This window comes from Mycobacterium sp. UM_CSW, assembly GCF_000455205.1.
Taxonomy (GTDB): domain Bacteria; phylum Actinomycetota; class Actinomycetes; order Mycobacteriales; family Mycobacteriaceae; genus Mycobacterium.
Genome location: NZ_AUWQ01000066.1, coordinates 1 through 56695 on the forward strand (window position 1 = coordinate 1; position 56695 = coordinate 56695).

General features: G+C 69.4%; 54 protein-coding genes, 1 pseudogene and 1 riboswitch (1 of these 56 cut by a window edge). Of the genes and pseudogenes, 30 read left to right on the forward strand and 25 right to left on the reverse strand.

All coding sequences use genetic code 11. The features are described 5' to 3' along the window. From N415_RS30910 to rimP, 3 genes and pseudogenes are all read right to left on the reverse strand, one after another. Positions 1-123 (reverse strand): annotated as a pseudogene (locus N415_RS30910) (DUF448 domain-containing protein); the annotation flags it as partial. A gap of 62 nt (positions 124-185) precedes the next feature. Next, entirely contained in the window at positions 186-1229 is a 1044-nt protein-coding gene (gene nusA, locus N415_RS21355; RefSeq protein WP_068186494.1) for a transcription termination factor NusA, read from the reverse strand. Next, positions 1226-1777, reverse strand: coding sequence for a ribosome maturation factor RimP (gene rimP, locus N415_RS21360; protein WP_068186496.1), 552 nt, complete (start codon positions 1775-1777; stop codon positions 1226-1228). Before rimP ends, nusA begins: the two co-directional genes overlap by 4 nt. A 182-nt stretch (positions 1778-1959) precedes the next feature. Here rimP and N415_RS21365 point away from each other — a divergent pair, with 182 nt between their 5' ends. Next, positions 1960-2493 carry a twin-arginine translocation signal domain-containing protein gene (locus N415_RS21365; RefSeq protein ID WP_068186498.1) on the forward strand — a complete coding sequence of 178 codons (534 nt, stop codon included), beginning with the start codon at positions 1960-1962 and terminating at the stop codon, positions 2491-2493. A gap of 13 nt (positions 2494-2506) precedes the next feature. Further along, positions 2507-2953: a ferritin-like domain-containing protein gene (locus tag N415_RS21370; protein WP_068186500.1), complete on the forward strand. Its 447-nt coding sequence runs from the start codon at positions 2507-2509 to the stop codon at positions 2951-2953. 6 nt (positions 2954-2959) lie between these two features. On the opposite strand, the gene N415_RS21375 is transcribed toward N415_RS21370, so the two are convergent. Then, a complete protein-coding gene (locus N415_RS21375) occupies positions 2960-4708 on the reverse strand; it encodes a proline--tRNA ligase (RefSeq protein ID WP_068186502.1) in 1749 nt (582 codons plus the stop codon). 101 nt (positions 4709-4809) lie between these two features. Here N415_RS21375 and N415_RS30915 point away from each other — a divergent pair, with 101 nt between their 5' ends. Then, positions 4810-6048: a sterol desaturase family protein gene (locus N415_RS30915; RefSeq protein ID WP_081665406.1), complete on the forward strand. Its 1239-nt coding sequence runs from the start codon at positions 4810-4812 to the stop codon at positions 6046-6048. Between the two features lie 89 nt (positions 6049-6137). Here N415_RS30915 and N415_RS21385 read toward each other — a convergent pair whose 3' ends face one another. The 7 genes from N415_RS21385 to mqo all read right to left on the reverse strand — a co-directional run bounded on the left by N415_RS21385 (position 6138) and on the right by mqo (position 14843). Next, positions 6138-7730, reverse strand: a complete 1593-nt coding sequence (locus tag N415_RS21385) for an MFS transporter (protein WP_068103572.1) — start codon at positions 7728-7730, stop codon at positions 6138-6140. 33 nt (positions 7731-7763) lie between these two features. Next, positions 7764-8960 (reverse strand): uroporphyrinogen-III C-methyltransferase, encoded by a 1197-nt coding sequence (gene cobA / locus N415_RS21390; RefSeq protein ID WP_068186504.1) that lies wholly within the window; start codon positions 8958-8960, stop codon positions 7764-7766. 9 nt (positions 8961-8969) lie between these two features. Further along, positions 8970-10340, reverse strand: a complete 1371-nt coding sequence (locus tag N415_RS21395) for a cobyrinate a,c-diamide synthase (protein ID WP_068186507.1) — start codon at positions 10338-10340, stop codon at positions 8970-8972. A gap of 94 nt (positions 10341-10434) precedes the next feature. Beyond that, positions 10435-11049: a cob(I)yrinic acid a,c-diamide adenosyltransferase gene (gene cobO / locus N415_RS21400; RefSeq protein ID WP_068186509.1), complete on the reverse strand. Its 615-nt coding sequence runs from the start codon at positions 11047-11049 to the stop codon at positions 10435-10437. Between the two features lie 16 nt (positions 11050-11065). After that, positions 11066-12892, reverse strand: coding sequence for a magnesium chelatase subunit D family protein (locus N415_RS21405; RefSeq protein ID WP_068186511.1), 1827 nt, complete (start codon positions 12890-12892; stop codon positions 11066-11068). Next, positions 12889-13359: a GNAT family N-acetyltransferase gene (locus N415_RS21410; RefSeq protein ID WP_068103567.1), complete on the reverse strand. Its 471-nt coding sequence runs from the start codon at positions 13357-13359 to the stop codon at positions 12889-12891. The genes N415_RS21405 and N415_RS21410 overlap by 4 nt, the downstream gene beginning before the upstream one ends. Then, the gene (gene mqo / locus N415_RS21415; RefSeq protein ID WP_081665407.1) at positions 13356-14843 is read right to left on the reverse strand and encodes a malate dehydrogenase (quinone); all 1488 of its coding nucleotides are present in this window, start codon (positions 14841-14843) and stop codon (positions 13356-13358) included. The genes N415_RS21410 and mqo overlap by 4 nt, the downstream gene beginning before the upstream one ends. A gap of 103 nt (positions 14844-14946) precedes the next feature. Here mqo and N415_RS21420 point away from each other — a divergent pair, with 103 nt between their 5' ends. After that, the gene (locus tag N415_RS21420) at positions 14947-15957 is read left to right on the forward strand and encodes an alpha/beta hydrolase (protein ID WP_068186513.1); all 1011 of its coding nucleotides are present in this window, start codon (positions 14947-14949) and stop codon (positions 15955-15957) included. Positions 15958-15967: 10 nt separating this feature from the next. After that, positions 15968-17362, forward strand: a complete 1395-nt coding sequence (mtr, locus tag N415_RS21425) for a mycothione reductase (protein WP_068186515.1) — start codon at positions 15968-15970, stop codon at positions 17360-17362. On the opposite strand, the gene N415_RS21430 is transcribed toward mtr, so the two are convergent. Further along, positions 17350-17826 carry a Fur family transcriptional regulator gene (locus tag N415_RS21430; RefSeq protein ID WP_068186517.1) on the reverse strand — a complete coding sequence of 159 codons (477 nt, stop codon included), beginning with the start codon at positions 17824-17826 and terminating at the stop codon, positions 17350-17352. The genes mtr and N415_RS21430 overlap by 13 nt on opposite strands. 101 nt (positions 17827-17927) lie before the next feature. Between N415_RS21430 and N415_RS21435 the strand changes: the two genes are divergently transcribed. Both N415_RS21435 and N415_RS21440 read left to right on the forward strand, forming a co-directional pair. Next, positions 17928-19022, forward strand: a complete 1095-nt coding sequence (locus N415_RS21435; protein ID WP_239645652.1) for a HoxN/HupN/NixA family nickel/cobalt transporter — start codon at positions 17928-17930, stop codon at positions 19020-19022. Positions 19023-19046: 24 nt separating this feature from the next. Next, positions 19047-19805, forward strand: a complete 759-nt coding sequence (locus tag N415_RS21440) for an adenosylcobinamide amidohydrolase (protein ID WP_193376489.1) — start codon at positions 19047-19049, stop codon at positions 19803-19805. Between the two features lie 38 nt (positions 19806-19843). On the opposite strand, the gene N415_RS21445 is transcribed toward N415_RS21440, so the two are convergent. Beyond that, on the reverse strand, positions 19844-21565 hold the full coding sequence (locus tag N415_RS21445) for a PPE family protein (RefSeq protein ID WP_068186520.1): 1722 nt from the start codon (positions 21563-21565) through the stop codon (positions 19844-19846). 86 nt (positions 21566-21651) lie between these two features. Then, a riboswitch (cobalamin riboswitch) is annotated at positions 21652-21833 on the reverse strand. 91 nt (positions 21834-21924) lie between these two features. Here N415_RS21445 and N415_RS21450 point away from each other — a divergent pair. From N415_RS21450 to N415_RS21550, 20 genes are all read left to right on the forward strand, one after another. Then, positions 21925-22260 (forward strand): hydrogenase maturation nickel metallochaperone HypA, encoded by a 336-nt coding sequence (locus tag N415_RS21450; RefSeq protein ID WP_068103556.1) that lies wholly within the window; start codon positions 21925-21927, stop codon positions 22258-22260. A gap of 28 nt (positions 22261-22288) precedes the next feature. Further along, positions 22289-23059 (forward strand): hydrogenase nickel incorporation protein HypB, encoded by a 771-nt coding sequence (gene hypB, locus N415_RS21455; protein ID WP_068186522.1) that lies wholly within the window; start codon positions 22289-22291, stop codon positions 23057-23059. 313 nt (positions 23060-23372) lie between these two features. Then, positions 23373-24428 carry a hydrogenase expression protein HypE gene (locus N415_RS21460; protein WP_068186524.1) on the forward strand — a complete coding sequence of 352 codons (1056 nt, stop codon included), beginning with the start codon at positions 23373-23375 and terminating at the stop codon, positions 24426-24428. Positions 24429-24474: 46 nt separating this feature from the next. Continuing rightward, the gene (locus tag N415_RS21465; RefSeq protein WP_068186526.1) at positions 24475-26274 is read left to right on the forward strand and encodes a nickel-dependent hydrogenase large subunit; all 1800 of its coding nucleotides are present in this window, start codon (positions 24475-24477) and stop codon (positions 26272-26274) included. Between the two features lie 3 nt (positions 26275-26277). Further along, on the forward strand, positions 26278-27186 hold the full coding sequence (locus tag N415_RS21470; protein WP_068186528.1) for a NifU family protein: 909 nt from the start codon (positions 26278-26280) through the stop codon (positions 27184-27186). 49 nt (positions 27187-27235) lie between these two features. Next, a complete protein-coding gene (locus N415_RS21475) occupies positions 27236-27883 on the forward strand; it encodes a DUF5947 family protein (RefSeq protein ID WP_068186530.1) in 648 nt (215 codons plus the stop codon). Beyond that, positions 27880-28533 carry a DUF6084 family protein gene (locus N415_RS21480; RefSeq protein WP_068186532.1) on the forward strand — a complete coding sequence of 218 codons (654 nt, stop codon included), beginning with the start codon at positions 27880-27882 and terminating at the stop codon, positions 28531-28533. Before N415_RS21475 ends, N415_RS21480 begins: the two co-directional genes overlap by 4 nt. Then, positions 28530-29852 (forward strand): hypothetical protein, encoded by a 1323-nt coding sequence (locus N415_RS21485; protein ID WP_068186534.1) that lies wholly within the window; start codon positions 28530-28532, stop codon positions 29850-29852. The genes N415_RS21480 and N415_RS21485 overlap by 4 nt, the downstream gene beginning before the upstream one ends. A gap of 148 nt (positions 29853-30000) precedes the next feature. After that, positions 30001-30489, forward strand: a complete 489-nt coding sequence (locus N415_RS21490; protein WP_068103541.1) for a hydrogenase maturation protease — start codon at positions 30001-30003, stop codon at positions 30487-30489. A gap of 3 nt (positions 30490-30492) precedes the next feature. Then, positions 30493-30759 (forward strand): HypC/HybG/HupF family hydrogenase formation chaperone, encoded by a 267-nt coding sequence (locus N415_RS21495; protein WP_068126337.1) that lies wholly within the window; start codon positions 30493-30495, stop codon positions 30757-30759. Between the two features lies 1 nt (position 30760). Then, complete coding sequence (hypF, locus tag N415_RS21500) at positions 30761-33085, forward strand: carbamoyltransferase HypF (protein WP_068186536.1); 2325 nt, start codon at positions 30761-30763, stop codon at positions 33083-33085. A gap of 1 nt (position 33086) precedes the next feature. After that, on the forward strand, positions 33087-33797 hold the full coding sequence (locus N415_RS21505) for a hydrogenase assembly protein HupF (protein WP_068186538.1): 711 nt from the start codon (positions 33087-33089) through the stop codon (positions 33795-33797). Then, a complete protein-coding gene (locus N415_RS21510; RefSeq protein ID WP_068186540.1) occupies positions 33797-34465 on the forward strand; it encodes an SIS domain-containing protein in 669 nt (222 codons plus the stop codon). The genes N415_RS21505 and N415_RS21510 overlap by 1 nt, the downstream gene beginning before the upstream one ends. After that, positions 34462-35574, forward strand: coding sequence for a hydrogenase expression/formation protein HypE (gene hypE / locus N415_RS21515; RefSeq protein ID WP_068186542.1), 1113 nt, complete (start codon positions 34462-34464; stop codon positions 35572-35574). The genes N415_RS21510 and hypE overlap by 4 nt, the downstream gene beginning before the upstream one ends. A gap of 15 nt (positions 35575-35589) precedes the next feature. Then, the gene (locus N415_RS21520; protein WP_068126330.1) at positions 35590-35862 is read left to right on the forward strand and encodes a HypC/HybG/HupF family hydrogenase formation chaperone; all 273 of its coding nucleotides are present in this window, start codon (positions 35590-35592) and stop codon (positions 35860-35862) included. A gap of 11 nt (positions 35863-35873) precedes the next feature. Further along, complete coding sequence (gene hypD / locus N415_RS21525) at positions 35874-37013, forward strand: hydrogenase formation protein HypD (RefSeq protein ID WP_068186544.1); 1140 nt, start codon at positions 35874-35876, stop codon at positions 37011-37013. After that, on the forward strand, positions 37010-37753 hold the full coding sequence (locus N415_RS21530; protein WP_255342541.1) for a DUF6390 family protein: 744 nt from the start codon (positions 37010-37012) through the stop codon (positions 37751-37753). The genes hypD and N415_RS21530 overlap by 4 nt, the downstream gene beginning before the upstream one ends. 49 nt (positions 37754-37802) lie before the next feature. Next, positions 37803-38447, forward strand: a complete 645-nt coding sequence (locus tag N415_RS21535; RefSeq protein WP_068186650.1) for a hypothetical protein — start codon at positions 37803-37805, stop codon at positions 38445-38447. A 27-nt stretch (positions 38448-38474) separates the two neighbouring features. Beyond that, positions 38475-39587 (forward strand): nucleotide pyrophosphatase/phosphodiesterase family protein, encoded by a 1113-nt coding sequence (locus N415_RS21540; protein ID WP_068186546.1) that lies wholly within the window; start codon positions 38475-38477, stop codon positions 39585-39587. Between the two features lie 595 nt (positions 39588-40182). Then, positions 40183-41025 carry a PPE family protein gene (locus N415_RS21550; protein ID WP_068186548.1) on the forward strand — a complete coding sequence of 281 codons (843 nt, stop codon included), beginning with the start codon at positions 40183-40185 and terminating at the stop codon, positions 41023-41025. On the opposite strand, the gene N415_RS21555 is transcribed toward N415_RS21550, so the two are convergent. The 7 genes from N415_RS21555 to map all read right to left on the reverse strand — a co-directional run bounded on the left by N415_RS21555 (position 41012) and on the right by map (position 48257). Beyond that, entirely contained in the window at positions 41012-41785 is a 774-nt protein-coding gene (locus N415_RS21555) for a 3-oxoacyl-ACP reductase (protein ID WP_068186550.1), read from the reverse strand. The two genes, N415_RS21550 and N415_RS21555, sit on opposite strands and share 14 nt — an antisense overlap. Further along, positions 41785-43152: an aldehyde dehydrogenase family protein gene (locus tag N415_RS21560; protein ID WP_068186552.1), complete on the reverse strand. Its 1368-nt coding sequence runs from the start codon at positions 43150-43152 to the stop codon at positions 41785-41787. The genes N415_RS21555 and N415_RS21560 overlap by 1 nt, the downstream gene beginning before the upstream one ends. Then, the gene (locus N415_RS21565; RefSeq protein ID WP_081665408.1) at positions 43149-43934 is read right to left on the reverse strand and encodes a gamma-glutamyl-gamma-aminobutyrate hydrolase family protein; all 786 of its coding nucleotides are present in this window, start codon (positions 43932-43934) and stop codon (positions 43149-43151) included. Before N415_RS21565 ends, N415_RS21560 begins: the two co-directional genes overlap by 4 nt. Continuing rightward, a complete protein-coding gene (locus tag N415_RS21570) occupies positions 43858-45210 on the reverse strand; it encodes a glutamine synthetase family protein (protein ID WP_068186556.1) in 1353 nt (450 codons plus the stop codon). The genes N415_RS21565 and N415_RS21570 overlap by 77 nt, the downstream gene beginning before the upstream one ends. 11 nt (positions 45211-45221) lie before the next feature. Continuing rightward, on the reverse strand, positions 45222-45773 hold the full coding sequence (locus tag N415_RS21575; protein WP_068186558.1) for an alpha/beta hydrolase: 552 nt from the start codon (positions 45771-45773) through the stop codon (positions 45222-45224). Positions 45774-45832: 59 nt separating this feature from the next. Next, a complete protein-coding gene (locus N415_RS21580) occupies positions 45833-47329 on the reverse strand; it encodes a cobyric acid synthase (protein WP_068186560.1) in 1497 nt (498 codons plus the stop codon). A gap of 70 nt (positions 47330-47399) precedes the next feature. Continuing rightward, entirely contained in the window at positions 47400-48257 is an 858-nt protein-coding gene (gene map / locus N415_RS21585; RefSeq protein ID WP_068186562.1) for a type I methionyl aminopeptidase, read from the reverse strand. A gap of 248 nt (positions 48258-48505) precedes the next feature. Here map and N415_RS21590 point away from each other — a divergent pair, with 248 nt between their 5' ends. Continuing rightward, positions 48506-49516: a zinc-dependent alcohol dehydrogenase family protein gene (locus N415_RS21590; RefSeq protein ID WP_239645653.1), complete on the forward strand. Its 1011-nt coding sequence runs from the start codon at positions 48506-48508 to the stop codon at positions 49514-49516. Here N415_RS21590 and N415_RS21595 read toward each other — a convergent pair. Beyond that, a complete protein-coding gene (locus tag N415_RS21595) occupies positions 49511-50314 on the reverse strand; it encodes a helix-turn-helix transcriptional regulator (RefSeq protein ID WP_068186566.1) in 804 nt (267 codons plus the stop codon). The two genes, N415_RS21590 and N415_RS21595, sit on opposite strands and share 6 nt — an antisense overlap. A 136-nt stretch (positions 50315-50450) precedes the next feature. Here N415_RS21595 and N415_RS21600 point away from each other — a divergent pair, with 136 nt between their 5' ends. After that, positions 50451-50909, forward strand: coding sequence for a hypothetical protein (locus N415_RS21600; protein WP_068186568.1), 459 nt, complete (start codon positions 50451-50453; stop codon positions 50907-50909). 41 nt (positions 50910-50950) lie between these two features. Beyond that, a complete protein-coding gene (locus N415_RS21605) occupies positions 50951-51919 on the forward strand; it encodes a zinc-dependent alcohol dehydrogenase family protein (protein WP_068186570.1) in 969 nt (322 codons plus the stop codon). Between the two features lie 119 nt (positions 51920-52038). On the opposite strand, the gene N415_RS21610 is transcribed toward N415_RS21605, so the two are convergent. The 4 genes from N415_RS21610 to ispG form a co-directional block, all read right to left on the reverse strand. Beyond that, positions 52039-52623, reverse strand: coding sequence for a DUF1707 domain-containing protein (locus N415_RS21610; RefSeq protein ID WP_068186573.1), 585 nt, complete (start codon positions 52621-52623; stop codon positions 52039-52041). A 44-nt stretch (positions 52624-52667) separates the two neighbouring features. Continuing rightward, the gene (locus N415_RS21615) at positions 52668-54488 is read right to left on the reverse strand and encodes a penicillin-binding transpeptidase domain-containing protein (RefSeq protein WP_068186576.1); all 1821 of its coding nucleotides are present in this window, start codon (positions 54486-54488) and stop codon (positions 52668-52670) included. Positions 54489-54638: 150 nt separating this feature from the next. Further along, positions 54639-55493 carry a GNAT family N-acetyltransferase gene (locus N415_RS21620; RefSeq protein WP_068186577.1) on the reverse strand — a complete coding sequence of 285 codons (855 nt, stop codon included), beginning with the start codon at positions 55491-55493 and terminating at the stop codon, positions 54639-54641. Positions 55494-55555: 62 nt separating this feature from the next. Next, positions 55556-56695, reverse strand: the 3' portion of a protein-coding gene (gene ispG / locus N415_RS21625) for a flavodoxin-dependent (E)-4-hydroxy-3-methylbut-2-enyl-diphosphate synthase (RefSeq protein ID WP_068103500.1). Its footprint extends 3 nt past the window's final position; 1140 of the gene's 1143 nt are visible here — the last part of the coding sequence; the start codon falls outside the window, past its right edge — the gene reads right to left on this strand; it ends in the stop codon at positions 55556-55558.

A 56695-nucleotide genomic window follows, 5' to 3' on the forward strand; every position in this document is an offset into this window, starting at 1 on the left:
GATCGCGGCGTATTCGCCGTTCCCCGTCGACACAGCCACCACGCGAAGCAGTTCGGCGGCCAGCTCTCGCTTTCGGCACCCCACACACGTTCGCACGGGGCCCGGAAGTTCGCGCTGGATCACGGCTCAGTCTAGCGTCACTTGACCGGAGGTCAGAACCGCCCGCGCGGGCCGGTTAGGTGAGGTCAGTGATCGTGTGCCACCGGGTGACCGGCGCCGTGTTCGGCGTGGCTCTCGGCGTGCCCCGGGGAATCCCCGCGAATGTCGATGCGCCACCCGGTGAGTCGCGCGGCCAGCCGGGCGTTCTGGCCCTCCTTGCCGATCGCGAGCGACAACTGGAAGTCGGGCACCACCACGCGGGCGGCCCGGGCCGTCTGGTCGATGACCGACACGGAGACCACCTTCGCCGGCGACAGCGCGTTGGCGACGAAGCGGGCCGGGTCCTCGTCGTAGTCGATGATGTCGATCTTCTCGCCGGAGAGCTCGCTCATCACGTTGCGGACCCGCTGCCCCATCGGGCCGATGCAGGCGCCCTTCGCGTTGAGGCCGGGAACGTTCGAGCGCACCGCGATCTTGGAGCGGTGCCCGGCCTCCCGGGCCACCGCCACGATCTCCACCGACCCGTCGGCGATTTCCGGGACTTCCAGCGAAAACAGCTTGCGGACCAGGTTGGGGTGGGTGCGTGACAGCGTGATCACCGGCTCGCGGGACCCGCGCGTCACGCCCACGACGTAGCAGCGAATCCGGTTGCCGTGCTCGTAGCTTTCGCCCGGGACCTGTTCGGCCGCCGGGATCACGCCCTCGGAGGCCTTGGTCTCGCTGCCCATCCGCACCACGACGAGCCCGCGGGCGTTGGCCCGGCTGTCGCGCTGGATCACCCCGGCGACGATCTCCCCCTCGCGGGTGGAGAACTCCCCGTAGGTGCGCTCGTTTTCGGCGTCCCGGAATCGCTGCAGCATCACCTGGCGGGCGGTCGTCGCGGCGATGCGTCCGAAACCCTCCGGGGTGTCGTCCCATTCGCTGATGACGTTGCCGTCCTCGTCGGTCTCCCGGGCCATCACGCGAACGACGCCGGTTTTGCGGTCGATCTCGATGGTCGCGTCCATCTGATGACCCTGGGTGTGCCGGTAGGCGGTGAGCAGCGCGGATTTGATCGTCTCGAGCAGCTCGTTGACCGAGATGCCCCGATCCACCTCGATCGCGTGCAATGCGGCCATGTCGATATTCATGTTCCGGCCTCCGTCCTGTCCGGCCGCCCCGCCTCAGCCAATCCAGCCAGTTCCAGCTCCGCCCGGGCTGGCGGTGAAAACTCAACCTGCACAACGGCTTTCACGATTTCGGCGCGGGGGATCTCGCGTACTGCCCAGTCCCGGCCGGCGCGAACCACCAGCGCGACCGTGCCGTCGCGGGTCTCACCGACCCGGCCGGTGAGCTGCGATCCGTCCGACAACGCGACCTCGACCTTGCGGCCACGGGCGCGGCGGAAGTGTTTCTCGCTGGTCAGCGGGCGGTCCACGCCCGGCGAACTGACCTCCAGCACGTAGCTGTCGCGGAAGGCGCCGGCGATGTCCGAGCCGTCCAGCAAAGCCGATGCCGAACGGGACAGGGTGGCGATCGTGTCGAGGTCGAGGGGCTCGTCGCCGTCGGCGATCACGGTGATCCGCGGCGGACGCGCGCGGCTGTCGATGACCACGTCTTCGATTTCGTAACCGGCGCGCGCGAATTCTCCGTCGAGTAGCTCGATCACCTGCGTCTGCGAAGGTAGCCCGGTGGTCACGGCGAGCTCCTCATCTTGAGTTGTCCGGTCATCTGGCGGATGTCGCCACCCAGGTGGTTTCCGGGTGGTTTCCGGTGTCAGTCAGCTACCCACGATACGCCAGGAAACGCCCATAACGGCGTGATCGTGCGTGGTCACGGTCCTTGGACCGGCCCCCCTTCTCGCAATGGCAGGATGTTGCTGTGCCTAGCGCAGTACCGGTTACCAACCGGCGGGGTGTGCTCGCCGGCGCCGCAGCCCTTGCTGCGCTCGGGGTGGTCGCGTCCGCCTGCGGCGAACCGCAGCCGAAACCGCCCGCCGTCGAAAACCTGTTGGGGCCGCTGGACCAGGCCCGCAAAGACAGCGCGTTGGCCGGGGCGGCCGCCACGGCCGTGGGTCTCGCGCCCCAGGTCGCGGCCGCGCTGACCGTCGTCGCGACCCAACGCGCCGCACACGCCCGCGCGCTGTCCACGGAGATCTCCAGGGCGGCGGGCAAGCTCACCGCGTCGTCGAGCGAGACCACCAGCCCCAGCCCCACCCCCGCCCCGCCGCCGGGCCCGCCGCCGCCACCGCCGCCGGTGCCGGACGTGATCAACTCGCTGCGCGCGTCCGCGGAGAACGCCAGCCGGCTGGTGACGACGGAGTCCGGCTACCGGTCCGGGCTGCTCGCGTCGATCGCCGCGTCGTGCACGGCGTCCGCGACCGTGGCGCTGGTGCCCGGGGGGCCGTCGATATGAGTTCCGGCTCGATATGACAACAGGAAAGGACGCCGACAACGCGGCCCTGTGCGACGCGCTGGCCATCGAGCACTCGACGATTTACGGCTACGGCATCGTGTCGGCGCTGTCGCCGCCAAGCGTCAACGACATGGTGGTGGAGGCCCTGGGCCAGCACCGCCAACGCCGCGACGACGTGATCGCGATGCTGGCCGCGCGAAAGGTCAACGCGCCGGTCGCCGCCGCGGGCTACCAGTTGCCGATGCTGGTGGGCAGCCCGGCCGACGCGGCGCGGCTGGCGGCCCGCATGGAGAACGACTGCTCGACGGCGTGGCGCGCCGTCATCGAGCATGCGGAGACGGCGGACGACCGCGCGTTTGCATCCAACGCCCTGATGCAGAGCACGGTCATGGCCGCCAGGTGGAACCGCGTGCTGGGCGCCTGGCCCATCACGACGAGCTTCCCGGGCGGCAACGAGTAGCCCGCGCTAGGAGTCCAGGGCCGCCACGATGTCGGTGGCCAGCGATTCGCCCACCGCGAGCTCGCGGGTCTGTCCGCCGAAGCGATCCCGCAGCTCGACCACGCCGTCGGCCCAGCCCCGCCCCACCACGACGATCCGCGGCACGCCCAGCAGCTCGGCGTCCTTGAACTTCACCCCGGGCGACGCCTGGCGGTCGTCGAGCAGCACTTCGAGACCCAGCCGATCCAGGTCGTCGGCCAGCGCGATCGCCCCGGCGCGGGCCTGGTCGTCCTTGTTGGCGATGACCAGGTGGACGTCGAACGGCGCCACGGCCGACGGCCAGCGCAGGCCCAGCTCGTCGTGGTGCTGCTCGGCGATGACGGCCACCATCCGCGAGACGCCCAGGCCGTAGGAGCCCATGGTCAGGCGCACCGGCTTGCCGTTCTCGCCGAGGACGTCGACGGTGAAGGCGTCGGTGTATTTGCGGCCGAGCTGGAAGATGTGCCCGATCTCGATGCCGCGCGCGGACACCAGTGGGCCCGCCCCGTCCGGGGACGGGTCGCCGTCGCGCACCTCGGCGGCCTCGATGGTGCCGTCGGCTGTGAAGTCCCGGCCCGCGACCAGCCCGACGACGTGCCGGCCGGGCTCGTCGGCCCCGGTGATCCAGCTGGTGCCGTCCACCACCCGCGGGTCGACGAGATAGCGAACGCCGTTGTCCCGCAACGCTTTCGGCCCGATATAACCCTTCACCAGAAACGGGTACTTGGCGAAGTCGGCGTCGTCGAGCAGGGCGTAGTCGGCCGGTTCCAGCGCCGCGCCCAGCCGCTTGTCGTCCACCTCGCGGTCGCCGGGCACCCCGACGGCCAGCAGCTCCCACTCCCCGCCGGGCTGGCGGACCTTGAGCAGGACGTTCTTCAAGGTGTCGGCCGCGGTGATCTCGCGGCCCAGGTCGGCGCCGTTGGCCCAGGCGACCAGGGTGGCGATCGTCGGGGTGTCGCCGGTGTCGTGGACTACCGCCTCGGGCAGCCCGTCGATCGGGCGTGCCTCGGGGCGGGCGGTGACGACCGCCTCGACGTTGGCCGCGTACCCGGACTCCAGGCAGCGCACGAAGGTGTCCTCGCCGACTTCGCTCTCGGCCAGGAATTCCTCGGACGCGCTGCCGCCCATCGCGCCCGACACCGCCGACACGATGACGTAGCGCACCTGCAGCCGCTCGAAGATGCGCTGATACGCCTCACGGTGCGCGTGATAGGCGGCCTTGAGCCCGGCGTCGTCGATGTCGAACGAGTAGGAGTCCTTCATCACGAACTCCCGGACCCGCAGGATGCCGGCCCGCGGCCGCGCCTCGTCGCGGTACTTGTTCTGGATCTGGAACAGCAGCAGCGGAAAGTCCTTGTAGGAGCTGTATTCGCCCTTGACGGTCAGGGCGAAGAGCTCCTCGTGCGTGGGTCCCAGCAGGTAGTCGTTGCCGCGGCGGTCCTGCAGGCGGAACACGCCGTCGCCGTATTCGGTCCACCGGTTCGTCGTCTCGTACGGCGCGCGCGGCAGTAGGGCCGGGAACAGGATCTCCTGCCCGCCGATCGCGTTCATCTCGTCGCGGACGATCCGTTCGATCTTGCGCAGCACCCGCAGCCCGAGGGGCAGCCAGCTGTACAGCCCGGGCGCGATGGGCCGGACGTAGCCGGCGCGAATGAGCAGCTTGTGGCTGGGCACTTCGGCGTCGGCGGGGTCGTCGCGCAGGGTGCGCAGGAACAGCTCGGACATCCGGGTGATCACAGCGGGCCAGCCTAGCCAGTGGCGTGGGCCTGCCGAAAATCGTCGCCTCGTGTGCCCGGAAACTCAGCTTCTCCTCAGCGGCGCGCGATACGTTGACGCGCATGGGCACGTCCGTGACGGGCGGGGGCTCCGGTGACCGGAGCCGGCCCCTGCTGGCGACCATGACCGCCCTGTATTTGCTCGAGCTGATCGGAATCCTTTGCGCGGCAACGGCTTTCGCTGCCCACGGCGCCGGATTGCCGACGCTGGCCCTGCTCGGGGCGGCGGCACTAGTGGGCTGGCACGCGATGCGACTGCTGCAGGGCCGACGGGTGTTGGACGTGGCCGGCCTGGCCGTCCAGTCGATGCTGCTGATCGGCGCGATCGCGCTGGCGACCCAGCGACCGGCCGCCGGTGTGGCGGGCGTGGTGGTGGCGGCCGGCGTGCTCGCGGCGTGGGGCCGGCTGGGCAGGCCCACCCTTCCGGTCCTGCCGGTGACGGCGACGGCCGAGGTCCCGAGCGGGTCGGATGGGGTCAGGCCGGGCCTCGGTGGCGTCGTCCTGGTGCTCCTCACGTCGGCGCTGGTGTTGGCCGCCCTGTCGGTGCGCGGCGGAATCGTGATCGGGATGGTCGTGCTGGCGGTCATCTTCATTCCGCTCGAGCGGCTGTTCGCGCTGCGGCCGCGCCGGATTCTGCGGGCGGGATGGCGTACCGACCTGGTGCACTACCTGGTCAACGGGGCCGCGCTCAAGGTGGGGACCGTCGTCGCGGTGGTGGTGGTCGGCACCGTCCTGCGGGCCTTCGTCCCGCCGCCCGTCCGGTCCGCGATCGCCGCGAGTCCGGGTTGGACGCAGATCATCGCCGCGCTGGCGATCGCCACGGTCGGCGGCTACGCGGGGCACCGCGCCGCGCACGAGGTTCCGCTGTTGTGGCGGTTCCACCGCGTGCACCACAGCATCCGCGAAATGGACTGGCTCGCCGCCAGTCACCTGCATCCGCTGGATCAGATCTTCATCCGGTCCTGCGCGGTGCTGCCGCTGTATGCGCTGGGGTTCGGTCGAATCAGCCTGGGCGCCTTCGTGGTGCTGACCACGCTGCAGGCGATCTTCATCCACGCCAATGTGCGGCTCACGTTCGGCCCACTGAGGTGGGTGATCGCGACCCCGCAGTTCCACCATTGGCATCACGCCCGCGATCCCCGGGCGTACAACTCCAACTACGCCGGGGAGTTCCCGGCCGTCGACGCGCTGTTCGGCACCCTGTACCTACCCGCCCACGGCTGGCCCGCGCAGTACGGCATCGACGAGGGCGAACCCGTGGGGTATTTGCGGCAACTGGTGTGGCCGCTGCGGGCGGGGTGACCGCGCGCGAAGACGCGAAAGTGCAACTGGCGACGCATTCCCCGAGTAAGACCGTCGCTACCGGCACTCTCGCGGCGAGTTACGGGAGGCTAGAGCTCGCCGGCGTCGAGCGCGTCCTTGACCTCTTGCGCGTGGGCCACCTGCTCGGGGGTGTAGCCGATGAGCAGCGCCGCGCCGCCGACGATGACGGCCACGCCGGCCACCCACAGCAGCCCGTAGGTATAGCCGTGATCGAGCGCCTGCAACTGCGCGGCGTTCATGAACTTCACCGGGCCGTTGGTGCCGCCCAGGTACAGCGTGCGCGAGGTGATCACGGCCTGGATGACGGCCAGCACCAGCGGGCCGCCCAGGCTCTGCAGCATCAGCGCGATCGCCGACACCGGGCCGATCTGGTCGAAGCCGACACCGGCGATCGCCGACAGGGTCAGCGGGACCACACAAATGCCGATCCCGATCCCGCCCACGATGATCGGCAGCACCAGGTTGGGGAAGTACGGCACGCCGCGGTGCATGAAAAGCGAGCCGTAGATCATCGCCCAGAAGAGCAGGAGCCCGCCGCCGATCGTCAGCACCCGCGGTGAGAACCGCGACACCAGCTGCGACGACAGACCGAGGCCGATGCCCATCGCGATGACGAACGGGATGAAGCCGACACCCGCCCGCAGCGCGCTGTAGCCGAGGATGTCCTGCACGTACAGGCCGATGCACACCGTCAGGCTGAACATGAGTCCGCCAGCCAGGAAGATCGCGGCGAACGTGACCAGCCGGTTGCGGTCGCGGAACAGCTCGAACGGGACGACAGGGTTCGCGGCGGTGCGCTCGACGACGATGAAGGCCAGGGCCGCCGCCAGGGCCACCGCGGCCGAGCCGATGGTGGTGACCGAGACCCAGCCCTTCTCCGGACCCATCGAGAAGGCGAAGACGGCGGCGGTACAGGCCAGCGTGGCCAGCATGGCGCCGGTCGCGTCCAGCTTCATCCGCTCCCGGTTGGTTTCGCGCAGCGCGGTGCGGGCCAGGTAGATCATCACCAGCCCGATCGGCACGTTCACCAGGAAGGCCAGCCGCCAGGACAGCTCGGTCAGCGCGCCGCCGACGACGAGGCCCATCACGGAGCCGATCGCGGTCATCGCGGCGAACACGGCCGTCGCGGCGTTACGAGCCGGCCCCTTCGGAAAGGTGGTCGCCACCAGCGCCAGACCGGTCGGCGACGCGATGGCCGAACCGATGCCCTGCAGCAGCCGGGCGATGACCATGGTCGCCTCGTCCCAAGCCACCGCGCACAGCACGGAGGAGATGGTGAACAGCGCGACGCCGACGATGAACGTGCGCTTGCGCCCGATGGTGTCGCCGAGGCGACCACCCAGGAGCATCAGCCCGCCGAACGTCAGCACGTACGCGGTGATCACCCAGCTGCGACCGGCGTCGGAGAGGCTCAGGTCGTTCTGGATCCTGGGCAGCGCCACGATGGCGATCGTGCTGTCCATGGTCGCCAGCAGCTGCATGCCACCGATAGCGATCACGGCCGCGATGAAGCGCCATGAAGGCAGCCACGTAGGCGAATACCGGCCGATACGTGAGGAGGCGGTCTCCGCCGGCGGCGTAGCGCGCACCGGGGCCGGACGATCGGGGCGTGCGGAGGTCCAGTTTTGGGCCGCGCGCTCTGCGTCGTTGAGAGCCGTCATAATGGGTTACCTTACAGTAATCTTAAGATCCTTTTAAACGCCGAACGCAGCTACGGCCCCGATCACGATGATCGCCGGAGGTCGGATCCCCTCGGCGCGGATCTTTTCCGGCGTGTCGGCGAGGGTGGCCCGCAACGTGTGCTGAGCTGCGGTTGTCCCGTGCTGGACCACCAGCACCGGCGTATCCGCAGGTCGGCCGCCCTTCAGCAGCACGTCGACGAACTGCTCGATGCGTTCGACGGCCATCAGCAAAACAATGGTGCCCCGCATCGCGGCCAATGCATCCCAATTCACTAACGATTCGGGGTGGCCCGGCGCAACGTGCCCGCTGACCACCACGAACTCGTGATTTATCGCCCGGTGCGTGACCGGAACGCCCGCCAGCGCGGGCACGCCTATGGCACTTGTCACACCGGGCACCACGGTCACCGGAATTCCGGCTTCGGCGCATGCCAGCACCTCCTCATACCCGCGCGCGAAGACGAAGGGGTCCCCGCCCTTGAGGCGGACGACGAAGCTGCCGGATCGGGCCCGCTCGATCATGACGTGGTTGATCGCGTCCTGGGCCATGGCGCGCCCGTACGGGATCTTGGCCGCGTCGATGACCTCCACGTGCGGCGGCAGCTCCGCGAGCAGTTCCGGCGGCGCGAGCCGGTCGGCGACCACGACGTCGGCCTGGGCGAGCAGCCGCCGCCCGCGCACGGTGATCAGTTCGGGGTCGCCGGGGCCGCCGCCGACCAGCGCCACCCCGCCGCGCACTACGTCGGAGCTCTCGGCCGTGATGACCCCCTGCTGCAGGGCCTCCCGGATGGCCGACCGGATAGCCGCGGACCGGCGGTGCTCGCCGCCGGCGAGCACCCCAACCGACAGGCCCGCGTAGCTGAAGGTCGCCGGGGTGACCGCGGTTCCTTCGACGGCGATGTCCGCGCGGACGCAGAAGATCTGGTTGCGTTCGGCCTCGGCGACGACGGCGGCATTAACCCGGGCGTCGTCGGTGGCCGCGATCGCGTACCAGGCCCCGTCGAGGTCGCCGTCGCGGTATTCGCGCACCGACAGGACGATTCCGCTCATCGCCTCGACGGCCGGGGTGGCGGTGCGCGTGATGACGTGTACGTCGGCGCCGCTGGCGATGAGCAGGGGCAACCGGCGCTGGGCGACGGTCCCGCCGCCGACCACGACGACCTTCTTGCCGGCCAGCCGCAGTCCGGCCAGGTAGGCGTTGTCGGTCACGCGGCAAGCCTAAGGGGTGCTGCATGGCCGGCCGGCGCGCGCGACGAAGCGCGCCACGGCGCCCGGCGCGGCGGCCGGGTGGGTGTGCAGGTAAGACGCGTGCACGCCGGCGTGCACGGCGCCGTCGGAGACCGCCTGGACCTGATCACCCTGGTACACCCACGCCGGCTGGTAGCTCTGGGCGAAAGTCACTGCGGTCCGGTGGAATTCGTGCCCGACCACCCGCTCGCCGACGGAATACAGCGGCGAATCCACCACCGCGACGGCCTCACGGTAGGCCAGCGTGAGGTGCGGCGTGAAGTGCGCCGACCCGGCCAGCACCCCACACATCGGTTGTCCGTCGAGTTCTGAGGCCAGGTAGATCAGCCCGGCGCATTCGGCGTGCACGGGCCCGCCGGCGGCGGCCAGCTCGTTGATCTGGCGGCGGACAACCTCGTTGGCCGACAGCTCGGCGGTGAACTGCTCGGGAAAGCCGCCGGGCAACAGGACCGCGTCGGTGCCGTCGGGCAACGCGTCGACGAGCGGGTCGAACTCGGCGACGTCGGCGCCGGCGGCGCGCAGCAGCTCCACGTGCTCGGCATAGCCGAAGCTGAACGCCTTTCCGGCCGCCACGGCGACGGTGGCGCGCGCGGCCGGCGTCTCGCCCACCGCCGCGGCGGGGTCCCACGGCGCATCGGCGCAGCCACAGCGGGCGGCCGCCACCACGGCGGCCAGATCGACGTGGCGGGCGACCAGGGCGGTCATCGCCTGCACCGCGTCGTGCGCGCGGTGCCCGTACTCCACGGCCGTGACGAGCCCGAGATACCTTGTGGGCAGTTCCAATTCGGCGGTGCGAGGGATGGCGCCCAACACCGGGACGCCGGCCTGCTCGCAGGCCTGTCGCAGCACTTGCTCGTGGCGGGGCGATCCGACCCGGTTGAGGATCACGCCGCAGATGCGGGTGGCGGCGTCGAAGGTCGAAAACCCGTGCAGCAGAGCCGCGATGCTGTGGCTCTGGCCGCGCGCGTCGACCACCAGGATCACCGGGGTGCCCAGCAGGCCGGCGACGTGGGCGGTGGAGCCCGTCGCGGGCGCGGTCGTTCCGATGCGCCCGTCGAACAGCCCCATCACGCCCTCGATGACGGCAATGTCCGCGCCGACGATTCCGTGCGCGTACAGCGGGCCGATGAGCCGCTCGCCCACCAACACCGGATCGAGGTTGCGGCCGGGGCGCCCGGCGGCCAGGCCGTGGTAGCCGGGGTCGATGAAGTCGGGGCCGACCTTGAACGGCGCGACGGCATGGCCCGCCTCGCGCAGGGCACCGATCAAACCCGTTGCGACGGTGGTCTTTCCGCTTCCCGACGCGGGCGCGGCGATGACCACCGCGGGGACCGGCGTCATCGCCTCACCCGCTGCCGCGAGCGCGCGCAAAATGACACCGAATACGGCGTGTCGCCGTACAGACACGCGCCCTCGCGGCGACTCGCGAGGACGCTCACCACTCGATGCCCTTCTGCCCCTTGCGGCCCGCGTCCATCGGGTGTTTGACCTTGGTCATCTCGGTGACCAGATCGGCGGCGTCGACCAGCCGCTGTGGGGCGTCGCGACCGGTGATCACCACGTGCTGGTGGCCGGGCCTGGCCAGCAGGGCGTCGACCACGTCGTCGACGTCGACCCAGCCCCACTTGAGCGGATAGGTGAATTCGTCCAGCACGTAGAAGTCGTGCCGCTGCGCGGCCAGCCGGCGCGCGATCTCGGCCCAACCGTCCGCCGCGGCCGCCGCGTGGTCGATTTCGCTGCCGGCCTTGCGCGTCCAGGACCAGCCGGCGCCCATCTTGTGCCATTCGACCGCTCCGCCGGCGCCGTCGCGTTCGTGCAGCTCGCCGAGCCGGGCGAACGCCGCCTCCTCGCCCACCTTCCACTTCGCGCTCTTGACGAATTGGAAGACGGCCACCCGCAGGCCGGCGTTCCACGCCCGCAACGCCATGCCGAATGCCGCCGTCGACTTTCCCTTGCCCGCGCCGGTATGCACCGCCAGTACGGGCGTGTTGCGGCGCGCCCGGGTGGTCAGGCCGTCGTCGGGCACTTCGAGCGGTTTCCCTTGTGGCATGGGGGCTTACCCTCGCTCAGGCCGCGCCGCGCACGGCGCGCGTCAGGTGATCGGCGCGCAACTGCTCGAGCCGCGCCGCCGGCGCGCCGAGCTGATCCGCGAGCTGACGGGCCAGCCCCAGCCGCACGTACGACGTCTCGCAGTCCACGACCACCGCGGCGGCGCCTTCCGCGTGCAGCCGGGCCGCCGCGATTCGGCTGCGCCCCAACGGGTCCGGCCCGGCGGTGGCCCGGCCGTCTGTGAGCACGACCACCAGTGGGCGCCGCGCGCGGTCGCGCGCCTTTTCCCGGATGATCAGCTCGCGCGCGGCCAGCAGGCCCTCGGCCAGCGGGGTCTTGCCGCCGGTGTCGAAGCGGGCGAGTCGCCGCCCGGCGATGTGCGCCGACGATGTCGGCGGGAGCAACAGCCGGGCCTCCTGTTGACGGAAGGTGATCACCGCGACCTTGTCCCGGCGCTGGTAGGCGTCGCGCAGCAGCGACAGGGTGGCGCCGCTCACGGCGGCCATGCGATCGCGGGCGGCCATCGAGCCCGACGCGTCGACGACGAAGATCACCAGGTTGCCTTCGCGCCCTTCGCGGATGGCGCGGCGCACGTCCTGCGGGCCGGGCCGCAGCGGCCCCGTTCCGGCGCGCTCGGCGGCCGCCAGCAGAGTGGCGAACAGGTGCAGCCCGTGCGCGCCGGAGCCGGTGTCGCCGACTTCGGCGGCGGACACCACCATGCCGGAAGTGTTGCGCGCCCGCGACCGCCGTCCGGGCGCGCCCTCGCCGACCCCTGGGACGGTCAACGCCCGGGTGCGAAACGTCGCCGACGGCGGCGCGCTGGGTTTCGTCGACGATCGCGGCTTCGAATTCGCCTGCGGTTCAGGCGCTTCGGTGGCCTGCCCGCCCCCGGGCGGGTCGGGATCGGGCTCGGCGTCTTCGGAACCGGCTTGCGCCAGGGCCTCGTCCAGCTGGTCGCGATCGATGCCGGGCTCGTCGAACGGGTCGCGGCGGCGCCGGTGCGGCAACGCCAGCTCGGCCGCCACCCGGATGTCCTGTTCGTCGACGGTGGTGGCGCCGCGCCACGCGGCATGCGCGACCGCGGTGCGGGCCAGGACCAGGTCCGCCCGCATGCCGTCGACGTCGAACGCCGCGCACAGGGCGGCGATGCGCCGTAATTCGTTGTCCGGCAAGGACACCTGGTCGACGAGGGCCCGGGCCGCGGCGATCCGGTGGGCCAGTTCCGCGTCGGCGTCGGCGTAGCGCGCCGCGAATGCGTCCGGGTCCGCTTCGTAGGCCATCCGCTGCCGGATCACCTGCATCCGCACGTCGACGTCGCGCGACGCGTGCACGTCGACGGTGAGCCCGAACCGGTCCAGCAACTGGGGACGCAGCTCGCCCTCCTCCGGGTTCATGGTGCCGATCAACACGAAGCGCGACTCGTGCGAGTGGGAGATGCCGTCGCGCTCGATGTGGACCCGCCCCATCGCGGCGGCGTCGAGCAACACGTCGACCAGGTGGTCGTGCAGCAGGTTGACCTCGTCGACGTAGAGCACGCCGCCGTGGGCGCGCGCCAGCAGCCCCGGGGAGAACGCGTGCTCGCCGTCGCGCAGCACCCGCTGCAGGTCAAGCGAGCCGATGACGCGGTCTTCGGTTGCGCCGAGGGGCATTTCGACCAGCCCGGCGTCGGAGCTTCCGGTCGCGGCGGACAGCAGCGCGGCCAGTCCGCGCACGGCCGTCGACTTGGCGGTGCCCTTCTCGCCGCGGATGAGCGCACCGCCGATCTCCGGGCGCACGGCGCACAGCAGCAGGGCCAGCCGCAGTTGGTCGTGCCCGACGATCGCGCTGAACGGATACGGCTTCACGGCGCCTCCGCCAGACCGGAGCCGGGACGCACCATCGGGATGTGCGGGATGCCGTCGTCGACGAAATCGTCACCGGCGCGGACGAATCCGTGCTGGGCGTACATGTCGGCCAGGTAGGCCTGGGCGTCGATCCGGCACGGGTAATCGCCGACCTCGGCCAGCGCGGCGCGCAGCAACCGGGTGGTGTGGCCCTGGCCGCGGGCGCTGCGTTTGGTGCACAGCCGCCCGAGCCGAAAGGCCTTCTCGCCGCCGGCGTGCTCCTCCATCAACCGCAACGTGCAGATCACCTCGCCGTCGGGCGTTTCCAGCCAGAAGTGCCGGGTTTCGGCGAGCAGGTCGCGCCCGTCCAGCTCCGGATAAGGGCAGGCCTGCTCGACGACGAACACTTCCACCCGCAGCTTGAGCAGCTCGTAAAGGGTCGCGGCGTCAAGGTCTTTGGACCAGGCGCGGCGCAGCGCTTCACTCACGATGCCTCCAGCCCCAGCGCCTTGGTCCCCCACGACCAGACGTCCTCGAACAGCGCGGGCTCCCGGGACAGCTCCGTCCCCAGCGACGGCACCATCTCCTTGAGCGCCGGCAACCACGAGGCATACCGGTCGGCGAAGCAGTGCTGCAGCACGTCGAGCATGGCCGGCACCGCGGTCGACGCCCCCGGGGAGCCGCCCAGCAGGCCGGCGATGCTGCCGTCGTCGGCGCTGAGCACGGTGGTGTTGAAGTCGAGCGCCCCGCCGCGGCGCCTGTCGCGGCGGATCACCTGAACCCGCTGGCCGGCGACGGTGAGCTGCCAGTCCGAATCGGTTGCGCTGGGCGCGAATTCGCGTAGCGCGCGCACCCGGTCGGGCTCGGAGAGCCGCAGCTGGCCGATCAGGTAGTTGAGCAGCGTCAGCTGGGTGGCCCCGACCCCGAGCATCGACACCACGTTATCGGGCTTGACCGAGCGGGGCAGGTCGGTGAAATGGCCGTGCTTCAAGAACTTCGGCGACCAGCCGGCGAACGGCCCGAACACCAGCCACGACTTGCCGTTGACGAACCGAAGGTCGAGATGCAGCGCACCCAGCGGCGGCGCGCCCGGCGCCGGGGCGCCGTACACCTTGGCGCGGTGCGCGGCGGTGAGCGCCGGGTTGTCGGCGCGCAGGAACCGGCCGCCGATCGGGAAGCCTGCGTACCCCCTGACCTCCTTGATGCCCGACTTCTGCAGCAGCGGCAGCGCGTCTCCCCCGGCGCCGACGAACACGAATTTGGCGTTCAGCCGGCGCCTTTCGCCCGTGCGGCGGTTGCGGACCAGCAGCGTCCAGCTGCCGTCGGATTGGCGGGTCAGGTTGCGGACCTCGTGACCGAACAGCGCCGTCGCACCGCCCCGCACGCAGTAGCCGACGAGTTGTCTTGCCAGCGAACCGAAGTCGACGTCGGTGCCGTCGGCGGCCCAGTTGAGCGCGGTCGGCTCGGAGAAGTCACGTTTGGCCGCCATGAACGGCAGCCGCCGGGCGAACTCGTCCGGGTCGTCGATCAATTCGGTGCGCGCGAACAGCGGGTTACCGGCCAGCGCGCGCTGCCGCCGCCGCAGGTAGTCCACGCGCTGCGCCCCGCGCACGAAGCTGGCGTGTGGGACCGGGTTGAGGAAGCTGCGGTCGGTCAGGATGCCGTTCTCGACGGCGTACGCCCAGAACTGGCGCGTCACCTGGAACTGCTCGTTGATGCGCACGGCTTTGGTGATGTCGATCGAACCGTCGGGGTTCTCCGGCGTGTAGTTCAGCTCGCACAGCGCGGAGTGCCCGGTGCCGGCGTTGTTCCAGGGGCTGCTGCTCTCGGCGGCGACGGCGTCCAGCCGCTCGATCAGCGTGATCGACCAGTCGGGTTCCAGCCGACGCAGCAATGCGCCCAGCGTGGCGCTCATGATGCCCGCACCGACCAGCACGACGTCGGCGCGTGCGGTTCTGGCTGGGCCTGACACCGTCCCAGGTTATCCCGCGCCTATCAGGAGCTAACGACGTGCAGCCCACCCGCAACCGGCAAAACATTAAGCTGGCCTCGTGACTGGCGGGGCGACTGGCTGGGTGCCTGACGTGCTGCCCGGCTATTGGCAGCGCACGATCCCGCTCGGGCTCGACCCCGTCGGCGAGGGCGAGATCGTGGCGACGCTGGTCCGCCGCGGCGAGCCCTCGGACGCACGGCACGCCGTCCTGGCCGTGCACGGCTACACCGACTACTTCTTCCACACCGAGTTGGCGGATCACTTCGCCGAGCGTGGCTTCGCCTTCTACGCGCTGGACCTGCAGAAGTGCGGCCGGTCGCGCCGCGACGGCCAGACCCCGCATTTCATCACCGACCTGGCCCACTATGACGCCGAACTCGAGCACGCGCTGGCGGCCGTCCGCGAGCCCGGCCCCTCCGGCCGGCGAGCCAAGGTCCTGGTCTACGGCCATTCCTCCGGCGGGCTAATCGTGCCCCTGTGGCTGGACCGGCTGCGCCGGCGCGATCCCGCGGCGCACGCCGGGGTCGGCGGCCTGGTCCTCAACAGCCCGTTCCTCGACCTGCACGGCCCCGCGGTGCTGCGCCACTCGGTGACCTCGGCGGTGATCGCCGGCCTATCCCGGGTGAAGTCCAAGGGCGTGGTCCGCGGATCCACCGAAGGTGGCTACGGCACCACCCTGCACCGCGACTACCACGGCGAGTTCGACTACAACCTGCAGTGGAAGCCGCTGGGCGGCTTCCCGATCACCCTCGGCTGGTTGCACGCCATCCGCCGTGGCCAGGCGCGCCTGCACCGCGGGCTCGACGTCGGCGTGCCCAACCTGATCCTGCGTTCCGACCGCACCGTGCGCGAAACCAACGACCCGGCGTCCATGCAAACCGGTGACGCGGTACTCGACGTCACCCAGATCGCCAAGTGGGCGGGCTGCATCGGCAATCGCACCACCATCGTCCCGGTGCCCGACGCCAAACACGACGTGTTCCTCTCGCTGGCCCAACCGCGTCGCACCGCTTATCGAGAACTGGACATGTGGCTGGACCACTACCTCGGCAGCGAAAACAGGCCCGCCCCGGCGTCCCCGGGGAAGGGGTGACGGCCCGAGCATGGAAACCTACGACATCGCGATCATCGGAACCGGTTCGGGTAACACCATTCTGGACGAAAGGTACGCCGGCAAGCGCGTCGCCATCTGCGAGCACGGCACCTTCGGCGGCACCTGCCTCAACGTCGGGTGCATCCCGACGAAGATGTTCGTCTACGCCGCCGAGGTCGCGGCCACCGTGCGCGAGGCGGCCCGCTACGGCGTCGACGCGCACATCGACGGCGTGCGCTGGGACGACATCGTCTCGCGTGTCTTCGGGCGCATCGACCCCATCTCGATGAGCGGCGAAGAGTACCGGCGCTCGTTGCCCAATGTCGATCTGTATGAACGGCACACCCGGTTCAGACCGGTCCAATCCGACGGGCGATACCTGCTGCGCACCGACGCGGGCGAGGAATTCACCGCCGATCAGGTGGTGATCGCGGCGGGCTCGCGACCGGTGATCCCCTCCACCATTCTCGCGTCTGACGTGCACTACCACACCAGCGACACCATCATGCGCATCCCCGAACTGCCCGAGCACCTGGTGATCATCGGAAGCGGTTTCGTGGCAACGGAATTCGCGCACGTGTTTTCCGCGCTCGGCACCCGGGTCACCCTGGTGGTCCGGGGCTCCACGCTGCTGCGCCACTTCGACGACACGATCTGCAAACGGTTTACCCGCATCGCCTCGCGCAAATGGGAGCTGCGCACCCACCGGATGGTCGCTCGCGCCGCCAACCGCGGCTCCGGCGTCGCGCTCGAGCTCGACGACGGCTCCACCCTGAACGCCGACGTGCTGCTGGTTGCGACCGGCCGGTTGCCCAATGGCGACCTGCTGGACGCCGAGCAGGCCGGTATCGATGTCCAGAACGGCCAGGTGGTGGTCGACGAATACCAACGCACTTCGGCGCGCGGCGCTTTCGCGCTCGGCGACGTGTCGTCGCCGTACCAGCTCAAGCACGTCGCCAACCACGAGGCCCGCGTCGTGCAGCACAACCTGCTGTGCGACTGGGACGACACCGAGTCTATGGCGGTGACCGACCACCGATTCGTGCCGTCGGCGGTGTTCACCGATCCCCAGCTGGCGACCGTCGGCCTCACCGAAAACCAGGCGATCGCAAAGGGATTCGATATCTCGGTCAAGGTCCAGGACTACGCCGACGTCGCCTACGGTTGGGCGATGGAGGACACCACCGGCATCGTCAAACTCATCGCCGAGCGCAACACCGGGTGCCTGTTGGGCGCGCACATCATGGGCCACCAGGCGTCGTCGATCATCCAGCCGCTGATCCAGGCGATGAGCTTCGGTCTGACCGCCCCGGAGATGGCGCGCGGCCAGTACTGGATTCATCCGGCGCTGCCCGAGGTGGTCGAGAACGCCCTACTGGGCCTGCGCCCGCCTCAGCCGCGCTGACACTGCGGGCACAGCCCGTGCAGCGTCAAGCCCGCCGCCTCCGACAGCGCGAACGCGCTGCCCGCCATCGCGTGCTCGAGCGCCGAGCTCAGCTGCCGGGCGGGCACCTCGATGATCGAGCCGCAGCGGGTGCACACCGCGTGGTGGTGGGGGGCGGTGGCCAGGCCGTAGGTACTCACGCCGCCCTCGAGGGTCAGCGCGTGCAGCACGCCCTGGTCGACCAGGGTCGTCACGGTGCGATAGATCGTCGCGACATCGGGCGGTGGGGTGCCGGGCGGCAGGGACGCGCGCACCCGCTGGTGAATCTCGGCCACCGGCAGGTGGCCGTTGACCGGCTCAAGCACGGCCAACACCTGGATCCGCGACGCCATCCGGCGCAGCCCGTGGGCCCGAAGGAGACCACCGATCCGTTCGGTGACGGCGGGGTCGAGCGCGGTGGCCTGTTTGGAGGCCTTGGGCGTCATCCTCTCAGTGTCGCGGCCGGCACCCCGGATTGCCAGTTTTCCCCTGGCTACTCCTGCAATCCACTTGCAATTGGCTCGCGACGCTCCCTAATGTCGTGATCGTGGCCGGTAACCTGCGGAGCGCCTTGGCGCCGGCGGAGTGGTGGCGGCTCGGCTCGATGCTGGCGGTGATCGCCGCGCTGCATGTGATTGGCTGGGGCACCCTGGTCCTGCTCGTCGATCCGGCGCGACTTGACTTGGGCGGCAAGGCTTTTGGTATCGGCGTCGGGCTGACGGCCTACACCCTGGGCATGCGCCACGCCTTCGACGCCGACCACATCGCCGCGATCGACAACACCACCCGCAAGCTGATGGGCGACGGGCGGCGCCCCCTGGCCGTCGGCTTCTTCTTCTCGCTGGGCCACTCCACCGTCGTCTTCGCGCTGGCGGTGCTGCTGGCGACCGGGGTAAAGGCGGTAGTCGGGCCGGTCGAGGACGACTCGTCGACGCTGCATCACTACACCGGCCTGATCGGCACCAGCGTCTCGGGCGTGTTCCTCTACCTGATCGCCATCCTCAACATCGTCGTGCTGGTCGGCATCCTGCGCGTGTTCGCGCGCCTGCGCCGCGGTCATTACGACGAATCAGAGCTCGAACGGCAACTGCAGAACCGCGGGCTGATCAACCGATTACTCGGCCGCCTCACCCGATCGATCACCAAGTCCTGGCACCTCTATCCGGTGGGGCTGTTGTTCGGGTTGGGTTTCGACACCGCCACCGAGGTGGCGCTGCTGGTGCTGGCCGGCACCAGCGCGGCGGCGGGCCTGCCGTGGTACGCCATCCTGTGTCTGCCGGTGCTGTTCGCCGCGGGCATGTGCCTGCTGGACACCATCGACGGCTCGTTCATGAACTTCGCCTACGGCTGGGCCTTCGCCAGCCCGCTGCGCAAGATCTACTACAACATCACCATCACGGGGCTGTCGGTGGCGATCGCGCTGCTGATCGGGACCGTCGAGCTGCTCGGCCTGTTCGCCGGCCAGCTGGGGTGGCGGGGCGGGTTTTGGAACTGGATCAGCGGCCTCGACCTCAACGCCGTCGGCTTCGCCGTCGTCGGCATGTTCGTCCTGACCTGGGCGGTGGCCCTGCTGGTCTGGCGCTGCGGGCGCATCGAAGAAAAGTGGACGTTCTCCTCGCCGGAGCCCGAGTCCGCGACTTAGTCGGTTGCAAACCAAGATGAGATCATGCAGCCCAGGTTGACCGCGCGGGTGGAACTTAGTCGGTCGATCCCCGTGCTGCTCTGGCAATTCGCCGAGCCGCGACTGTGTATCTCGTCGGGCCCGCTCGGCGGCGGCATCGGCGCCCGGCACTGGGTGGTCAACGCAACGGTCCCCCTCGATTACAACCGGACCGACCCCGACCGCCACCTGGCTGAGATTGCTACCGCGCTCAAGCTCGTCGGCGCCGGCTGCGGGCTACTCACCGCGGTCGACGTGACCCGGCACCACCTCGCCGACGACAGCGGCGTGCATGCCGCCGCAACGGTTGGGCTCTCCAGCCCGGCCTGGGCGGCCGCGCCCGACCGGCACTTCCGCCGCGAGATGCGGTCCAGCGTCCAAACGACCGCGTTCGCTGACTACCAGACTGTTGAGCACCGACCGCCGACCGACGGTGACGAGCACCGGGTGGGGACGATCAACATCGTGGTTGCGGTGCCGGTGCGGCTGTCTCATGCCGCCCTCGTCAACGCCGTAGCCACCGCAACGGAGGCGAAAGTGCAAGCGTTGCACGACACCGGGGTGCCAGCCAGCGGAACCGCCTCGGACGCGGTTGTTGTGCACTGCCCGACGGACGGGACCCCGGAGACGTACGGCGGGCCGCGCTCGGCGTTCGGCGCCCGCATCGCACGAGCGGTCCACGCGGCCGTGCTCGCCGGTGCCCGGTCCTGGATTTCAGGATCCCCCGAGCGGTGCTACGACCCGTGGACGCACAAACACTCGTGAGCGCGGACGGTGTCGAACCGCCGGCCGCTGGCTGCGTTTCACACGGTGCCATTTCCCCCATCGGATGGCTCTTGCTGCGTTGGTGTGTCGCCGCTCCACGTGCTCGGAATCATCGGCATGCGCGGGCTGCCGTCGAAGGCATCGTCGGCGAGCATGGTCAACCCTGCCGGTCCAGCGCCGGTTTTGGTGGCGATTCCGGCGAACCCCTGAGGCGCGGCGCCAATTGCCGATGCCGCCGCCGCGTCAACCGGGTCTTCGCCCGCATTGCTTGAGTCGTCCAATTCCATGTATTCGTAACCGCGCCCGAGCATCTGCGTCCTCGTGCGCCGGCGCCGCTGCGTTCTGTTCTTTTCCATTGGTGTCGCCGCGGTCGCGGGCGCCGCGGCGCTGTCGAGTTGCGGCGCCTTCTTTCGGGCCCTGCCGGCCACCGCCGCGCCGGCAACCGCGCTCAGGTCGCCCACCAGATAGGCGAAGCCTTCCATGCCCACACCGGTACCCGCCCCGGTCATCGTCGGTGGGGTGGCCGACGGCGGGGGCGCTGCGGGTGTAGCGGCCGGCGCGGTGGCCTGCACCGGAGCCGGCGTCGGAGAAGAGGCGGGGGTCGGGATGCTGGGCGACAGCGCAAGGACCGGCGGCATGATGGGCGGCGCGACGGGGGGTACCGGCGGCAGGGCGGCCAGTCCCGCCAAGCCGGCGAGGCCAATCGGCGCCACCGCGCCGGCGGCCAACGCCACTATCGGGGCGGTTATCAGGGGCACGAAAACCGTCAAGACCACGGCAGTCTGCTCGAGCAGCGTCTTGAGCAATGCGATGGTGTCCGTGATGATCGTGCCGACGGCTTCGACGGTGGTGAACAGGATGGTGAAACCGATCGTCGCGGGATCGCCGCTAGCGAGCGCCGCCGTCAGATCCAGTCCGATAAAGAAGAACGTTTCCGACAGATACGCGACATACGAGCCGATATCCATCGGGTAGCCCAGGGCGAACGCGATGTTGGACGGACTGAGGAAGATCAGTGGGTTACCCAGCAGGGGCAGGTAGGGATCAAACCCCGAAAACATCGCCGCGAAGAAGGGATTGTTGTACAGCGCGTTGCTCAGCGGTTCTAGGACGTTGTTCCAGTAGTCGACGAAACCAATCTTCGTCAGCCAGGCCATCACCTGGTTCTCCGTGTCGGGAGGCAACGGGAAGGCCTGGTAGAACGCTTCCACCAGCGCATGAAGATTCACGATCTTCGGCGCCGCCGACACCTGCGGTGACGAGGCCACGGCGGCGGCCGAGACCGCGTGGTAGATGCTCATCACGGTCGCGGCCTGGATCCACATCCGTGCATAGTCAGCTTCATTCAGTGCGATGGGAATGGTGTTGATGCCGAAGAAATTTGTCCCCAGCAACGCCGCGTGGGTGGCGTGGTTGGCGGCCAGCTCGGCCAGGGTGGGCATCGCAGCGAGGGCGGTGGTGTAGGCGGTGGCCGCAGCTTCATGTCGGACGGCCGTCGCCGCACTGTCAGCGGCGGCCAGCGCGAGCCAGGCAATATGGGGGCTGTGGCTGGCCACATACGCCGCCGCGCTCGGGCCCTCCCATGCCCCGGCCTGCACCCCCGCCATTAGCGCGGTCAGCTCCTCGGCCGACTCGGTGTACGCGATGCTCAACGAGGTCCACGACTCTGCCGCGGCCAGCAGCGGACCGGGCCCCGGCCCGCTGTTCAGCAGTGTCGAATGGACCTCTGGCGGTGAAGCGATCCAGATTGGGCCGGTCATCGGAGACGACCGAATTCGAAAGTGATGGTTCGACAACGAGGTTTCGGCGCCATGACAGGCCAGCTCTCTCGGGGTACTCCGCCCCGGGTAGCAGGACACGATGACGCGAGTCTCCTGGCTCTCGGATCACTGCTCGCCTCGCCTTCCGACCGGTGGCCGTGGCTTCGTGAGGTTCGCTCCCCGATGACAGTGGCGGGACCGCGCCGGATTCGCACCGGCTTCCTGCGTCGTCATCGCCTTACGCGGAACATTGTCGCACCCCGGTGCCGAACTTGCCCGAATCGAGCAAACCCAGCTGATGCTGAGATCGAGTTGCGCTTGAGTTCGGGCAACCACCGTTTCGGGTGTAGAAAAGTGCCATGCACGAGCTGTCGCTGTGCGAGGCCATCGCCGGTCTGGTCAAGACCCATGCCGAGGGCCGGCACGTCGACGTGGTCCGGGTGCGGATCGGGGCCCTGCGCCAGGTGGTGCCGGAATCGCTGTCGTTCTGCTGGACCCTGGTCCGGGATTCCGAGGACATGCCGGACGCCGAGCTGGAACTCGAGTGCGTCGGCGCCGAGGTGAGGTGCCGCTCGTGCGGCCGCGAATCGGAGATCACCTCGGCCTGGTCGATCTGGTGCCCGCGGTGCGACAGCCCCGACGTCGAGGTGCTGCACGGCAACGAGTTCCTGGTGACGTCCTTGGACGTCTCGTGAAAAGCGCTCCCCCCGAACGGATTTGACCATGGGCAGATTCCACCGGCACGACGACGGAACCGTGCACACCCACGACCACGACCATCCCGATCACGAGCACGGGGACCACAGTCAATACCAGACGGGCAAGCAGCGCATCGACGTGCTGGAGGCGATCTTCGCCGAGAACGACGTCCTCGCCGCGGCCAACCGAGCTGCGTTTGAAAGCCACGGGATCCGCACGCTGAACCTGATGAGCTCCCCCGGCTCGGGCAAGACCACCATCCTGCAGTCGACGCTGGACGAGCTCGCCGGCGAATTCGCGATCGGCGTCATCGAGGGTGACATCGCCACCGATCTGGACGCGGCCAAGCTCAGCGGGCACGGTGCCCAGGTGTCACTGCTCAACACCAGCAATGGGTTTGGCGGGGAATGCCACCTGGACGCGCCGATGGTCAATCGCGCCCTGCCCGGCCTCGACCTCCCCGGGCTGGACCTGGTGATCATCGAGAACGTCGGCAACCTGGTCTGCCCGGCGGAGTTTGACGTCGGCGAGCACGCCAAGGCCATGGTGTACTCCGTGACCGAGGGCGAGGACAAGCCGCTCAAATACCCGGTGATGTTCCGGTCGGTGGACGTGGTGCTGCTCAACAAGATTGACCTGGTGCCCTACCTGGATGTCGACGTCGACTCGTACATCTCGCATGTCCGCGAAGTCAACGCCACGGCCGAGATCCTGCCGGTCAGCGCGCGCACCGGCGCCGGCATGGGCGCATGGTTCGGGTGGCTGCGGCGATTCGCGGCGAACTCCGAGGACTGAGGGCGGCCGTACTGCGATTGACTCGCATGACGGACCTGCCAACCACTCGCAAGACGACGGGAATTTTCCGGTGCTTCGTTAGGCTTGCTCACGGGTTGGCCGGCCCCGCGCCTGTCGGGCGAAATCCCTTGCGCGGCAACGCCAACGAGTGCAAACAGGGGCCAATAGTACATCTGTACATTTGCCGGCAAACGGTGGACCGTTGACAACCGACTGAGGCGGGAGTAGACCCAAATTCAGCGCTGCGCAAGTGGGCCGACGGTCGACTCCGGCAGCGCAAGGAGCGTCCAGCCCGGCTCCGGAAAGCTGCAGCATGCCAACAGAAGCGGCAGTCAAAGCAGAAGAAACATTGATCCATGTTCTATGGATTAACGCGGGCCTCAGTTGCGACGGCGATTCGGTGGCGTTGACTGCCGCCACCCAGCCCAGCGTCGAGGAAATAGCCCTCGGTGCGCTCCCGGGCTTGCCCAAGGTTGCCGTGCACTGGCCCCTGATCGATTTCGAATGCGGCCCGAACGGAGGGGCCGACGACTTCCTCGAGTGGTTCTTCAGAGCCGATCGCGGCGAGCTCGAGCCGTTCGTGCTCGTCGTCGAGGGATCCATCCCGAACGAGAAGATCAAGGACGAGGGGTACTGGTGCGGGTTCGGCAACGACCCGGCCACCGGCCAGCCCATGACCACCAGCGAGTGGCTCGACCGGCTGGCACCCAAGGCCACCGCGGTCGTCGCGGTCGGGACCTGCGCCACCTACGGCGGCATCCACGCGATGGCCGGCAACCCGACCGGCGCGATGGGCGTGCCCGACTACCTCGGCTGGGACTGGAAGAGCAAGGCCGGCATCCCGATCGTCTGCGTTCCGGGCTGCCCGATCCACCCGGACAACCTGTCCGAGACGCTCACCTACCTGCTCTACATGGCCACCGGTCAGGCGCCGATGATCCCGCTCGACGACGCGCTGCGCCCCAAGTGGTTGTTCGGCAACACCGTCCACGAGGGGTGCGACCGCGCCGGCTACTACGAGCAGGGTGATTTCGCCACCGAATACGGGTCGCCGAAATGCATTGTGAAGCTTGGCTGTTGGGGCCCGGTCGTCAAATGCAACGTCCCGAAGCGCGGGTGGATCAACGGTGTCGGCGGCTGCCCGAACGTCGGCGGCATCTGCATCGGGTGCACCATGCCCGGCTTCCCGGACAAGTTCATGCCGTTCATGGACGAGCCGCCCGGCGGCAAGCTGTCCAGCACCGCGGTCGGGTTGTACGGCAGCGTGATCCGCAGCCTGCGCAGCGTCACGGGCCGCACCGTCGACAAAGAGCCGAAGTGGCGCCACAACGGCGACCAACTCACCACCGGGGCCCGCCGCACCTGGTAGGTCGCGGCACGCTTCGTTCAATTTCGCCTCACCCGGAGGGACTTCGATGACAACTATCGTCCCCGAGCCGACCACCGCCAAGCGGGAACCCGGCCAGCTCGTCGACATGGCCTGGGATCCGATCACCCGGATCGTGGGCAGCCTCGGCATCTACACCAAGATCGATTTCGAGAACAAGGAGGTCGTCGAGTGCCACAGCACCTCGTCGATCTTCCGCGGCTACTCGATCTTCATGAAGGGCAAGGACCCTCGCGACGCCCACTTCATCACCAGCCGCATCTGCGGCATCTGCGGTGACAACCATGCCACCTGTTCCTGCTACACGCAGAACATGGCGTACGGGGTCAAGCCGCCGCACCTGGGCGAGTGGCTGATCAACCTCGGCGAGGCCGCCGAGTACATGTTCGACCACAACATCTTCCAGGAGAACCTGGTCGGGGTGGACTTCTGCGAGAAGATGGTCTCCGAGACCAATCCCAGCGTGCTCTCGCTGGCGGAGAAGACCGAGGCGCCGCACGCCGACGCGCACGGGTACCGCACGATCGCCGACATCATGCGCTCGCTCAACCCGTTCAGCGGAGAGTTCTACCGGGAGGCGCTCCAGGTGAGCCGCTGGACGCGAGAGATGTTCTGCCTCATGGAGGGCCGCCACGTGCACCCCTCCACGCTGTACCCCGGCGGCATCGGCACCGTCGCGACCGTTCAGCTGATGACGGACTACATGGCGCGGCTGATGCGCTACGTCGAGTTCATGAAGAAGGTCGTGCCCATGCACGACGACCTGTTCGACTTCTTCTACACCGCACTGCCCGGTTACGAGAAGGTCGGGCTGCGGCGCACGCTGCTCGGCTGCTGGGGCTCGTTCCAGGACCCCGAGGTGTGCAACTTCGCATACAAGGACATGGAGCGTTGGGGCAACGCGATGTTCGTCACCCCGGGCGTGGTGGTCGACGGCAAGCTGGTCACCCACTCGCTGGTGGACATCAACCTCGGCATCCGGATCCTTTTGGGCAGTTCGTATTACGACGACTGGACCGACCAGGAGATGTTCGTCAAGACCGACCCGCTGGGCAACGCGGTGGACCGGCGCCACCCGTGGAACCAGCACACCAACCCCCACCCCCAGAAGCGGGACATGGAGGGCGGCAAGTACAGCTGGGTGATGTCCCCGCGCTGGTTCGACGGCACGGACCACCTGGCGCTGGACACCGGCGGCGGGCCGCTGGCCCGGCTGTGGGCGACGGCGCTCGCCGGCCTGGTCGACATCGGCTACGTCAAGGCGACCGGCAACAGCGTCAAGATCAACCTGCCCAAGACCGCGCTGAAGGGTCCCGTCGAGTTCGAGTGGAAGGTCCCGCAGTACGGCAGCAACACGATCGAACGCGACCGGGCCCGCACCTACTTCCAGGCCTACGCGGCGGCGTGCGCGTTGCACTTCGCCGAGAAGGCGTTGGAGGAGATTCGCGCCGGGCGCACCAAGACCTGGGAAAAGTTCGAGGTGCCCGACGAGGCCATCGGTTGCGGCTTCACCGAGGCGGTTCGCGGTGTGCTGAGCCACCACATGGTGATCCGGGACGGCAAGATCGCCAACTACCACCCGTACCCGCCCACCCCGTGGAACGCGAACCCGCGCGACAGCTACGGCACGCCGGGACCGTACGAGGACGCGGTGCAGGGTCAGCCGATCTTCGAGGAGAACGGGCGAGACAACTTCAAGGGCATCGACGTCATGCGCACGGTGCGCAGCTTCGACCCGTGCCTGCCGTGCGGCGTGCACATGTACCTCGGAAAGGGCAAGACCCTGGAGAGACTGCACACGCCGACGCAGTCGCCTGTCGGGGAGTGACGTATGGCCGATCGCCCGACGAGCCCAGTGAAGGGGCCTGAGAACGACACGCAGTGGCGCGCAGCGGGCGATCGGATCCAGACACTCCTGGATTCCTGCGCGGCGAGCGGGGCGGCCGCGCACGAGCGCGCCCAGCAGTTGGTCCGCGAGGTGGTCGGCCTCTACGGGGCCGCCCTCGAACGGATCGTGCGAGCCGGCGACGCCGGTTTCGCCGAGCGGCTGGCCACCGACGACCTGGTGGCCAGCCTGCTGCTGGTCCACGGGCTGCACCCACACGACCTGCGCCGGCGGGTGTCCGACGCGCTGGACCGGGTGCGGCCCTACCTCGGCTCGCACGGCGGCGACGTCGACCTGCTGGAGGTGCTCGACGATGGCACGGTGCGGCTGGCATTCAAGGGCAGCTGCAAGAGCTGCCCGTCGTCGGCCGTGACGCTGGAGCTGGCCGTCGAGGACGCGGTCCGGGCCGCCGCGCCGGAGGTCACCTCGATTGAGGTGGTGACGGCGGAGCCGGCGGCCAACGCGGCCGTGATCCCGACGGAATCGCTGATGGCACACGTGCGTTCGAACGGCCACAGCCCGAACGGGGCCGGCACCTGGCACCCGCTGCCCGAGTTGGCGGAGTTGGAGCCCGGCGACGTCGCGGGCTTCCGGGTTGCGGGCACCGCGCTGCTGGTGTGCCGGGTCGGCGACCTGCCGCTGGCCTACCGCGACCACTGCCCGGTGTGTGACGACTCGTTGGCGGGCGCACGACTGAACGCAACGCTATTGGGCTGCCCGCGCTGCGGCACGCAGTTCGACGTCGTGCATGCGGGCGCCGGCCCCGACGGAACTCACCTCGAGCCGCTTCCCCTGCTGCCCCGCGACGGAGTGCCCTCGGTGGCGCTCCCCGAACCGATGGAAGCCCGCGCGTGACTCGCGCCGGCGACGATGCAGAGCGAAGCGATGAGGAGGAGCGGCGCCAATGAACAGCGCGTATGACGTTCTCGCCCGCATCCGAAGCGACCGGGCGGCCCCCGAGCCGGCCGCCGAGCGGTGCGAAATGTGCTCGGAAATCATTCCCGACGAGCATCAGCACGTGGTGAACGTCGGCGCACGGCAACTGATGTGCGTCTGCCGCGCCTGCTATCTGTTGTTCACCGACACCGGTGCCGAACTGCGCTACAGGTCGGTGCCGGACCGCTACCTGGCGTTTCCCGGTTTCGCGCTGGACCGCCGCGCGTGGGAGGCGCTCCAGATCCCGGTCGGCGTCGCCTTCTTCTTCACCAACTCCGCGCTCGGGCGCACCGTCGCCTTCTATCCCGGCCCGGCCGGGGCGACCGAGTCTGAACTCGACCTGGATGCCTGGAACGCAATCGGCGGAGCCGACCCGCGGGTGGCCCTGCTGACCGACGACGTCGAGGCGCTGCTCGTCCGGGTGCCGGAGACCAGCACGGGCGAAGTCGAAAGTGCCGACCCGCAAAGCTATCTCGTGCCGATCGACGCCTGCTACGAGTTCGTCGGGCGGTTGCGCATGCTGTGGCGGGGGTTCGACGGCGGCCAGGAGGCCCGCGCGTTCATCGACGACTTCTTTGCACGGGTCGCCGCCTGGGCGGTGGAGACGCGGCCATGACGACAGAGCACCTGGACGTGAACTTCGCGGTCCTCGACGTGGCGCCCGAGCCGTATGCGGTGACCCCGGTGCTGACCGCGCGGGTCAGCGTGGCCGCCAACGGGGACGACCCTGTGCACGCGATCGCCCTGCGCTGCCAGGTCCGGATCGAGCCGCTGCGCCGGTCCTACTCGGAGGCGGAGGCGGCCGGGCTGCTCGACTTGTTCGGTCCCCGCGAACGCTGGGCCGCCACCCAGCGCACCTTCCTCTGGCAGCACGCCACCGCGATGGTGCCGGGGTTCGCCGGCAACACGACGGTCGCGCTGCCGCTGGACTGCACCTACGACTTCGAGGTCGCCGCCGCCAAGTACCTGCACGCGCTGCGCGACGGCGCGCTGCCGCTCCAGTTCCTGTTCAGCGGAACCATTTTCGTCAAGTCCGAACGCGGGTTCTCGGTCCAGCAGGTGTCGTGGGACTGCGAGTACCGCTACGACATGCCGGTCTCGGTCTGGCAGGACCTGATCGCGCAGCACTATCCGAACACCGGCTGGGTCCGGCTGAGCCACGAAACCATCGCGGCGCTGGCGGCCTACAAGTCGGCGCAGGGACTGCTCGACCTCGACCACGCGGTCACCTCGCTGCTGGACACCGAACGGGAGGCGGCCACATGACCTCCGCCTGGGACCGGGCCCGCGCCGTCGCCGACGCGGTGTTGTACGAGGGCTACCTGCTCTACCCGTATCGCGGCACGTCGAGCAAGAACCAATCACGCTGGCAGTTCGGTGTTTTGGGCCCGCCCGGCGCCGCGGAAGCGGGCCTGGGCGAGGACGACACCCTGGCGGCGGAGTTCCTGGTCGACGGGTCGGCGGCGCTGACCCTGGTGGTCCGGTTCCTGCAGCTGCAGCACCGCGGCGCGGAGCGCGAATTCGCCCACGGCGCATTCGAACCGGTGGACGAGCTGAGGACCGCGGCCGGGTCGTGGCTCACCTGGGACGAGGCGGTCGAGTGCGAGCTGTCCTTCGGCCCCCTGGCGTTGGACGGTCGACCGCGCACGCTGCCGGTGGTGGCGAACGCCGCCACGGACATCGAGCTGCTCGCCGGTGGTCGGCTGGTCCGCGAGCGGCGCGAGGTGCGCGGCGAGCTGACCGTCACCAGCGAGCCGGACGGCGACCTGCGCCGGGTGTCGGTGCGGGTCGCCAACGTCGGCGCGGCCGCGGAAAGCAAAACCGATTCGATCGCGCGGTCCATGATCGGGACGCACCTCATCGCCGAAGTCGTTGGCGGGGAATTCGTTTCGCTGCTCGAGCCGCCGCCGAGCGCCGTCGAGGCGGCGTCGCGGTGTCGCCAGCACCGGTGTTTCCCCGTGCTGGCGGGCCCCGCCGGCACCCGCGACATCCTGCTGATCTCGCCGATCATCCTCTACGACCACCCCGAGGTCGCCGAACAGAGCAACACGGCGCTCTACGACTGCACGGAGATCGACGAGATCCTCACCCTGCGCGTGATGACGATGACGGACGAAGAGAAGGCCCAGGCCCGCGCCACCGACCCGCGGGCCGCGCAAATCATCGACCAGTGTGACGCCATGTCACCCGATGCGATGGCGCGCCTGCACGGGGTGCTGCGCGACCCGCACACCCTCTCGGGCCTGGTTCCCGAGATCCCGGAGGGGGTCGACTGGTGGGATCCGCTGGCCGACAACGCTGTTCGTCCCGAAGTCGACGCGGTGCTGGTGAACGGCGTGCGGGTCGCGCGGGGCAGCCGGGTGCGGTTGCACCCGATGCGCAACGCCGACGCGCAGGACATCTTCGTCGCGGGCAAGACCGCCCGCGTGACGTCGGTGCACGAGGACGTGGAGGGCAACAAGCATGTCGCGGTCGTCGTCGACGACGACCCCGCCGCCGAGCTGCACGACTGGTACGGCCGCTACCTGTACTTCTCCCCCGACGAGGTCGAGCCACTCGAAGCTGGACAACCCGCAAAACCCTGAAAGGAGTTCCAAATGGAAGTCTTAGGCTGGATATTCGTCGCCATCATCGCGTTGGTGGCCGCGGTCGCAGTCATGCTCGGACTGATATCGCTGCCCGACGCCCGCCGCTACCTGAAGTTGAGGCGTATGTAGCCGACCGGGGGAATCGATGACAGCGCGCATCCTGGTAGCCGGGATCGGCAATATCTTCCTGGGGGATGACGGATTCGGCTCGGAAGTCGTCCGCAACGCCGAGATCCCGCGGGATGACGCGGGCGTCCGGGTCATCGACTACGGCATCCGCGGCATGCACCTGGCCTACGACCTGCTCGAAGAGTGGGACTCGTTGGTCCTCGTCGACGCCGTGCCCAGCCGCGGCAGCCCCGGCACGTTGCACGTGTTCCAGGCCGACTGCGAACAAGACTCGGACGCAACGGGTTTGGACGCCCACAGCATGGACCCGGCCGCCGTGTTCGCCAGCCTGCGGGCCCTGGGCGGCAGCCCGCCGTACACCGTGGTCGTGGGCTGCGAGGCGGGCAGCGTCGAGGAAGGCATCGGTCTGAGCGAGCCGGTGGCCAAGGCCGTCCCCCGCGCCGCGCGGGCCGTCGAGGAAATCGTCGCGGCGCTGCAGACGTCCACCGTACGAGAGGACCGCTGAGCCATGTGTCTGGGGATCCCCGGTCAAGTGATCCGGATGTTGGACGGATACGAGGGACAGCTCGCGCTGGTCGACGTCACCGGCGAGGAGCGCCGGGTCAACGTCGGCATGCTGCCGGAGGAGACGTTCGCGCCCGGCGACTGGATAATCATCCACATGGGCTTCGCCGTGGAGAAGACGGACCGCGCCGGCGCGGAGGAAGCGATGGCCGGCCTCGAGCTGATGGGCAGGGGCCGCCCCGACCCGACGGTCAGCCCGGGGGGCGGTTGAGATGACCCAGTCCCCCCTGATGCTGCGGATTGATGACGTCCGGCAGCGCTTCACCGTGACCGGTGTCGTCCAGGGGGTTGGCTTCCGTCCGTTCGTCCACCGCGTCGCCAGCGAGCTCGGCCTGGCCGGATTCGTCGGCAACGATTCCGGGGCGGTGTTCCTCGAGGTGCAGGGCGACCGCGGGCGCGTCGAGGAATTCGGTCGCCGGCTGCGCGCCGAGGCGCCGCCGCTGGCGCGTATCGGCAACGTGACCGTCACCGACCTGGCCGTCGAGGCCGTCGGTGACTGCGCGTTCCGGATCGTCGAGAGCCGGACGATCGCCGGTGAGCGCATTCTTAAGACGCCGATCCCGCCCGACATCGCGGTGTGCGACGACTGCGTCCGGGAGTTGTTCGACCCGCGCGACCGCCGTTACCGGCACCCCTTCGTGTCCTGTACCAACTGCGGGCCGCGGTTCACCATCATCCGCGAATTGCCCTACGACCGCCCGGCGACCACCATGTCGGGATTCGCCATGTGCGACCGCTGTGCGGCCGAATACCACGACCCGGCGGACCGCCGCTTCCACGCGCAGCCGATCGCGTGCCCGGATTGCGGCCCGTCGCTGCGGTTTTCGTCGGTCGCCGGTGAGGTCACCGGATCGGATGCCTCGCTGGCGGCCGCCCAGCGCGCCCTGGCGGACGGTGCCGTCGTCGCCGTCAAGGGGATCGGCGGCTACCACCTGGCCTGCGCGGTCGACGACGACGGGGCGGTCGGCGCCCTTCGGGCCCGAAAGGTGCGGGGCGCCAAGCCGTTCGCCATGCTCGTCCGCGACCTCGAGGTCGCGCGGCGCTACGCGCACGTCGACGCCGACGAGGCCGCGGTGCTGTCGAGCCCCGCCCGCCCGATCGTGCTGCTGCGCCGCCGCGAGGGTGCGCCCGTCGCCGAAGCCGTCGCGCCGGGCAGCCCGCTGCTCGGGCTGATGCTGCCGTACTCACCCGTCCATCACCTGCTGTTGACACCCGTCCCCGACGCGCTGGTGATGACAAGTGCCAACCGCTCCGACGAGCCCATCTGCTTCACCGATGGCGATGCCGCCGAACGCCTTCCGGCGCTGTGCGACGCGGTCCTCGACCACAACCGGCCGATCCACGTGCCGTGCGACGACTCCGTGGTGCGCGTGATTGACGGTCGCGAGTTGCCGATCCGCCGGTCCCGGGGCTATGCGCCGCTGCCCGTCGATCTCGGGCGGACGGGCCCGGCGGTGCTCGCGGTGGGCGGGGAGCTGAAGAACACCTTCTGCCTCACCGACGGCTCGCGGGCGTACCTGTCCGGCCACATCGGCGACATGGCCACCTGGGAGACGCTGCGGGCATTCGAGCGCGCGGTCGGTCAGCTCTCCGGGATGCGCGGCGAGCCGGCACGAATGGCCGCGGACCTGCACCCGGGGTATCACACCCGGGACTGGGCGGAGCGCCGCGCGGGCGAGCGGCCGCTGGATCTCGTCCAGCACCACCACGCGCACGTCGTCTCGCTGCTGGCCGAGCACGGCCGGCTTGGGGAGCCCGTCATCGGGGTGTCGTTCGACGGGACCGGCTATGGCTGCGACCAAACCATCTGGGGCGGTGAGGTTCTGGCCCTCGGGACCGACAGCCACCGGTTCGTCCGGGCCGGCCATCTGCTGCCGGTTCCGCTGCCGGGCGGTGACGCCGCGGTGCGCAACCCATGGCGGATGGCGCTGTCCCAATTGTGGATGGCCGGCATCGACTGGACCCCCGATCTCCCGCCGGTCGCCGCCGCGACCGAGGACGAATTGCGACTCACCCGTTCGCAATTGGAGAGCGGAGCCGGGTGTGTCCCGTGTTCGAGCGTCGGCCGGCTGTTCGACGCGGTCGCCTCGCTGCTCGGGGTGCGGCACCGGATCGACTACGAGGGCCAGGCCGCCATCGAGCTCGAGGCTCTCGCGGAGACGGCCTCGGACGACCAGGGGCCGTCGCTGCCGCTGACGGTACGGGCCGACGGGGTGATCGATCCGACGACCATGGTGCAAACAATGGTGGCGGCCCGTTACGCCGGCACCGCGCCCGCGCTGCTGGCCGCCGCCTTCCACGAGGCGCTCGCGGACGCCGTCGCCAAGGTGGTCCGTCGTGTGGCGGGCGATATCCGCCTCGTGGGGCTCACCGGCGGCGTCTTCCAGAACGTGCTGCTGCTGCGTGCTTGCCGTAAGCGCTTGCAGCGCAACGGATTCGATGTCCTGACTCATCACATCGTCCCGCCCAATGACGGCGGGCTGGCGCTGGGTCAGGCCGCGATCTCGATGCTGACGGGTTTGGAAGAGGATGACTGAGGTGACTACTACTGCCATTGATCGCGGGCTGGGCGCCGAGTTGGCGGAGGACCTGGCGGCCGCCGCGTTCACGCTGGCCAAGCGTTTCGCCGCGGGGGCGACCATGTGGTCGATCGCGCCGTCGTGGGAACCGCACGCGCTGCACATCGCGGTCGAGTTCGTGCACCCGGTGATCGTGGGCAAGCGGGCGCTGCCCGCGGTCGCGCTGACCGGACCGGAGTTGGTGGACCTGGTGCGGGTGTCGGTGCGGCCCGGCGACATCGTGGTCGCGGTCTCCGGGGCCGACGACCCGCAGGTGCGCTCGGTGATGCGGCGCGCCCCGGCGTGGGGGGCGACCACGATCTGGATCGGCAGCGGCGAGCGGCCCCCGGCCGGGATGGCCGATCACGTGCTGTGGCTCGACGACCCGGATCCGCGGGTGCCCGCGACGGGCGGCTTCGTGCTGTTCTATCACCTGCTGTGGGAGCTGACCCACGTGTGTTTCGAGCACCCGGGGTTGCTGAAAGACGACTGCTCGGAAGGGGTTTGCGTTACGTGCAGCGACGAGGGGCGCCTGGGCGAAGTCGTCGGCCCGTCGGCGGGCGGCCAAGCGTCGGTGCGCACCGCGCGTGGCGTCGAGGACGTGATCACCACGCTCGTCGACCCGGTCGACGCCGGCGACCTGGTGCTGGTGCATGCCGGCGCGGCGATCGGCCGGCTGGAGGACTGCTGATGAGTCAAGACGAGCCCACCAACTTCCTGTACCCGTTCATCGACGCGCAGGAGGATGACGCGAAGTCGCTGCTGGCCGACCTGGCCGCGTCCGCGCAGGCGAAGGCGGCCGAGAGCCTGGCGCTGCGGCGCTCCACCCTGGAGGCCAACGCCGACCTGGTGGAGGCGGCCGCCGCCGAGCTGGCACGCCGTTTCGCGGCGGGCGGGCGGCTGTTCACCTTCGGAAACGGCGGCAGCTGTACCGATTCCACGACGCTGGCGAGGCTGTTCGCCCGGCCGCCCATCGGCAGGCCGCTGCCCGCGTGGTCGCTGACGGCCGACCAGGCGGTAATGACCGCACTGGGCAACGACGTCGGATTCGAGTTGGTGTTCGCCCGCCAGTTGATCGCGCGGGCGAAAGCCGGCGACATCGCGATCGCCATGTCGACTAGCGGCGGGTCGCCCAACCTGCTCGCCGCGCTGGCCGAAGCGCACCGGCGCGAGCTCTACACGATCGGTTTCGCCGGCTACAGCGGCGGCGCCTTCGCCGACAACCCGAACGTGGACGCCTGCTTCGTCGTTCGGTCGCAAAGCGTGCACCGGATTCAGGAGTCGCAGGCGCTGCTGGGCTACCAGCTGTGGCTGAGTGTGCATCACCAGCTGGGCGATGAAGGTCTGGGGGCGGCATGAACAAGCCGGCGGGCGAATACCTTTCGTCGGGCCCGCGGTTCGGCGAGGGCGAGGTGATCGAGCGGATCGAGTCGTTCCGCAGGCGTCGCCCCCGGTTGCTCGACGACCACGTGACGCTGGCCCACGGGGCGGGCGGCAAGGCCTCGGCCGCGCTGGTGGACGCGGTGTTCCTGGAGGCCTTCCGCAACCCGCTGCTGGAGTCCCTCGGCGACGGCGCGGTCCTGGCGCTGCCGGGCGGCGAGCGCCTGGCGATGTCGACGGACTCGTTCGTGGTGCAGCCCAGGCGTTTTCCCGGCGGGTCGATCGGTGAGCTCGCCGTCCACGGCACCTGCAACGACCTCGCGATGGCTGGCGCCGTGCCGTCCTGGATCTCCGCGGCGTTCGTCATCGAAGAGGGCTTCCCGATCGCCGAGTTGAAGGAGATCGTCGCCGACATGGCGGCCGCCGCCGCGGTCGCGGGTGTGCAGATCGTCACCGGCGACACCAAGGTGGTGCCCAAGGGCGCGGCCGACGGGCTGTTCGTCACCACCACCGGCGCGGGCGTCATCCCCGACGGGCGGGCGCTGTCGGCGCGGTCGGTGCGCACCGGGGACAAGGTGCTGCTGTCGGGGCCGATGGGCGATCACGGCATGGCCGTCATGCTCGCCCGCGGCGACCTGGCGATCGAGGCCGACATCGCCTCCGACACCGCGTCGGTCAGCCCACTGGTGGAGCTGCTCTTGGCGGCCGCCCCGTCCACCCGGTGGATGCGCGACGCGACCCGCGGTGGGGTCGGCACCGTGTGCAACGAACTCGCCCAGGCCTGCGGCCTCGGGGTGCTGCTGGAAGAGGAGCGACTTCCCGTGCGGCCCATGGTCAATGGCGCCTGCGAGTTGCTCGGCATCGATCCGTTGTACGTCGCCAACGAGGGCAAGTTCGTCGCCGTCGTCGCCGCGGAGGAGGCCGACGCCGGGCTGGCCGCGTTGCGGTCCCATCCCCTGGGCGCCGACGCGGCCGAGGTCGGGGAGATTGTCACCGAACCCGCCGAAACCGTGGTGCTGCGCACCGGGTTCGGCGGAACGCGGATCGTCGACATGCTCGTCGGGGACCCGCTGCCGAGGATTTGCTAGAGGAGATGGGCTGACATGTGTCTTGGGATTCCGGGCCGGATCGTCGAAATCACCGATCCCGCCAACTATCTGGCCAAGGTGGACGTCAGCGGCGTGCAGCGCACCATCAGCGTGCGCCTGCTGGAGGACGACATGCCCGAGCCCGACGACTGGGTGCTGGTCCACGTCGGCTTCGCCATGGCCAAGATCGACGAGAGCGAGGCGCTGCTCACGCTGGCCGCGATCCAGAAACTCGGTGAGGCCTATCAAACCGAGATGGAAGCCTTCGACTCGTCGGCCATCATCTAAGGGGAACTGCTATGAAATTCGTTGACGAGTTTCGTGATCCGGCCGCGGCGCGCAAGCTGCTGGGCGCCATAAACAGCCTGGCGCGTTTGGCTGGCGACGGTGGCGAACAGTTCAAGTTCATGGAGGTGTGTGGCGGGCACACGCACACCATCTACCGGCACGGCATCGAACACCTGCTGCCCGACAACGTCGAGCTGGTGCACGGCCCGGGCTGCCCGGTCTGCGTGATCCCGATGGGCCGCATCGACGACGCGATGTGGCTGGCCGGCCAGCCCGACGTCATCTTCACCTGTTTCGGCGACATGATGCGCGTGCCCGGGTCCAACGGCAGCCTGCTGGACGCCAAGGCGCGCGGCGCCGACGTGCGGTTCGTCTACTCGCCGCTTGACGCGCTGAAGATCGCCGTCGACAACCCCGACAAGCAAATCGTGTTCTTCGCCATCGGCTTCGAGACCACCGCGCCCTCGACCGCGGTGACGCTGGTGCGCGCCCGCGACCTGGGCCTGCCCAATTTCAGCGTCTTCTGCAACCACGTCACCATCGTCCCGCCGATCAAGGCCATCCTGGAATCCCCCGACTTGCGGCTGTCCGGGTTCATCGGACCCGGGCACGTGTCGACGGTGGTGGGCAACCGCCCCTACCGGTTCGTGCCCGAGGTGTACCGAAAGCCGTTGGTAGTGGCGGGTTTCGAGCCGCTGGACATCCTGGCGGCGGTCGCGATGCTGCTGAGCCAGATCCGCGAGGGCCGCTGCGAGGTGGAGAACCAGTACAAGCGTGTGGTGCCCGAGCGCGGCAACCCCGCGGCGCTGGCCCTGATGGGCAAGGTGTTCGCGCTGCGCCCGCACTTCGAATGGCGCGGGCTGGGCTTCATCTCGCAGAGCGCGCTGCGGCTGCACGACGACTTCGCGGAATTCGACGCCGAGCTGCGCTTCGCGATGCCCGGCGTGCGCGTCGCCGACCCCAAGGCCTGCCAGTGCGGCGAGGTGCTCAAGGGTGTCCTCAAGCCCTGGGAGTGCAAGGTTTTCGGCACCGCGTGCACCCCCGAGACGCCGATCGGCACGTGCATGGTGTCGCCCGAGGGAGCGTGCGCGGCCTACTACAACTTCGGCCGCATGCACCGCGACGCGGTCAAGCTGGTGGGGCGCACTTGACCGACATCCGCGGTGCCGAGATGTTCGCCCGGTACGCGTACGCCCCCAACGCCCTTGGCTACTGCGGGCCCCCGCTCGGGGCCACCCTGCGCGACGGGTCCGTCGACGAGGTGCGCCGCGCGGCGACGGGATTTTCCGGGGCCTGGCCCTACCTGCAGGTCCTGTCCCGGCTGACCGGCATCGCCGACCCGCTGGATTACCGGCTCGTCGAATCCTATTGGCTCGGTGGCGGTCTCGGCGCCGGCCTGGATCCGGGCGCGTTCTTCGACGCGCTGCTGGAGATCATCGGCCCGCAGGCCGGCCGGTACTGGTCGCACCTCACCCCCGAGCTGGGCCACGAGGCCGCCGCCAACCACTGCTTTCACGTGTTCGGGGTGTATCCGTGGACCCGGTTTTTAGGACTTAAAAACCGAAGCATGGATGAGCACCCGCTGAGCGTCCTGGACAACTGCCGGATCACCTGGGGCACAGTCGTTTCCCGCGACAACGACGACGTCGAGGTGTCGTGCCGGAAGCTCCTCTGGGACGGCCGGGCCCTGAGGCTGTCCGAGCCCGCTGTCCGCCCGCTCGACGTCTGGGCCGACGGGTACAGCGCCGTGCCCGACGTCGCCGTCGGCGACGAAGTCGCGGTGCACTGGGGCCGGCTGTGCGGCCGGCTGACACCGGAGCAGGTTGGCGCGCTCGCCGACAGCACCGACCGTCAGCTGCGGGTGACCAGCCAACGACTGGCGCACGTTTAGGCAAGAATCGCGCAAGGATTAGGCAAGGCGCCCGCCGGACGCTGTGCACATGAGCACACCTTCGTACCGTCGGCGGGCCATCACCAAGCTCGCGCTGATCGCCGCGGCGACCGTTGTGGCAGCGTGCGCGCACACGACAGCGCCCGCAACGGTGATGCCCAAGACCAGTCCGACGACCACGTCGCGCGCGCCTGGCAAGGGCGCGGTCACCTTCGAATACTTGCAGCGCGCGCCCGTCCCGGGGCTGTGCGAGCACGATCCGGGCCAACTGAGAGGCGGTGAATTGCCGCAACAAGAGGGGCATCCCGGACACGTCGGGATCGCGTTGAACTACAACACGGGCGCCTACAAGGTCGCGTTTGGCGACCTGACCGGGCGCGGAGGCGACGCCGCCATGGTCATCCACTGCAATGCCGGTGGGGTCGGGTGGCCGGAGATCGTGCAGCTCTACACCGCGGGCCCGCAGCTCTCAAAAACCGGGCCCACGCGGCTGGGTGGAATCGACCTCGACGACCTCACCCACGGCGGCAGGGAAGTCGTGACCGATCTGTCCATCTCGGACCATGTCGTGCATGTGACGTGGATGACCACCGGTCCGAATGAGGCAATGTGTTGCGGGACCGTGGAGATGAAGGCCGACCTCCGTTGGGACGGTTCCACGGTGGTTGCCCAGAACGTGCGCCGAGTCAACTGAGACCGTCTGGCGTGCCAGACTGGCCCGATGGCCGGTTCGATCTGCGACGTGCTGCCGGCCGCGGCCGCGTTGCTCGGCGCCCCCGACGGGGCCGACCGGTTGGGCCTCGCGGAATCCGTCGGCGACGTCGACCGCGTCGCGGTCGTGCTGGTCGACGGGATGGGGTGGCACCTGCTACCCAAGCTGACCGGTGACGCGCCGCTGCTGGCCTCGGTGCTGGCCGGCGGCACCGGGAACCTGACCGAACTCACCTGCACCTTTCCGTCGACGACGCCGACCAGCCTGGTGTCCCTGGGCACCGGCGCTTGGCCCGGAGAGCACGGCATCCTCGGTTTCACCCTCAATGTGCCCGGCACCGAGCGGGTGCTCACCCACATCGTCTGGCGCGACGACCCGCCCCACGCCGAATGGCAGCCGCTGCCGAGTTGGTTCGGCCGGCTCGAGCGGGCCGGCATCGCCGCGCGGGCGGTGCTGCCCGCGCCGTTCATCGGCAGCGGGTTGACCGACGCGGCGTACCGCGGCGCGCGCTTCCGCCCGACACAGCCGACCGACGACTACGCCCAGCTGGTGGCCGACGAGGTGCAGGCGGGGCCGGGCCTGGTCTTCGGCTACATCGCCGACCTGGACACCGCCGCCCACCTGTTCGGCATCGGATCCCAGCACTGGCACGAGGCGGCGGTGCGCGTCGACGCCCTGCTGACCCGGCTGGTCGATACCCTGCCGCCGAACGCGGCGCTGCTGGTGACCGCCGACCACGGCGGCCTCAATGTCCCCCCGGACGCCCGCGTCGATCTCGACACCGACCCGCGGCTGGGCGACGGGGTGCGCGTGGTCGCCGGCGAGCCGCGGGTGCGCTACCTGCACACCGAGCCGGGCGCCGCCGCCGACGTGCGGGCCGCCTGGGCCGAGACGCTCGACGGCCGGGCACACGTCTACGACCGCGAGCACGCCGTGGCCACCGGGATGTTCGGGCCGGTGAACCCGGCGCACCTGGCGCGGATCGGCGACGTCGTCGTCGTCTGCACCGGCGACACCGCCGTGCTGGCGACCGCCCACGAGCCCCCGGAATCCGCCCGCCTCATCGGCTTTCACGGCGGGGCGACCCCGGTCGAGATGGCGATTCCATTGATCGTTTTCTGACCCGCCCAGGCACCTCGGCGAGTCACCACCAGGCCATGCGCAACCGCGCCAGGTCCTTCAGCCGAACGAACGCACGCCCAAGGCGCATCCGGACGGCCTCAGGGACACGCGGCCGCCGGATGCGTCGGCGCTTGGAGTCGCTGCCCACACCCGCGCTGGCGCGAACGCGGGAAGTATCCGGGGACAGCCACCGGGGCGCCCCCGCCAAGTCGGAAGGCATGGGTTCGTGCAGCATCCGGGGACGGCGCAAGCCGCCTGAGACCGGGCAATAGATGCCAGTGGGATCGCTTTTCATGGAGCCATCCCGGGGGATCCACACACCCGAAGGGTGCTGGAGAATTTCCCTGCCGCAGTGGCGGCAGGTGGCCGCATACAACTTTCGTCCCCCGTGATATTCGCTTGCAGGTTAGCGCCGCCCCCGACTGCACCGCTGGTTATGTCAACCTTACTTCGCAGTCACCCAAAAATGAAAGCACCTGTTTTCAAAGTCGGCGCCGAGCGTTCTCACAGCTCACTCCCCGTTATGAGAGCAAACAGGCTGTAACCCTGGCACGTATATCAAGGCATTCGGGTGCATTCGGGTGGAGAGGTGGTAATGGATTTCGCGACGCTTCCCCCGGAGATCAACTCCGGGCTGATGCATTCGGGCCCCGGCGCGGGATCGATGGCGGAGGCCGCCACGGCCTGGGACCGGCTTGCCGCGGGGCTGTATGCGGCGGCGGCGCAGACGCCGATGCTGGAGGGCGCGGCACCTTACGTGATTTGGCTGAACGCTGCCGCGGCGCGCGCCTCTCAAGCGGGCGCCCAGGCCGCGGCGGCGGCCAGAGCCCACGATTCGGCGCTGGCGGCGACGGTTCCCCCACCGGCGATCACCGCCAACCGCGCGCAGCTAAGGTCGCTGGGCCGCCGGAACTGCCTTGCGCAAAGCGGCCCGGCCATCGCGGACGTCGACGCCGAGTATGAGCAGATGTGGGCCCGCGACGCCGACGCCATGTACGCCTACGCCCGCGCGGCGGCCGACGCGGCGACGCTGGTCCCGTTCAGCTCGCCGCCGGGATATCCGGGCGCGACGGCCGGTCCCTGGGCCCTGCGCTCGGCGCCGGACGTCGTGTCTGCCGGCGGTCGGGTGATGTCGGCCATTCCCGCAGCGCTGCAGGCGTTTTCGGCGTCGCCGCTGACGCCCCTGGAGGCGTCGCTGTCGCCGGTGACCGCGCCGCTGTCCAGGCTGAGTTCCCTGTGCGCACCGTCGGGCCCCGCGATCGGATACCTCAGCGCCCTCAACAAAACTGCGGCGCTGCGCTCGCTCGTCCGGAAGCCGGCCCGCGTCGGACCGTTGGCCAGTTTCGGACGCGGGACGTCGATCGGGGGGCTCTCGGTGCCACGGGCGTGGGCAATGGCGATGGCGCGGCTGCGCCACCCGGCCGTCAGAGCGGGGTGACGTAGGCGGAGCTGATGCCGCCGTCGACCAGGAACGTCGACGCGGTGATGAACGAGGCGTCGTCGCTGGCCAAAAACGCCACCGCGGCGGCGATTTCGTCCGGCTCGGCGAATCGGCCCAGCGGCACGTGCACCAGCCGGCGCGCCGCGCGTTCTGGATCCTTCGCGAAAAGCTCTTGCAGGAGAGGGGTGTTGACCGGTCCGGGGCACAGCGCGTTGACGCGGATGCCCTGCCGGGCGAACTGCACGCCCAGCTCCCGCGACATCGCCAGCACCCCGCCCTTGGACGCGGTGTAGGAGATCTGCGACGTGGCCGACCCCAGCACCGCGACGAACGACGCCGTGTTGATGATCGACCCCTTCTGCGCGGGCACCATGTGCCGCAGCGCGGCCCGGCAACACAGGTAGACCGATTTGAGGTTGACGTCCTGGACTCGTTGCCACGCAGGGAGTTCGGTGTTTTCGATCAGGTCGTCCTCGGGCGGTGAGATGCCGGCGTTGTTGAACGCGATGTCGACCCAGCCGTACGCCTCGGCGGCGGCGTCGAACAGCGCGTTGACCGCGTCCTCGTCCGAAACATCCGTCGGCACAAACAAACCCGAGAGTTCCTCGGCGGCGGCCGCGCCGGCGTCGCGGTCGACGTCGCCCACGACGATGCTCGCGCCTTCGGCGCGCATCCGCCGTGCCGCGGCCAACCCGATGCCGCCGGCACCGCCGGTGATCACCGCGAAACGGCCCGCCAGCCGCTGCGACAGGTCCATTACGAGCCCTCCTTGACGGCGATGAACACGTTCTTGGTCTCGGTGAAATGCAATGGCGCGTCAGGGCCCAGCTCGCGGCCCAGGCCGGACTGCTTGAACCCGCCGAACGGCGTGTTGTAGCGGACCGACGAGTGCGAATTCACGGACAGGTTGCCGGACTCGACCGCCCGCGACACCCGCAGGGCCCGGGACAGGTCGTCGGTCCAGATGGATCCCGACAGCCCGTAGGCGGTGTCGTTGGCGAGCGCGACGGCGTCGTCCTCGTCGTCGAACGCCAACACGGTGACGACGGGACCGAAGATCTCCTCGGTGACGGCGCGGTCGTTTCGCTGCGGGGTGAGAACCGTTGGTGGAAACCAGAATCCGCGACCGGACGGCGCGGTGCCCCGGAAGGCGACGGGGGCGTCGTCGGGCACGTAGGAAGCGACCTTGTCGCGGTGCGCGCCCGACACCAGGGGCCCCATCTCGGTGTTGCGGGATGCGGGGTCGCCGACAGCGACGGCCTTGACCGCCGGCTCGAGCAACTCCATGAACCGGTCATACACGCTGCGCTGCACCAGGATCCGGCTGCGCGCACAGCAGTCCTGCCCGGCATTGTCGAACACCCCGGCGGGCGCGGTCGCCGCCGCGCGCTCCAGGTCGCAGTCGGCGAAGACGATGTTGGCGCTCTTGCCGCCGAGTTCCAGCGTCACCCGCTTGACCTGCGCCGCCGCGCCCGCCATCACGCTCTTGCCCACCTCGGTGGAGCCGGTGAACACCACCTTGCGCACTCCCGCGTGGGTGACCAACCGCTCCCCCGCCACGGCGCCCTTGCCGGGCAGCACCTGGAGCAGGTCCGCATCGAGCCCCGCCTCGACCGCCAGCTCGCCCAGCCGCATCGTGGTCAGCGGCGTCCACTCGGCGGGCTTGACCAGCACGGCGTTGCCGGCGGCCAGCGCGGGGGCGATGCTCCACGACGCGATCGGCATCGGGAAGTTCCACGGCGTGATCACGCCGATGACGCCCAGCGGCTCGTTGAAGGTGACGTCGATGCCGTCGGCGACGGGAATCTGCTTGCCGGACAAGCGCTCCGGGCTGCCCGAGTAGAACGTCAGCACATCGCGGACGTGGCCGGCCTCCCATTCCGCGGACGCGATCGGGTGCCCCGAGTTGGCCACCTCGAGCGCGGCCAGCTCGTCGACGTGGGCGTCGACGACGGCGGCGAACGCCCGCAGGGCCGCCGCACGCCCGGCCGGCGCCAACCGCGCCCAGCGTCGCTGGGCCGCGCGGGCGCGCGCCACGGCGTCGTCGACGGCAGGGGCGTCGAAGAGCTCGACGGAACGCAGCACTTCCTCGGTCGCGGGGTTGACCAGTTGCGTTGCCGTCATCGGGTGACCCGCGCGGCTTCCACCACCGCCTTGAACAGCCGCAGGTCGTCGAGCGATTTCTCCGGATGCCATTGCACCGCAAGCGCGAACCTCTCGCCGGGCACCTCGACTGCCTCCACCACGCCGTCGGGGTCCATCGCGCTGACTGCCAGGCCGTCACCGACCTTGTCGATGGCCTGGTGGTGATAGCAGGGCGCGTCGACGCACTCCCCGATCAACGCGGCCAGGCGCGTGCCCGCCACGGTGCGCACCGGCAACCGGTTGAACACCCCGTTGCCGGCGCGGTGGCCGTTGTGGCCGAGGACGTCGGGCAGGTGCTGGTGCAGGGTGCCGCCGAAGGCGACGTTGAGCAGTTGCGCGCCGCGGCAGATGCCCAGCACGGGGAGCCCGCGGTCCAGTGCGCCGCGCAACAGCGCCAACTCCCAGGCGTCGCGGTCCGTGCGCGGCGAGTCGGTGGCCGGATGCGGGTCCTGGCCGTAGCCGGCCGGGTCGACGTCGTAGCCGCCGGTGATCACCAGCGCGTCCAGGCTGTCCAGCAGGCGATCGACGACCTCGGGGTCCGCCGGCTGCGGCGGCAGCAGCGCCGCGATGCCACCGGCCATGACGACACCCTCGAAGTAGTCGGCGGGCAGGTAACCGGCGGGGATATCCCAGATCCCGGTCCGCACCTGTTCGAGATAACTGGTCAGGCCGACGACGGGGCGCCTATAGCCGTTCAAACCCTCGCATCCTCTCCCAGTCGGTGACCGCCGCGTTGAACGCCGCCAACTCCACGCGGGCATTGTTCAGGTAGTGCGCGACGACGTCGTCGCCGAAGGCCTCCCGCGCGAGCGCCGACCCTTCGAAGAATGCCGCCGCCTCTGCGAGCGTGCCGGGCAGCCGGTCGACGTCGGGTGCCTCGTAGGCATTCCCGGTGTAGGGCGCGGGCGGCTCGAGGCCCCGTTCGATACCGTACAGCCCCCCGGCGATCAGCGCCGCCGCAGCGAGGTAGGGGTTGACATCGCCGCCGGGCACCCGGCATTCGACCCGCAGGTTGCGCCCGTGGCCGACCACCCGCAGCGCGCAGGTGCGGTTGTCCAGGCCCCACGCGATCGCGGTCGGCGCGAAGCTGCCGTCGGCGAATCGCTTGTACGAGTTGATGTTTGGCGCGTAGAACAGCGTCAGTTCGCGCAGCGTGGCCAACAGGCCCGCAATGAAACCGCAAAACGTCGCCGACATGCCGTGCGGGCGGGCGCCGTCGTCGAACACGGCCGTATCGTCCGGCCCGCGCAGCGACAGGTGGATGTGGCAGCTATTGCCCTCCCGCTCATCGTATTTCGCCATGAACGTCAGACTCTTGCCGTGCTGGTCCGCGATCTCCTTGGCGCCGTTCTTGTAGATAGTGTGGTTGTCGCAAGTGACCAGCGCCTCGGCGTAGCGGAACCCGATTTCCTGCTGGCCCCGGTTGCATTCGCCCTTGACGGCCTCGAACCGCAGGCCCGCGCCCTCCATCCCCAGCCGGATGTCGCGCAGCAGCGGCTCCATCCGCGACGACGCCAGCATCGCGTAGTCGATGTTGTAGTCGCTGGCCGGCGTCAGCCCGCGGTAGCCGCTCGCCCAAGCCTGGCGGTACGGCTCGTCGAACACGATGAACTCCAGCTCGGTGGCGATGTCGGCGGCCAGGTCGCGCTCGCCCAGCCGGGCGAGCTGGCGGCGCAGGATCGCCCGGGGCGCGACGGCGACCTCACCGCCGTCGGCCCAGCCGAGGTCGGCGATCACCAGGGCGGTGCTTGGCAGCCACGGGACCAGGCGCAGGGTGGCCAGGTCCGGCGTCATCACCATGTCGCCGTAGCCGGTTTCCCAGCTCGACATCGCGTAGCCGGACACCGTGTTCATGTCGACATCGACGGCCAGCAGATAGCTGCAGCACTCGGCGCCGTGCGCGGCGACCTCGTCGACGAAGAGCCTGGCCGACATGCGCTTGCCGACCAGCCGGCCCTGCATGTCGGCGAACGCCACGATGACGGTGTCCACCGCGCCGCCGCCCACCAGCTCGTCCAGCGCGGCTAACGTGAGCATGGCGGAAGGCGCTACCACGTGCTGGTGCGCAGGACGATCTCGGCGGCCAGCTGTGCCGTCGACTCCTGCACGGTGCGCCGGCCGAGGTCGACCACGCGGTATTCGGCGTAGACGTACCGCTGGCTCGCGTCCGCCACGGCCTTGGCGGCCGGCGAGCTGACCAGCACGGTGGTGCCGATTTCCACCGGCGGGCAGTGCTCGTCGAGCACCACGCCGTTGGGGTCGGCCACCCGCGGATGCCCGCGGTCGATCACGACCAGGCCGACGAACCGGCCCAACCGGGTGGCCGCCAGTTCCCAGGCGAGCTCACCGCCGGCCCGGTCGCCGAAGACCACAGCCCAGCGAATGCCCAGCGAGTCGAGGATGCCGACCACCGATTTCGCGGTCAGGCGCGGGTCGAGGCCGACGACGACCGTGCGAAGCGAGGCGGTATGCAGGCGCTCACACACCGCGTCGTAGGCGACCGGCGAGCGCTGCTGGTCTCCGAGGATGACGACGACGACACCCTTCTCCGGCCCGGCTACGGACACCGGAACGGGAAATCCGTCGAGCGTGGTCATCATCGAGTGCACTCACGCACGTTACCTGTCAAAGGCCAGCGTGCGCGAGGTTTCGTCCTCTCCTACTGGCGTAACGCACTGGCAATGAACGGTCGGGGCGGCGGCCCGTCGAACAGCCCGAGGACCGCGTCGACGTCGAGATGGGCGGCCAGCAGGTCGGCGATCGCGTCGAGTTGGGTTTCGCGGCCCGCGGCGACGTCGGTGTCGGCGACGACGAAACCGTCGCGGCCGGCCGCGTCGGCGACCCGGGTGAGCCAACCCCGGCGGAAGTCGTCGTTGTCGAGCAGGCCGTGCCAGTGGGTGCCGAAGACGGCGCCGCGCACGACGCCCTGGGCTTCGGCGTCCTGTTCGAACCAGGTGTCCTCGGCGCAGCGGGAGAGCCGCCCGTGGTGGATTTCGTATCCGGAGAGCGGCTGCTGCCAGCGCCGCAGCACCTTGGGCTTGCCGAAGGCGATGTCGGCGTCGAGCAGGCCCAGCCCGGCGACCTCCCCCGCGCCGGATTCGACCGTGTCCTCGATGCGCCGGCACAGCATCTGGAACCCGCCGCAGATGCCCAGCACCGGCTTACCGGCCCGGGCGTGGTCGACGAGTGCGCCGGCCAGGCCGCGTTCGCGCAGCCACGACAGGTCGGCGACGGTCGCCTTGCTACCCGGGATCACGATCAGGTCGGTGTCGGCCACGTCGGCGGGATCGGTGATCCAGCGCACCAGCACGCCGGGCTCACAGGCCAGCGCCTCGACGTCGGTGGAGTTGGAGATGCGGGGCAGCCGGATCGCGGCGACCCGAAGCCACTGATCGCCGCGGGGCGGCGCGGGCGTGCCCAGGACGCGGCTCGCGACCACCGACAGCGAGTCCTCGGCGTCCAACCAGAGCTCCTCGGCGTAGGGCAGCACCCCGTAGGTCGGGCGGCCGGTCAGGGTGTGCAGCTGGCGCAGACCGGGTTCCAGCAGCGCGGGGTCGCCGCGGAACTTGTTGACGACGAAGCCGGCGATCAGCGCCTGGTCCTCGGGCTCGAGCACCGCGACCGTCCCGAACAGGTGCGCCAGCAGCCCGCCGCGATCGATGTCACCGACCAGAATCACCGGCAGGTTCGCGGCCCGGGCCAGCCCCATGTTGGCCAAATCCGTGGCCCGCAGGTTGATCTCGGCCGGCGAGCCGGCGCCCTCGCAGATCACCGCGTCGAATTCGGCTCGCAGGCTGGACAATTCGTCGGCGACGATGCCGGCCAGGCGGTCGCGGTGCGCGAAATAGCCGGCCGCGGTGACCGACTCGGCGACCTGGCCGCGGATCACCAGCTGCGAGGTGCGGTCGGCGCCCGGTTTGAGCAGGATCGGGTTGAACCGCACGCTGGGCTCCAGCCCCGCCGCGCGCGCCTGGATCGCCTGGGCGCGGCCGATCTCTCCGCCTTCGACCGTGACCACCGAGTTGTTGGACATGTTCTGCGCCTTGAACGGCGCCACCCGAATCCCCTTGCGCGCCAACAACCGGCACAGCCCCGCCACCACCACCGATTTACCGGCGTCGGAGCTGGTGCCCGCGACCAGCAGAGCCCCGCTCACCGTTCTGCGGCGACCAGACGCAGAATCGCACTTTCCAGGCGGAAACAGTGCGATTCTGCGTCTGCTCGCGTTAGAGACAAGTGAGGATCTCGGCGCCGGTGTCGGTGACCAGCAGCGTGTGCTCGAACTGGGCGGTCCACTTGCGGTCCTTGGTGACAACCGTCCAGCCGTCGTCCCAGATCTCGTAATCCAGCGCGCCGAGGTTGATCATCGGTTCGATGGTGAACGTCATTCCCGGCTGGATGATCGTCGCCACGGAGGGCTGGTCGTAATGCAGCACCACCAGCCCGTTGTGAAAGGTAGTGCCGATGCCGTGGCCGGTGAAGTCACGAACGACGTTGTAGCCGAACCGGTTTGCGTACGACTCGATGACGCGGCCGACCACCGAGAGCGCGCGGCCCGGCTTGACGGCGTTGATCGCGCGCATCGTGGCCTCGTGGGTGCGCTCCACGAGCAGCCGGTGCTCCTCGGCGACGTCGCCGGCCAGGAACGTCGCGTTGGTGTCGCCGTGCACCCCGTCGATGTAGGCGGTGACGTCGATGTTGACGATGTCGCCGTCCTCGATCACCGTCGAGTCGGGGATGCCGTGGCAGATGACCTCGTTGAGCGACGTGCAGCACGACTTCGGGAAGCCCTTGTAGCCGAGCGTCGACGGGTAGGCGCCGTTGTCGATCATGTACTCGTGGGCGATCCGGTCGAGTTCGTCGGTCGTCACCCCGGGCGCGACCGCCTTGCCCGCCTCGGCCAGGGCGCCGGCCGCGATCCGGCCGGCGACGCGCATCTTCTCGATCACCTCGGGCGTCTGCACCCACGGCTCGCTGCCCTCCCGCGCGGTCGGCTTGCCGACGTACTCGGGGCGGGGGATGCGCCCGGGCACCGGCAGAGTCGGCGATATCACCCCGGGAGAAAGCGCGGTGCGAGCTGGCATGGCGCCAGCTTAATAGCGTTCGCTCGACGGGGCGCGTGTGCGTCGGCGGCTTTGAGCGTGAGCGCAGGGCGCCACGGCTTCACAATCGCCGCCGCCAGTTCACCCGCAAGACCGTCAGCTCACGCGATGAACGGCCTCGGCGGGTTCACTAGACCCTCAGAAACCGCGCAGCGGTGGCAGCATTACCGCTAGTGCGGCCGTATTCGGCCACCCTGATCGACCGAAGGAGCGTCAGGACGATGCGTGCGATGCGTTCCCTCGTCGCCGACAGGGTTGGCGAACCGTCCGAGGTCCTGAACCTGCAGACCCGCCCGATTCCGGAGCCCGGTCCCGGCCAGGTCCGCATCCGGGTGTCAGCGGTACCGGTCGAGGCCAGCGATCTCCATACCATCCGCGGCCGGTACGGATTCACCCCGGAGTTCCCCGCGGTGCCCGGTATCGAATCCGTCGGTGTGATCGACGAAGTGGGTCGCGGTGCGGATGGCCTGACTGTCGGACAGCGGGTCATGACGGTCGGGGTGACGGGCACGTGGCAGGAGTACGTTGTCGCCGACGCCTCGCGGGTCGTGCCCGTTCCCGCGGGCATGAGCGATTCCACGGCCGCTCAGATTCTCAGTAATCCGCTCACTGCGGTGATCTTGACCGGCAATGAGCTCGATGTTCAACCGGGTGAATGGCTACTTCAGACCGCGGCCGGTTCAATCGTGGGCCGGTCGGTCATCCAACTCGGAGTGCACGTCGGCTTCAAGACGCTCAACGTGGTTCGCCGTCGATCCGCGGTCGAGGAGATCCTCGCGGCAGGGGGCACCGCGGTGATCTGCACCGAGGATGAGGACCTGCGCGAGCGGGTGGCCGACATAGCGGGCCACGACGGCGTGTCCAAGGCGATCGACTGTGTCAGCGGTCAGGTGGGTGCGGACGTGTCGCGCGCGCTGGCGGCGCGCGGTGAGCTGGTCGTCTACGGCGCGTTGTCCACGCATCGCCAGACCGATCCCGACAAACTCACCGTCCCGATCTTCGCGCGCTCGCTCATCTACGAAACCAAGACAGTTCGGGGGTTCTGGCTGTTCCGCTGGTTGACCGAAACCCCGACGGATCGGATAGCCGCGACGATCAACCGGACAGTTCAGCTCGCCGACAGCGGCGTGCTGCGCGTCCCGGAGGGCCAGCCCATCCCCGCCGAAAAGTTCAGCGAGGCTGTCCATTTGGCCGAAGCTCCCGCACACGGCGGCAAACCGCTGCTGGTGTTTGGGTTATGAGGCCGCGAGTGCGGCGAGTGCTTTTGCCGAATCACTGCCCGGCTCGGGGTGGTAAATGAACACCTGAGTGTCGGAGTCGGGGATGCTGAGCCTGGTGCGGCGAAGGTAGAGATCACCCGCCACGGGATGGCGGATGTGCAGAATGCCGGTCCGGTATCCGACGTCCGCGCGTGCCCAGAGTTCGCGGAATCGGTCGCTGGCCGCCGAGAGCTCGTCGACCAAGGCGCGCAAGCGGGGATCGCCCACATCACCGGCCACCGATTCCCGCAGACCACTCACCGCGACCTCAGTTGCCTCGTCCCAGTCGACGAAGAAATCGCGAGCAGCCGGCGCCAGCAGCCGCCACCGCAAGAAGTTTTCGCCGGGCGCGAACCCCGGAGACAACGCACACGCAATTGCATTGGCCGCCAACACATCCTGGTATCGGTTGGTGACGATCGCGGGAAGCGAGATCTGGTCGATCAGTTGATCCAGACCGTCAACCGCCGTCTCTGCAACGGGTCGAGGGTTGTGCGCCGACCGCAAGCCCGCAAGCCGATGCAGATGTTCGGTGGCATTGATGTCCAGTCGCAGCGCCCGGGCTAGCGCATCGATCACCTGTGCGGACGGGTGCCGGTCACGTCCTTGCTCAAGTCGCAGGTAGTAGTCAGCGCTAATCCCGGCGAGCATCGCCAATTCCTCGCGCCGCAATCCCGAGACACGCCTGCGAGGTCCGGAATTAAGCCCGACATCCTCTGGGCGGATTTGTTCGCGACGTGCGCGCAGAAAATCACCCAGCGCGCCAGCCGTCGTCGACATTGCCTGATCTTAAGACTGTTCCTCGCAGTCCCAGGGTCAACAAGGTTGCCGTACGAAGCCCCTACCCGGAATTGGCATTACCGGCGAAACGCTTCCGGTAGACGAAATACCCACACCACCAATCAAGGAGCACGCCATGACCACTCTTCACTTTCACCAGTCGACAACCTCCACCCCCGCGCAGTTCGTCGCCGGGCTTACCGATTTCGGCCCGGGCCGTTCGGAGATCTTCCCGAACAGCGCCGACAGTGACCTCGAAGTGCACCGCCGGGGCGACCGTGACGCCGACGTCACCGAGGGTTCGGGCGGCATCTGGGAGCGCCTGCATTACGACTGGTCCGACCCGAACCGCGTCGTGCTGACCACGACTGACTCGAACACCTGGGGCGGCGCGTCCGGTTACGTCTACACCCTGACCCCGCGTCCCGACGGCACCACGAATGTGGACGTCGAGATCGTCCGCGAGGGCAAGAGCTTCAAGGGCCGCCTGTTGGCGCTGCTCCTCGCGACGGGCGGCCGCAACGTGTTGAAGAAGCCGTTCGTCCACAGCGTCAAGGCCATCGAGGCCCGCGGTGACGCCGAAATTCGGCGATAGCCCGCTGTCAACGTCAACCAGCGAAGTGGAGAGGAATTGGCATGCGCGCCATCCAAATTGACCGATTCGGCGACCCCGCAGAGGTGCTCCGCGTCGTCGACATCGAGGAGCCGCCGCCACCGCGCCCGCACGAGGTGCTGGTGGGCGTTGAGTTCTCGCCGTTGAACAAGCACGACCTACTGGTTGTCACCGGCATGCTGGCGCGACCACCCCTACCCCACATATTGGGCGCAGAGGGGGTTGCGCGCGTGCTTGCCACGGGCGCCGAGGTCGATGGCCTGCAGGTCGGCGACCTGGTCGTGCTACCGCTGTATGCGGGTGCGTGGCGTGAGCGGCTCGTCCTGCCCGCCGATGACCTGTTCGCACTGCCGGCCGGCGGCGCCATCGAGCAGTACTCGATGCTGGGCAGTAACCCCCCGACCGCGGGCCTGATGCTCAGCGAATGCGCCCCCCTGCAGGCCGGTGACTGGGTGGTTCAGAACGCCGCGAACTCCGGTGTGGGGCGGTCATTGATCGCGCTGGCCAAACGTCGTGGACTCAAGACGATCAACCTGGCCCGCGACGAGACAACATTCGCCGAGCTCAAAGCAGCCGGGGCCGACGTGGTGCACGTCGACGATGCCGACGCGGTCGGCGATGTTCGGGCGATTATCGGCGACGCGCGGGTGGCGCTGGCGGTGGACGCCGTCGGTGGCCCCGGGGTCGCGCGGCTGCTCGAATTGCTGTCCGACGGTGGATCGTTGGTCAGCTATTCCTGGGCCAGGGACGAACCGATGTGGGTCGACACCTCGACCCTGGTCGCCAAGCACCTCACCGTCCGCGGATTCTTCGTCGGGGATTTCGACTACCGCGCCAAGGTACAGCCCGTCATCCAAGAGGCGGCACCGCTGGTGGCCGACGGCACCCTCGTCGTCCCGGTGGCGGACGTGTACCCGCTGGAGCGCATCCAGGACGCGGTGCAGCATCTCCTCCGTGGCGGCAAGATCCTGCTGAACGTGGCGGGGCGATGAACGCGCGCACATCGCGGCGTGTGAATCTACTGCTTTGCGCGTGAGCGCAGGGCGCCACAGCTTCACAATCGCCGCCGCCAGTTCACAGGCAACGCCACTAATTCACACGCAAAGCCTGATCAACCAGGGCGGCGGCGCAGCAGCGAGCGCCGCGGCCCGCGGATGATCAGCGACCCGCACACCACCCGGCCCGTCAACACGACATGCGGCGTCCCCTCGCCCGGCGCGCCCTTGCGGCGATCGCTGGCGCTGCCGACGTAGACCTCGACGTCGTCGATCGAGGCGCTGGCGCCGTCGGGCAACCGGACCTCCACCGAGCCGAACCGCATGTCGAGCTCGATGATCACCACCGGCCCGGCGAAGCGGGCACGGGTGAGGTCGAGGTGCACCGAGCCGAGCCGGCGCACCAGCGCCAGCCGCGTCGGCACGGTCCACTCGCCGTGGCGCTTCAGCGAGCCGGCCCAGCCGCGCAGCTCCACCCGGTCGGCCGCGGACGAGACGAACGCGCCGGGCCCGGGCAGGTCACCGACCAGCCCGTCCAGCTCGCTTCGGGTGCGCGCGTAGGACACCTGGGTCGAGCGCTGCTCGAACTCGTCGATGTCGATCAGGCCGAGCGCGACGGCGTTGTGCAGCCGCCGCATCGTGCCGTTCCGGTCGGCGTCGGAGACCCGTAACGCCAGCATGTCCCCGCCGGTATCGGTCATGATCGCAAATTTACCGCTGTTGGAGCCCCCGGGACCGGGGCAGTTCAGGCCAGGTAGCCCGGCGGCATCGCCTCGAACATGAATTTCGTCATCCGCACCGCCCACTCCGAGCTGCCACCCCCGACGATCAGCGCGGCGAACGCCAGGTCGCCGCGGTACCCGGCGAACCAGGAGTGCGATCCGCCCGGGAACTCGGCCTCGCCGGTCTTCCCGTAGATCTCGCCGCAGCCGGCGATCTCCTTGGCGGTCCCGTTGGTCACCACCAGCCGCATCATCGGCCGCAGCGCCTCGACCATCTTCGGGCTGATCGGGGTATCGTCCCCCTCGACCGTCGTCGGGCGGCCGGCGATGAGCTGCGGCACCGGAGTCTTGCCGGCCGCGACCGTCGCCGCCACCAAGGCCATGCCGAACGGGCTCGCCAGCACCTTGCCCTGGCCGAAGCCGTCCTCGGTGCGCTCGGCCAGGTCCACCGTCGGGGGCACCGACCCGGTCACGGTGGTGAGGCCGTCAACGGTGTAGTCGAGCCCGATGCCGTAGCGGGTGGCCGTCTGGGTCAGGCCGCGGGGCGGCATCCTGCTGCTCAGCTCGGCGAAGGTGGTGTTGCACGAACTGGCGAACGCGCGCGACATGGGCACCACACCCAGGTCGAAGCCTCCGTAGTTCGGGATGGTGCGATGCCCGATGTCGATGTGGCCGGGGCACCCCAGCATCGAGTTGGGGGTGGCCATGTCGCGGTCGATGGCGGCGCCCGCCGTGATCATCTTGAAGGTCGACCCGGGCGGGAACAGGCCGTTGGTGGCCGGCAGGCCGTCGGCGTCGGCGCCCTTGTTCTGCGCGATCGCGAGGATCTCCCCCGTCGACGGCTTGATCACGACGATCATCGCCTTGCCGCCCTTGTTGTCCACGGCGCGCTGGGCGGCGTTCTGCACCACCCGGTCCAGCGTGATCGACACCGACGGCGCCGGCGACCCCTCGACCTCGTGCAGCACTGCGACGTCGACGTTGTTCTGGTTGACGCTGACCACCCGCCAGCCCGCCTGGCCGTCGAGCTGATCCATCACGGCTTTCTTCACCTCGCCGATGACGGCCGGCGCGAAATGCGGGTCGGTGGGCAGCATTTCGGCCTGCGGCGTGACCACGATGCCGGGCAGCCGGCCGATCGCCGGGAAGACCTTGTCGTTGTCGTCGGGATGCAGCGTGACGCCCAGGTCCAGCGGGTGGGTCGCCGCGCTGGCCTGCTCGGCGAGCACCTGCGGGTCGGTGAGCGTGTTGTTGAACGGCCGCAGCACGTCGACGATCGTGTGGGTGGTGAAGCTCAGCGACTCCGACGGGCCGGCCTGGGTGGCGTCCAGCGTGTAGTGATACAGGTAGCCCGGCGCCAGCACGTCGCTGCCGCCGAGTTCGTTCACCGAGGCGCGCCGCGGCCGATCGGCCCGCAGCGCGAACGTCTGGTGCTCGCCAAGCTTGGGATGCAGGTCGGTGGTGACCCACCGAACCTCCCAGCGCCCCTCGTCGCGGGCCATCTTCAGCTGGCCGTCATAGCTCCAGGTCCGGTTCTTCGGCAGGTGCCAGGTGAAGCGGTAGTCGACGGTGCCGGTGTCCTCGGCGTACTTCGAGCTGAGAACCTGCGCATCCAGGTGGGTGGCCTGCAGCCCGGCCCAGGCGGCATTGAGCGCTTCACGGGCCTCGTTGGGGTTGTCGCTGAGCTGCGCGGCCGTCGCGGTGTCCCCGATTGCCAAGGCGCCGAAGAACTTCTCGGCGGCCGGCGCGGGTCCGTCGGGCCGCGGCGTGCAGCCGGACAGGCTTATCGCCGCGACGAGCAGCACGCTGGCGCCGGCTGAGGCTGCTGTTGCTTTTGTGACCATCGGTGCAAATGTTATGAACTGCGGCGCCCACACCTGCCTCGACACACCGAGACCCGACCGTTATGCACGGATCGGACTCCCGAGCGTCGCGCCAGAGTGACGTTCGTGGCCGAGCGCCACGCCAGAGTGGCGTTCGAGGCGAGGAGGCAGCTAGTCCAGCAGGACCGTCGCGAAGGTGCCCACCTCGGCGAAGCCGACCCGCGCGTACGCGGCGCGGGCGACGGTGTTGAAGCTGTTCACGTACAGGCTGGCGACCCGGCCGGTGGCGACGATCACAGCGGCCACGGTCGCAGTGCCCGCGGTGCCGAGGCCGAGGCCGCGCCACTCGGGGTGCACCCAGACCCCTTGGATCTGACCGACGCCCGGCGACTGCGACCCGACCTCGGCCTTGAAGATCACCTGGCCGTGCTCGAAGCGGGCCCAGGCCCGGCCCGCCGCGATCAGGCTCGCCACCCGCCGGCGGTAGCCGCGACCGCCGTCGCCGAGCCGCGGGTCGACGCCGACCTCGCCGATGAACATGTCGACGGCGGCCACCAGGTAAGCGTCCAGCTCGTCGGGCCGCACCTGCCGCACGCCGGGGTCGATATCACAGTTCGGGTGGCTGGTCAGGGCCATCAGCGGCTGGTGGTCGCGCACGTCGCGCGCCGGACCCCAGGCCCCCTCGAGGCGCTCCCACATGGGCATCACCAGGTTGGCCCGGCCGACCAGCGAGGAACACCGCCGCGTCGCGCTCATCGCCTCGTCGGCGAAGGCGTTCAGGTCGGCCGGTCCGCCGCGCAGCGGGATGAGGTTGGCGCCGGCGAAGCACAGCGACTCGTCGGGGCCGCGCCGCGTCCACAGCTCCCCGCCGATCGAATTGGGTTCGATGCCGTGGTCGGCCACCCGGGCCGCAACCATGCACGAGCCGACCGGGTCGTCGTTGAGCACCCGCCACACCGCGGCGGCGTCGCGCACCACGGAAACCCGCCGCTCGCCGACAAGGCGAAAGATGGGCGGAGCCGACATCTGGGGAACTCTCTGTGGTGCGAACTGACGATCTTAAAAACAGAGCTGGGCGCGGGCCCCTATTAGCTTACGGTCACAATCGGCGAACCGCTCGGTTCTGTTCCCGGATCGGTACCCATTTCTGACGCGAGTCGCATGGCCTCCTCGATCAGCGTCTCGACGATCTGGGCCTCGGGCACGGTCTTGATCACCTCGCCGCGAACGAAGATCTGCCCCTTGCCATTTCCCGACGCGACGCCCAGGTCGGCCTCGCGGGCCTCGCCCGGACCGTTGACGACGCAACCCATCACGGCCACCCGCAGCGGGACGTCGAGCCCATCCAGACCTGCGGTGACCGCGTTGGCCAGCGTGTAGACGTCAACCTGGGCGCGACCACACGACGGGCACGACACGATCTCGAGGCCGCGGGGCCGCAGGTTCAGCGACTCGAGGATCTGGATGCCGACCTTGACCTCCTCGACCGGCGGCGCCGACAGCGACACCCGGATGGTGTCGCCGATCCCCCGCGACAGCAGCGCGCCGAAGGCGACCGCCGACTTGATGGTGCCCTGGAACGCGGGACCGGCCTCGGTGACGCCGAGGTGCAGCGGGTAGTCGCATTGGGCGGCCAGCTGCTCGTAGGCGGCGACCATCACGACGGGGTCGTTGTGCTTGACGCTGATCTTGATGTCGCCGAAGCCGTGCTCCTCGAACAGCGACGCTTCCCATAGCGCGGACTCGACCAGCGCCTCGGGGGTGGCCTTGCCGTACTTCTCCATGAACCGCTTGTCCAGCGAGCCGGCGTTGACGCCGATGCGGATCGGGATGCCGGCCGCCGCCGCGGCCTTGGCGACCTCGCCGACCCGGCCGTCGAACTCCTTGATGTTGCCGGGGTTCACCCGCACCGCGGCGCACCCGGCGTCGATGGCGGCGAAGATGTACTTCGGCTGGAAGTGGATGTCGGCGATCACCGGGATCTGGCTGTGCCGCGCGATCTCGGCGAGCGCGTCGGCGTCCTCCTGACGCGGGCAGGCGACGCGCACAATGTCGCACCCGGCGGCGGTCAGCTCGGCGATCTGCTGCAGCGTCGTGTTGACGTCGTGCGTCTTGGTGGTGCACATCGACTGCACCGAGATCGGGTAGTCGCTGCCGACGCCGACGTCGCGCACCATCAGTTGGCGCGTCTTGCGCCGGGGCGCCAGCGTCGGCGGCGGGGCGTCCGG

Bases quoted from the DNA above. Each gene is read 5' to 3' on its own strand.
- nusA (WP_068186494.1), bottom strand. From the start codon at position 1,229: ATGAATATCGACATGGCCGCATTGCACGCGATCGAGGTGGATCGGGGC.
- N415_RS21370 (WP_068186500.1), top strand. From the start codon at position 2,507: ATGACAACAGGAAAGGACGCCGACAACGCGGCCCTGTGCGACGCGCTG.
- N415_RS30915 (WP_081665406.1), top strand. From the start codon at position 4,810: ATGGGCACGTCCGTGACGGGCGGGGGCTCCGGTGACCGGAGCCGGCCC.
- N415_RS21385 (WP_068103572.1), bottom strand. From the start codon at position 7,730: ATGACGGCTCTCAACGACGCAGAGCGCGCGGCCCAAAACTGGACCTCC.
- N415_RS21395 (WP_068186507.1), bottom strand. From the start codon at position 10,340: ATGACGCCGGTCCCCGCGGTGGTCATCGCCGCGCCCGCGTCGGGAAGC.
- cobO (WP_068186509.1), bottom strand. From the start codon at position 11,049: ATGCCACAAGGGAAACCGCTCGAAGTGCCCGACGACGGCCTGACCACC.
- mtr (WP_068186515.1), top strand. From the start codon at position 15,968: ATGGAAACCTACGACATCGCGATCATCGGAACCGGTTCGGGTAACACC.
- N415_RS21430 (WP_068186517.1), bottom strand. From the start codon at position 17,826: ATGACGCCCAAGGCCTCCAAACAGGCCACCGCGCTCGACCCCGCCGTC.
- N415_RS21440 (WP_193376489.1), top strand. From the start codon at position 19,047: ATGCAGCCCAGGTTGACCGCGCGGGTGGAACTTAGTCGGTCGATCCCC.
- N415_RS21445 (WP_068186520.1), bottom strand. From the start codon at position 21,565: ATGACCGGCCCAATCTGGATCGCTTCACCGCCAGAGGTCCATTCGACA.
- N415_RS21450 (WP_068103556.1), top strand. From the start codon at position 21,925: ATGCACGAGCTGTCGCTGTGCGAGGCCATCGCCGGTCTGGTCAAGACC.
- hypB (WP_068186522.1), top strand. From the start codon at position 22,289: ATGGGCAGATTCCACCGGCACGACGACGGAACCGTGCACACCCACGAC.
- N415_RS21460 (WP_068186524.1), top strand. From the start codon at position 23,373: ATGCCAACAGAAGCGGCAGTCAAAGCAGAAGAAACATTGATCCATGTT.
- N415_RS21465 (WP_068186526.1), top strand. From the start codon at position 24,475: ATGACAACTATCGTCCCCGAGCCGACCACCGCCAAGCGGGAACCCGGC.
- N415_RS21470 (WP_068186528.1), top strand. From the start codon at position 26,278: ATGGCCGATCGCCCGACGAGCCCAGTGAAGGGGCCTGAGAACGACACG.
- N415_RS21475 (WP_068186530.1), top strand. From the start codon at position 27,236: ATGAACAGCGCGTATGACGTTCTCGCCCGCATCCGAAGCGACCGGGCG.
- N415_RS21480 (WP_068186532.1), top strand. From the start codon at position 27,880: ATGACGACAGAGCACCTGGACGTGAACTTCGCGGTCCTCGACGTGGCG.
- N415_RS21485 (WP_068186534.1), top strand. From the start codon at position 28,530: ATGACCTCCGCCTGGGACCGGGCCCGCGCCGTCGCCGACGCGGTGTTG.
- N415_RS21490 (WP_068103541.1), top strand. From the start codon at position 30,001: ATGACAGCGCGCATCCTGGTAGCCGGGATCGGCAATATCTTCCTGGGG.
- N415_RS21495 (WP_068126337.1), top strand. From the start codon at position 30,493: ATGTGTCTGGGGATCCCCGGTCAAGTGATCCGGATGTTGGACGGATAC.
- hypF (WP_068186536.1), top strand. From the start codon at position 30,761: ATGACCCAGTCCCCCCTGATGCTGCGGATTGATGACGTCCGGCAGCGC.
- N415_RS21510 (WP_068186540.1), top strand. From the start codon at position 33,797: ATGAGTCAAGACGAGCCCACCAACTTCCTGTACCCGTTCATCGACGCG.
- hypE (WP_068186542.1), top strand. From the start codon at position 34,462: ATGAACAAGCCGGCGGGCGAATACCTTTCGTCGGGCCCGCGGTTCGGC.
- N415_RS21520 (WP_068126330.1), top strand. From the start codon at position 35,590: ATGTGTCTTGGGATTCCGGGCCGGATCGTCGAAATCACCGATCCCGCC.
- hypD (WP_068186544.1), top strand. From the start codon at position 35,874: ATGAAATTCGTTGACGAGTTTCGTGATCCGGCCGCGGCGCGCAAGCTG.
- N415_RS21535 (WP_068186650.1), top strand. From the start codon at position 37,803: ATGAGCACACCTTCGTACCGTCGGCGGGCCATCACCAAGCTCGCGCTG.
- N415_RS21540 (WP_068186546.1), top strand. From the start codon at position 38,475: ATGGCCGGTTCGATCTGCGACGTGCTGCCGGCCGCGGCCGCGTTGCTC.
- N415_RS21550 (WP_068186548.1), top strand. From the start codon at position 40,183: ATGGATTTCGCGACGCTTCCCCCGGAGATCAACTCCGGGCTGATGCAT.
- N415_RS21555 (WP_068186550.1), bottom strand. From the start codon at position 41,785: ATGGACCTGTCGCAGCGGCTGGCGGGCCGTTTCGCGGTGATCACCGGC.
- N415_RS21560 (WP_068186552.1), bottom strand. From the start codon at position 43,152: ATGACGGCAACGCAACTGGTCAACCCCGCGACCGAGGAAGTGCTGCGT.
- N415_RS21565 (WP_081665408.1), bottom strand. From the start codon at position 43,934: ATGCCCGCGTGGAGTTGGCGGCGTTCAACGCGGCGGTCACCGACTGGG.
- N415_RS21570 (WP_068186556.1), bottom strand. From the start codon at position 45,210: ATGCTCACGTTAGCCGCGCTGGACGAGCTGGTGGGCGGCGGCGCGGTG.
- N415_RS21575 (WP_068186558.1), bottom strand. From the start codon at position 45,773: ATGATGACCACGCTCGACGGATTTCCCGTTCCGGTGTCCGTAGCCGGG.
- map (WP_068186562.1), bottom strand. From the start codon at position 48,257: ATGCCAGCTCGCACCGCGCTTTCTCCCGGGGTGATATCGCCGACTCTG.
- N415_RS21590 (WP_239645653.1), top strand. From the start codon at position 48,506: ATGCGTTCCCTCGTCGCCGACAGGGTTGGCGAACCGTCCGAGGTCCTG.
- N415_RS21595 (WP_068186566.1), bottom strand. From the start codon at position 50,314: ATGTCGACGACGGCTGGCGCGCTGGGTGATTTTCTGCGCGCACGTCGC.
- N415_RS21600 (WP_068186568.1), top strand. From the start codon at position 50,451: ATGACCACTCTTCACTTTCACCAGTCGACAACCTCCACCCCCGCGCAG.
- N415_RS21605 (WP_068186570.1), top strand. From the start codon at position 50,951: ATGCGCGCCATCCAAATTGACCGATTCGGCGACCCCGCAGAGGTGCTC.
- N415_RS21610 (WP_068186573.1), bottom strand. From the start codon at position 52,623: ATGACCGATACCGGCGGGGACATGCTGGCGTTACGGGTCTCCGACGCC.
- N415_RS21615 (WP_068186576.1), bottom strand. From the start codon at position 54,488: ATGGTCACAAAAGCAACAGCAGCCTCAGCCGGCGCCAGCGTGCTGCTC.
- N415_RS21620 (WP_068186577.1), bottom strand. From the start codon at position 55,493: ATGTCGGCTCCGCCCATCTTTCGCCTTGTCGGCGAGCGGCGGGTTTCC.